This window comes from Aeromonas sp. R6-1 (assembly GCF_040908165.1).
GTDB lineage: Bacteria > Pseudomonadota > Gammaproteobacteria > Enterobacterales > Aeromonadaceae > Aeromonas > Aeromonas caviae.
On record NZ_JBFODF010000042.1, the window covers coordinates 112,244 to 168,943 of the forward strand.

Annotated in this window: 57 protein-coding genes (2 of these 57 only partly in view); 9 read left to right on the plus strand and 48 right to left on the minus strand. The window is 60.5% G+C overall.

The genetic code is table 11. The features are described 5' to 3' along the window. The 45 genes from AB5Y68_RS12930 to AB5Y68_RS13150 all read right to left on the minus strand — a co-directional run. Positions 1–157, minus strand: the 5' portion of a protein-coding gene (locus AB5Y68_RS12930; RefSeq protein WP_029314176.1) for a VacJ family lipoprotein. 656 nt of this gene lie to the left of the window's left edge; only the first 157 of its 813 coding nucleotides appear in the window; it begins with the start codon at positions 155–157; its stop codon lies off the left edge, out of view. A 78-nt stretch (positions 158–235) separates the two neighbouring features. Further along, positions 236–1,498 (minus strand): c-type cytochrome biogenesis protein CcmI, encoded by a 1,263-nt coding sequence (gene ccmI / locus AB5Y68_RS12935; RefSeq protein WP_039039896.1) that lies wholly within the window; start codon positions 1,496–1,498, stop codon positions 236–238. Beyond that, a complete protein-coding gene (locus tag AB5Y68_RS12940) occupies positions 1,495–1,977 on the minus strand; it encodes a cytochrome c-type biogenesis protein (protein ID WP_039039897.1) in 483 nt (160 codons plus the stop codon). The genes ccmI and AB5Y68_RS12940 overlap by 4 nt, the downstream gene beginning before the upstream one ends. A 10-nt stretch (positions 1,978–1,987) precedes the next feature. Beyond that, entirely contained in the window at positions 1,988–2,518 is a 531-nt protein-coding gene (locus AB5Y68_RS12945; RefSeq protein WP_039039898.1) for a DsbE family thiol:disulfide interchange protein, read from the minus strand. After that, positions 2,515–4,470 carry a heme lyase CcmF/NrfE family subunit gene (locus tag AB5Y68_RS12950; protein ID WP_039039899.1) on the minus strand — a complete coding sequence of 652 codons (1,956 nt, stop codon included), beginning with the start codon at positions 4,468–4,470 and terminating at the stop codon, positions 2,515–2,517. Before AB5Y68_RS12950 ends, AB5Y68_RS12945 begins: the two co-directional genes overlap by 4 nt. A 79-nt stretch (positions 4,471–4,549) precedes the next feature. Further along, a complete protein-coding gene (gene ccmE, locus AB5Y68_RS12955; protein WP_039039900.1) occupies positions 4,550–5,041 on the minus strand; it encodes a cytochrome c maturation protein CcmE in 492 nt (163 codons plus the stop codon). Further along, positions 5,038–5,244 (minus strand): heme exporter protein CcmD, encoded by a 207-nt coding sequence (ccmD, locus tag AB5Y68_RS12960; RefSeq protein WP_039039901.1) that lies wholly within the window; start codon positions 5,242–5,244, stop codon positions 5,038–5,040. The genes ccmE and ccmD overlap by 4 nt, the downstream gene beginning before the upstream one ends. 2 nt (positions 5,245–5,246) lie before the next feature. Further along, a complete protein-coding gene (locus tag AB5Y68_RS12965; RefSeq protein ID WP_010673946.1) occupies positions 5,247–5,987 on the minus strand; it encodes a heme ABC transporter permease in 741 nt (246 codons plus the stop codon). A gap of 166 nt (positions 5,988–6,153) precedes the next feature. Further along, the gene (ccmB, locus tag AB5Y68_RS12970; protein WP_039039902.1) at positions 6,154–6,822 is read right to left on the minus strand and encodes a heme exporter protein CcmB; all 669 of its coding nucleotides are present in this window, start codon (positions 6,820–6,822) and stop codon (positions 6,154–6,156) included. A gap of 3 nt (positions 6,823–6,825) precedes the next feature. Further along, the gene (gene ccmA / locus AB5Y68_RS12975; RefSeq protein WP_039039903.1) at positions 6,826–7,461 is read right to left on the minus strand and encodes a cytochrome c biogenesis heme-transporting ATPase CcmA; all 636 of its coding nucleotides are present in this window, start codon (positions 7,459–7,461) and stop codon (positions 6,826–6,828) included. Between the two features lie 219 nt (positions 7,462–7,680). Further along, complete coding sequence (locus tag AB5Y68_RS12980) at positions 7,681–8,067, minus strand: DUF2802 domain-containing protein (protein ID WP_010673943.1); 387 nt, start codon at positions 8,065–8,067, stop codon at positions 7,681–7,683. A 71-nt stretch (positions 8,068–8,138) separates the two neighbouring features. Beyond that, a complete protein-coding gene (locus AB5Y68_RS12985) occupies positions 8,139–8,627 on the minus strand; it encodes a chemotaxis protein CheW (protein ID WP_010673942.1) in 489 nt (162 codons plus the stop codon). Between the two features lie 69 nt (positions 8,628–8,696). Then, the gene (locus tag AB5Y68_RS12990; protein WP_039039904.1) at positions 8,697–9,563 is read right to left on the minus strand and encodes a chemotaxis protein CheW; all 867 of its coding nucleotides are present in this window, start codon (positions 9,561–9,563) and stop codon (positions 8,697–8,699) included. Then, entirely contained in the window at positions 9,560–10,354 is a 795-nt protein-coding gene (locus AB5Y68_RS12995; RefSeq protein WP_010673940.1) for a ParA family protein, read from the minus strand. The genes AB5Y68_RS12990 and AB5Y68_RS12995 overlap by 4 nt, the downstream gene beginning before the upstream one ends. Before the next feature lie 4 nt (positions 10,355–10,358). After that, on the minus strand, positions 10,359–11,267 hold the full coding sequence (locus tag AB5Y68_RS13000; protein ID WP_039039905.1) for an OmpA family protein: 909 nt from the start codon (positions 11,265–11,267) through the stop codon (positions 10,359–10,361). 2 nt (positions 11,268–11,269) lie between these two features. Beyond that, positions 11,270–12,007 (minus strand): flagellar motor protein, encoded by a 738-nt coding sequence (locus tag AB5Y68_RS13005; RefSeq protein WP_039039906.1) that lies wholly within the window; start codon positions 12,005–12,007, stop codon positions 11,270–11,272. Positions 12,008–12,009: 2 nt separating this feature from the next. Next, positions 12,010–13,125, minus strand: coding sequence for a chemotaxis response regulator protein-glutamate methylesterase (locus AB5Y68_RS13010; protein WP_039039907.1), 1,116 nt, complete (start codon positions 13,123–13,125; stop codon positions 12,010–12,012). Positions 13,126–13,156: 31 nt separating this feature from the next. Beyond that, the gene (locus tag AB5Y68_RS13015) at positions 13,157–15,307 is read right to left on the minus strand and encodes a chemotaxis protein CheA (protein ID WP_039039908.1); all 2,151 of its coding nucleotides are present in this window, start codon (positions 15,305–15,307) and stop codon (positions 13,157–13,159) included. Positions 15,308–15,318: 11 nt separating this feature from the next. After that, on the minus strand, positions 15,319–16,059 hold the full coding sequence (locus tag AB5Y68_RS13020; RefSeq protein WP_010673935.1) for a protein phosphatase CheZ: 741 nt from the start codon (positions 16,057–16,059) through the stop codon (positions 15,319–15,321). A 12-nt stretch (positions 16,060–16,071) separates the two neighbouring features. Then, positions 16,072–16,455 (minus strand): chemotaxis response regulator CheY, encoded by a 384-nt coding sequence (gene cheY / locus AB5Y68_RS13025; RefSeq protein ID WP_010673934.1) that lies wholly within the window; start codon positions 16,453–16,455, stop codon positions 16,072–16,074. A 110-nt stretch (positions 16,456–16,565) separates the two neighbouring features. Continuing rightward, positions 16,566–17,285, minus strand: a complete 720-nt coding sequence (locus AB5Y68_RS13030) for an RNA polymerase sigma factor FliA (protein ID WP_029314170.1) — start codon at positions 17,283–17,285, stop codon at positions 16,566–16,568. Continuing rightward, positions 17,278–18,153: a MinD/ParA family protein gene (locus AB5Y68_RS13035; RefSeq protein WP_010673932.1), complete on the minus strand. Its 876-nt coding sequence runs from the start codon at positions 18,151–18,153 to the stop codon at positions 17,278–17,280. Before AB5Y68_RS13035 ends, AB5Y68_RS13030 begins: the two co-directional genes overlap by 8 nt. Before the next feature lies 1 nt (position 18,154). Further along, positions 18,155–19,651, minus strand: coding sequence for a flagellar biosynthesis protein FlhF (flhF, locus tag AB5Y68_RS13040; RefSeq protein ID WP_039039909.1), 1,497 nt, complete (start codon positions 19,649–19,651; stop codon positions 18,155–18,157). A 16-nt stretch (positions 19,652–19,667) separates the two neighbouring features. Beyond that, the gene (gene flhA, locus AB5Y68_RS13045) at positions 19,668–21,770 is read right to left on the minus strand and encodes a flagellar biosynthesis protein FlhA (protein WP_010673930.1); all 2,103 of its coding nucleotides are present in this window, start codon (positions 21,768–21,770) and stop codon (positions 19,668–19,670) included. 267 nt (positions 21,771–22,037) lie between these two features. After that, the gene (gene flhB / locus AB5Y68_RS13050; protein WP_010673929.1) at positions 22,038–23,168 is read right to left on the minus strand and encodes a flagellar biosynthesis protein FlhB; all 1,131 of its coding nucleotides are present in this window, start codon (positions 23,166–23,168) and stop codon (positions 22,038–22,040) included. Positions 23,169–23,242: 74 nt separating this feature from the next. Next, positions 23,243–24,040 (minus strand): flagellar biosynthetic protein FliR, encoded by a 798-nt coding sequence (fliR, locus tag AB5Y68_RS13055; protein ID WP_010673928.1) that lies wholly within the window; start codon positions 24,038–24,040, stop codon positions 23,243–23,245. Positions 24,041–24,125: 85 nt separating this feature from the next. Continuing rightward, positions 24,126–24,395 carry a flagellar biosynthesis protein FliQ gene (gene fliQ, locus AB5Y68_RS13060; RefSeq protein WP_010673927.1) on the minus strand — a complete coding sequence of 90 codons (270 nt, stop codon included), beginning with the start codon at positions 24,393–24,395 and terminating at the stop codon, positions 24,126–24,128. A gap of 123 nt (positions 24,396–24,518) precedes the next feature. Next, positions 24,519–25,277, minus strand: a complete 759-nt coding sequence (gene fliP / locus AB5Y68_RS13065) for a flagellar type III secretion system pore protein FliP (protein WP_010673926.1) — start codon at positions 25,275–25,277, stop codon at positions 24,519–24,521. Continuing rightward, complete coding sequence (gene fliO, locus AB5Y68_RS13070) at positions 25,264–25,647, minus strand: flagellar biosynthetic protein FliO (RefSeq protein ID WP_010673925.1); 384 nt, start codon at positions 25,645–25,647, stop codon at positions 25,264–25,266. Before fliO ends, fliP begins: the two co-directional genes overlap by 14 nt. Beyond that, the gene (gene fliN, locus AB5Y68_RS13075) at positions 25,644–26,039 is read right to left on the minus strand and encodes a flagellar motor switch protein FliN (RefSeq protein WP_010673924.1); all 396 of its coding nucleotides are present in this window, start codon (positions 26,037–26,039) and stop codon (positions 25,644–25,646) included. The genes fliO and fliN overlap by 4 nt, the downstream gene beginning before the upstream one ends. A gap of 41 nt (positions 26,040–26,080) precedes the next feature. Next, positions 26,081–27,154, minus strand: a complete 1,074-nt coding sequence (gene fliM, locus AB5Y68_RS13080) for a flagellar motor switch protein FliM (RefSeq protein ID WP_010673923.1) — start codon at positions 27,152–27,154, stop codon at positions 26,081–26,083. A 10-nt stretch (positions 27,155–27,164) separates the two neighbouring features. Further along, complete coding sequence (gene fliL / locus AB5Y68_RS13085; RefSeq protein WP_010673922.1) at positions 27,165–27,671, minus strand: flagellar basal body-associated protein FliL; 507 nt, start codon at positions 27,669–27,671, stop codon at positions 27,165–27,167. Positions 27,672–27,728: 57 nt separating this feature from the next. Further along, positions 27,729–29,648, minus strand: coding sequence for a flagellar hook-length control protein FliK (locus AB5Y68_RS13090; protein ID WP_039039910.1), 1,920 nt, complete (start codon positions 29,646–29,648; stop codon positions 27,729–27,731). A gap of 87 nt (positions 29,649–29,735) precedes the next feature. Beyond that, positions 29,736–30,176: a flagellar export protein FliJ gene (gene fliJ / locus AB5Y68_RS13095; RefSeq protein WP_039039911.1), complete on the minus strand. Its 441-nt coding sequence runs from the start codon at positions 30,174–30,176 to the stop codon at positions 29,736–29,738. A gap of 16 nt (positions 30,177–30,192) precedes the next feature. Then, a complete protein-coding gene (fliI, locus tag AB5Y68_RS13100; RefSeq protein WP_029314163.1) occupies positions 30,193–31,524 on the minus strand; it encodes a flagellar protein export ATPase FliI in 1,332 nt (443 codons plus the stop codon). 74 nt (positions 31,525–31,598) lie between these two features. Next, complete coding sequence (gene fliH, locus AB5Y68_RS13105) at positions 31,599–32,402, minus strand: flagellar assembly protein FliH (RefSeq protein WP_039039912.1); 804 nt, start codon at positions 32,400–32,402, stop codon at positions 31,599–31,601. 70 nt (positions 32,403–32,472) lie between these two features. Beyond that, positions 32,473–33,534, minus strand: a complete 1,062-nt coding sequence (gene fliG / locus AB5Y68_RS13110) for a flagellar motor switch protein FliG (protein ID WP_010673917.1) — start codon at positions 33,532–33,534, stop codon at positions 32,473–32,475. Further along, on the minus strand, positions 33,527–35,227 hold the full coding sequence (gene fliF, locus AB5Y68_RS13115; RefSeq protein ID WP_010673916.1) for a flagellar basal-body MS-ring/collar protein FliF: 1,701 nt from the start codon (positions 35,225–35,227) through the stop codon (positions 33,527–33,529). The genes fliG and fliF overlap by 8 nt, the downstream gene beginning before the upstream one ends. Before the next feature lie 55 nt (positions 35,228–35,282). Beyond that, positions 35,283–35,600: a flagellar hook-basal body complex protein FliE gene (gene fliE, locus AB5Y68_RS13120; protein WP_029314161.1), complete on the minus strand. Its 318-nt coding sequence runs from the start codon at positions 35,598–35,600 to the stop codon at positions 35,283–35,285. A 129-nt stretch (positions 35,601–35,729) separates the two neighbouring features. Next, positions 35,730–36,116, minus strand: a complete 387-nt coding sequence (locus tag AB5Y68_RS13125; RefSeq protein ID WP_039039913.1) for a hypothetical protein — start codon at positions 36,114–36,116, stop codon at positions 35,730–35,732. Between the two features lie 139 nt (positions 36,117–36,255). Continuing rightward, positions 36,256–37,032 carry a lipoprotein gene (locus AB5Y68_RS13130; protein WP_039039914.1) on the minus strand — a complete coding sequence of 259 codons (777 nt, stop codon included), beginning with the start codon at positions 37,030–37,032 and terminating at the stop codon, positions 36,256–36,258. Positions 37,033–37,135: 103 nt separating this feature from the next. Beyond that, positions 37,136–37,561, minus strand: a complete 426-nt coding sequence (arsC, locus tag AB5Y68_RS13135; RefSeq protein ID WP_128343079.1) for a glutaredoxin-dependent arsenate reductase — start codon at positions 37,559–37,561, stop codon at positions 37,136–37,138. 51 nt (positions 37,562–37,612) lie between these two features. Then, complete coding sequence (gene arsB / locus AB5Y68_RS13140; protein WP_039039916.1) at positions 37,613–38,677, minus strand: ACR3 family arsenite efflux transporter; 1,065 nt, start codon at positions 38,675–38,677, stop codon at positions 37,613–37,615. An 84-nt stretch (positions 38,678–38,761) separates the two neighbouring features. Next, positions 38,762–39,130 carry a helix-turn-helix transcriptional regulator gene (locus AB5Y68_RS13145; RefSeq protein ID WP_039039917.1) on the minus strand — a complete coding sequence of 123 codons (369 nt, stop codon included), beginning with the start codon at positions 39,128–39,130 and terminating at the stop codon, positions 38,762–38,764. A gap of 390 nt (positions 39,131–39,520) precedes the next feature. Next, positions 39,521–40,612, minus strand: coding sequence for an HD domain-containing phosphohydrolase (locus AB5Y68_RS13150; protein ID WP_039039918.1), 1,092 nt, complete (start codon positions 40,610–40,612; stop codon positions 39,521–39,523). Positions 40,613–41,252: 640 nt separating this feature from the next. On the opposite strand from AB5Y68_RS13150, the gene AB5Y68_RS13155 reads away from it, so the two are divergent. Then, positions 41,253–41,831: a recombinase family protein gene (locus AB5Y68_RS13155; protein WP_325768184.1), complete on the plus strand. Its 579-nt coding sequence runs from the start codon at positions 41,253–41,255 to the stop codon at positions 41,829–41,831. A gap of 303 nt (positions 41,832–42,134) precedes the next feature. Then, positions 42,135–42,593, plus strand: a complete 459-nt coding sequence (locus AB5Y68_RS13160; RefSeq protein ID WP_325768186.1) for a hypothetical protein — start codon at positions 42,135–42,137, stop codon at positions 42,591–42,593. Positions 42,594–42,927: 334 nt separating this feature from the next. Here AB5Y68_RS13160 and AB5Y68_RS13165 read toward each other — a convergent pair whose 3' ends face one another. The 3 genes from AB5Y68_RS13165 to AB5Y68_RS13175 all read right to left on the minus strand — a co-directional run bounded on the left by AB5Y68_RS13165 (position 42,928) and on the right by AB5Y68_RS13175 (position 47,284). Further along, a complete protein-coding gene (locus tag AB5Y68_RS13165; protein WP_325768187.1) occupies positions 42,928–44,193 on the minus strand; it encodes a primase-helicase family protein in 1,266 nt (421 codons plus the stop codon). Positions 44,194–44,435: 242 nt separating this feature from the next. Beyond that, positions 44,436–44,906: a hypothetical protein gene (locus tag AB5Y68_RS13170; protein ID WP_118854098.1), complete on the minus strand. Its 471-nt coding sequence runs from the start codon at positions 44,904–44,906 to the stop codon at positions 44,436–44,438. Positions 44,907–45,439: 533 nt separating this feature from the next. Next, positions 45,440–47,284, minus strand: a complete 1,845-nt coding sequence (locus AB5Y68_RS13175) for a recombinase family protein (protein ID WP_325768191.1) — start codon at positions 47,282–47,284, stop codon at positions 45,440–45,442. A 17-nt stretch (positions 47,285–47,301) separates the two neighbouring features. Between AB5Y68_RS13175 and rimO the strand changes: the two genes are divergently transcribed. From rimO to AB5Y68_RS13210, 7 genes are all read left to right on the plus strand, one after another. Continuing rightward, positions 47,302–48,630 (plus strand): 30S ribosomal protein S12 methylthiotransferase RimO, encoded by a 1,329-nt coding sequence (gene rimO, locus AB5Y68_RS13180; protein WP_368207236.1) that lies wholly within the window; start codon positions 47,302–47,304, stop codon positions 48,628–48,630. Between the two features lie 545 nt (positions 48,631–49,175). Further along, positions 49,176–50,858: an ABC transporter substrate-binding protein gene (locus AB5Y68_RS13185; RefSeq protein WP_039040531.1), complete on the plus strand. Its 1,683-nt coding sequence runs from the start codon at positions 49,176–49,178 to the stop codon at positions 50,856–50,858. Positions 50,859–50,975: 117 nt separating this feature from the next. After that, the gene (locus AB5Y68_RS13190; protein ID WP_010673905.1) at positions 50,976–51,959 is read left to right on the plus strand and encodes an ABC transporter permease; all 984 of its coding nucleotides are present in this window, start codon (positions 50,976–50,978) and stop codon (positions 51,957–51,959) included. Between the two features lies 1 nt (position 51,960). After that, complete coding sequence (locus AB5Y68_RS13195) at positions 51,961–52,866, plus strand: ABC transporter permease (RefSeq protein WP_010673904.1); 906 nt, start codon at positions 51,961–51,963, stop codon at positions 52,864–52,866. Further along, positions 52,863–53,885, plus strand: coding sequence for an ABC transporter ATP-binding protein (locus AB5Y68_RS13200; protein WP_039040530.1), 1,023 nt, complete (start codon positions 52,863–52,865; stop codon positions 53,883–53,885). The genes AB5Y68_RS13195 and AB5Y68_RS13200 overlap by 4 nt, the downstream gene beginning before the upstream one ends. An 11-nt stretch (positions 53,886–53,896) precedes the next feature. Then, complete coding sequence (locus AB5Y68_RS13205) at positions 53,897–54,895, plus strand: ABC transporter ATP-binding protein (protein WP_039040529.1); 999 nt, start codon at positions 53,897–53,899, stop codon at positions 54,893–54,895. A gap of 107 nt (positions 54,896–55,002) precedes the next feature. Beyond that, positions 55,003–56,700, plus strand: partial view of a glycoside hydrolase family 9 protein gene (locus tag AB5Y68_RS13210; protein ID WP_039040528.1) — the 5' portion only. The gene runs 30 nt beyond the window's last position; only the first 1,698 of its 1,728 coding nucleotides appear in the window; it begins with the start codon at positions 55,003–55,005; the stop codon falls past the right edge of the window.

The following is a 56,700-nucleotide window of genomic DNA, read 5'->3' on the forward strand; positions in this document are numbered from 1 at the left end:
CCTGGAAGGGGTCGCGAGGATCGCTGGCCGTACTGGATGCCCCGGGGCGGCTCGGAGTCTCGCCGAGATCCAGGCTCTCCGGGCCCGGCTTGGGAGGGCCACCCGCACAGCCCGCGAGCAGCAATGCCACCGCCAATGCTCCTGAACGCAGATACATATGAAAGTCCTAAGATTTTTTTGGGTATTGATATGAATTATACAGGGGGCCCACCCCAAGGGGTGGGCCAAAAGCGTATTAGAGGGCGTGATCGATGCGGATGTCAATCGGCGCTGTGGGGATGGTGCTGGTCGGCACGGTGACCGAAACCCCTTCAAAGGCGCCTTCCTTGTTCATGACGTTGCCGCCCCGGGAGAGGCGCGCCTTGAACTGCAGCTCGGCATGGGCCGCCAGCTTGCTCCCCTCCATCATGGCATCCCTGTCCCCCAGGGAGAGGGTGAGCGGGAGATGCGGGCCAGCAATGCGCTTGACCGCGATGGGCATGGGCGGACCGTTGGGGATCACCGCAAAGACGAACAGATGGGCATCTTCCGGCATCTTGATACCCGGCGCCAGGGTGATGTGCAGGGGGAACTCCCCCTCTTTCACCGCCAGCACCTCGGCTTGTGCCTGGCCTTCGGCAGACGGGGTAGTCACGGCGATGCCACGCTGGCCAAGCTGCTGCCTGGCGTACTCCATGGAGCGCTCCACCATGGTGTAGCGGGCCGAGCCCGGCTCCAGCAGCGGCAACATCCCCTGCCAGCGGTCGAGGGCGGTCTGGAAATCCTCTTTTTGCAGGGCCATGAAGGCGTGGACGGAGCGAGCCTCGATGTTGGCCGGGTCCTCGGCAATGACCGCCTGCAACAGCTGATCCGCACGGGCTTCCTCCCCCGTCATCATCAGGGCCTGGGCATAGGGCACCGCCACCATGGCCTTCTGGGGCGCGAGAGCGTAGGCACGCTCCAGCGCCTCGCGGGCCATCTCGGGATCATTGCCATCCAGGGTCAGGCGCCCCAGCAGCAGCCAGCCGCGATAGTCGTTCGGTTCTTCTTTCAGCCGGGTTCGCAGGGCCAGGGTGAAGTCCAGCAGATCCTGCTCGGTCACCCGGGTGTCGCGCTCCACCAGGATACGGTTGCTGAGCTCCCCCAACCGGCTGCTGGCATCCTGCCAGCGGCTCACTTCCTGCCAGGCGCCGAGCTTGGCGTAGAGGCCGATGCTCACCACCGCCAGCACCAGCACACCGGGGATCCAGATCAGGCTCTTGCCGCCACGGGCGGTCTGCTCCACGTCGGGAATGTCGTCCAGGAGGCTGCGCTGCAGCTCCACCAGGGATTCCGGCTCCTCCGCCAGTATCCCCTGCTCCCGCTCCTCCCCTATCTCCAGCAGGCGCTGGCGATAGAGCTGCTTGTTGAGGGCCGAGCGACTGATGCTCTGCCTGCCCTCGCCACGCCACAGCGGCACGATCAGCGCCAGGCTCGCCAGCACCAGCAGGGCCGCACCCAGTATCCAGAATGGGGTCATGGTTTCTCTTCCTCTTTGAGCAGGGCGGACAGCCTGGCCTGCTCTTCTGCACTCAGGGTGCCTTCAGGCTGTTGCAAGGGAGCAGGGGCATGGCGGCGGCTTCGCACCACCACGGTGACGACGCCAATCACGATGACCAGCAAGGGGCCAAGCCAGAGGATCAGGGTCGAGGCCATCAGGGGGGGATCATAGAGAATGAAGTTGCCGTAGCGGGCCACCATGTAGTCCACCACTTCCTGCTTCTCCTTGCCTTCCCGCACCATCTGGTAGGTCTTGTCCCGCAGATCCTTGGCGAGCCCGGCGTTGGAATCCGCGATGTCCTGGTTCTGGCACTTGGGGCAGCGCAGCTCCTTAGTCAGCTCGCGAAAGGTCTGCTCCTGGGCGTCGCTCTCGAAGGTGTAGACATCGATGGCGGCGCGGGCCTGTCCGGCACAGACGAGACCGGCCAGCAGCAACAGGGATGCAATCAGTGTTTTCATCGGGGAGGCCTCACTTCATGGCATCGAAGATGGGTTTGAGGGTACTGGCCCAGACGTCTGGGTTGATGTCCCCCACGTGGCGATAGCGGATGATGCCCTGGCTGTCGATGAAGAAGGTCTCGGGCGCGCCATAGACACCGAGATCCAGCCCCAGCATGCCGTCCGGATCGTAGAGGTTGATCTGGTAGGGGTTGCCAAGCTCCGCCAGCCACTTGATGGCCTTGTCACGCTCGTCCTTGTAGTTCATGCCGACGATGTAGATCCCCTGCCCCGCCAGCTCCTTGAGGTAGGTGTGTTCTCCGTAACAGGTCGGGCACCAGGTGGCCCAGACGTTGAGCAGCATGGGGCGCCCCTTGAAGATGCTTCTGTCGTGCTGCTTGCCCAGGTCATAGATGTCCTGCAGGGTGAACACGGGCACCTCCTTGTCCACCATCACGGATTCGAGCTTGGTGGGATCGGAGTAGAGCCCCTTGAACAGGAATACGGCCCCCATCAGGAAGATGATGAAGGGCAGCAGAAACAGCCAGGTCTTCTTGCTCATGCCTTGGTCTCCTCGTCACGACGGCCGAAACGGTAGCGCTTGTCCAGCATGGCCAGCACGCCGCCGATGGCCATGAAGACGCCGCCGAACCAGATCCAGCGCACGAAGGGTTTGTAGTAGATCCGCACCGCCCAGGCGCCGTTGTCGAGCTGTTCGCCGAGCGCCGCATAGAGATCCCGGGTGAAGCCGGCGTCGATGGCCGCCTCGGTCATCGGCATGCGGCTCACGGTGTACATCCGCTTCTCGGGCTTGAGCAGGGCTACCTGCTTGCCATCCCGGTGCACTTCCAGCACGCCCTTGAAACCGTCGTAGTTGGGGCCGTTCTTCTCCTTGATGCCGGTGAAGACGAACTCGTAATCGGCGAACTGGACGCGATCGCCGGCCTGCATCCGCAGGTCCTTCTCGATGCTGTAGTTCTGGGTGCAGGCGATGCCGATGATGCTGACCGCGAGCCCCACGTGCCCCAGGATCATGGCCCAGTGGCTGTTGCCAAGCTTGCGCACGCCGGTGGCAAAACCGTGTTTGTGGGTGGCCCGGGCCCAGGTCTCCTGCACGCTGGTGACGATGATCCAGACGCCAAGCCCGATACCGAGCGCAGCCCAGGGTTTGAACGCCTCGGCAAAGAGTTTGGGCAACAGCAGAGCCGCGGCCAGGCTCAGCACCAGGGCGAGCATCACCTTGCCCTTGAGCTCACCGAGCTCCTGGCGGCGCCAGCGGAACAGGGGGCCCACCCCCAGCAGCAGGGCGAAGGGGATGATGAGCCAGCTGTAGATGTGGTTGAAGAAGGGGGTGCCGATGGAGATGCTGCCAAGCCCCAGCTCTTTGTGCACCAGGGGCAACAGGGTGCCGAGCAGCACGGTGAGCAGGCCCGCCACCAGCAGGATGTTGTTGCCAAGGAGCAGGGTCTCCCGGCTCCACAGCTCATGCTTGCCGTGGCTCTTCACCTGGGAGCCCTTGAAGGCGAACAGCAATAGGGAGCTGCCTATCACCGCCAGCAGGAAGCCCAGGATGAACAGACCCCGGGTCGGGTCCGAGGCAAACGCATGGACCGACACCAGCACGCCGGAACGCACCAGGAAGGTGCCGAGCAGGCTCAGGGAGAAGGCCGAGAGCGCCAGCAGCACGGTCCAGGCCTTGAAGGTGGCGCGCTTCTCGCTCACCGCGAGGGAGTGGAGCAGGGCCGTGCCCGCCAGCCAGGGCATGAAGGAGGCGTTTTCCACCGGGTCCCAGAACCACCAGCCGCCCCAGCCGAGTTCGTAATAGGCCCACCAGGAGCCGAGCACGATGCCCAGCGTCAGGAAGACCCAGGCCGCCATGGTCCAGGGACGGGACCAGCGCGCCCAGGTGGCGTCCAGACGCCCCGTCATCAGGGAGGCGATGGCGAAGGCGAAGGCCACCGAGAAGCCCACGTAGCCCATGTAGAGCATGGGGGGGTGGAAGATGAGACCGGGATCCTGCAGCAGCGGATTGAGATCCCGCCCGTCCACCGGGAAATACGGCAGGGTGCGGGTGAAAGGATCCGAGGTGAACAGCACGAAGGCGGTGAAGCCCACCGAGATAAGGCCGAGCACCCCGAGTACCCGCGCCACCGCATCGAGCGGCAGGCGGCGGCTGAAGAGGGCCACCGCCGCCGTCCAGCCCCCCAGGGTCAGCACCCAGAGCAGCAGCGAGCCTTCATGGGCTCCCCACACCGCCGAGATGCGGTATTGCAGGGGCAGCAGGCTGTTGGAGTTGGTGGCCACGTACTGCACGGTGAAGTCGTTGTCGATAAAGGCCCAGGTGAGGCAGAGAAACGACAGCAGCAGCAGCAGAAACTGGCTGTAGGCGAGCGGGCGGGCCGCCGACATCATGCCAAGACGACCGAGATGGGCCCCGATCAGCGGGTAACTGCCCAGCAGCAGGGCGGTGGCGAAGGCCAGGATCAGTGAGAACTGCCCTAATTCCGGGATCATTGACTATTCCCTCTCGATTGCACGGAGAAACCTGCCGATTTGGCGGCATAAAGAAGTGAATTCTTGGCGCATACCGGCATCATTGCTTGGCTCCCTGCAACTGCGCCTCTGTGTATTCGGGCTTGAAGTGCATGCCGTTGGTGGCGTCGGCCACTTCCGGCGGCATGTAGTTCTCGTCGTGCTTGGCCAGCACCTCGAAGGCGGCGACCGTGGTGGCATCCTTGAGGGTGCCTTGAGCGACAATGCCCTGCCCCTCGCGGAACAGGTCCGGCAGAATGCCGTCAAACTCCACCGTCACCAGATGGCCGCCGTTGTCCACCAGCTTGAAGGCTACCTTGAGGCTCTGGGGATCCCGCACCACAGACCCCGGCACCACCAGGCCACCGATGCGCAGGCGCTGCCCCTCCTCGGGCCTGATCTTCTCCGGCCCCTTCCCTTCCACCAGCTCGCTCGGGGTGTAGAAGAGGTCGATGTTCTGACTCAGGGCATAGAGCACCAGGCCAGTCACGCTGGCAAGGCCCAGGCTGATGGCCAGGATGATGGTGAGGCGTTTCTTGCGGCGCGGGTTCATAGGGTATTCTCCATCTGCTGGGCTGCCTTGCGGCGTGCCTCCCGAGCCTGCTTGTTGCGCAGTTCGCCAAGCAGGCTGCGGGTCTTCAACCGGGTGGAAATGACGATGCCGACCAGGCAGAGCAGGGTCAGACCGAAGGAGAGCCAGACGTAGAAGGCATAGCCTCCCATGGCCATGAAATCACTGAACGAGGCAAAGTGCATGCTTACTTCTCCTGCCTGGCGATGTCGGCAACCCAGGGGCGGTGCCACTCCCGCATCAGCAGCTCATTGCGAAAACGCATCAGGGTCAGGGCACCGAGAAACGCGGCGAACGCCAGGATCATGATGAGCAGCGGCCACAGCATCTCGGGGGAGATGGAGGGTTTGTCAAACTTGGTGATGGTGGCCCCCTGGTGCAGGGTGTTCCACCACTCCACCGAGTAGTGGATGATGGGCAGGTTGATCACCCCGACCAGCGCCAGGATGCCGGCGGCGCGGCCCGCCACCACCTTGTCGCTGAAGGCGTTGTAGAGGGCGATGACACCCAGATAGAGGAACAGCAGGATGAGCTCGGAGGTGAGCCGGGCATCCCACACCCACCAGGTGCCCCACATGGGTTTGCCCCAGGCGGCGCCGGTAAAGAGGGCAATGAAGGTGAAGACGGCCCCCACCGGGGCGATGGCCGCCACCGTCATGTCTGCCATGCGCAGTTGCCACACCAGGCCAATGAAGGCGGCCACCGCCATGGTGGAGTAGGCGCCCATGGAGAGGATGGCGGAGGGCACATGGATATAGATGATCCTGAAAGAGTCGCCCTGCTGGTAATCGGCGGGTGCAAAAGCCAGCCCCCAGACGGTGCCGATGATGAAGGCGAGCAGGCTTGTCACGGCAAACCAGGGCAGCAGGGTGCCGGCCAGCCCATAGGCGCGCTCGGGTTTGGCATAAGGGTGCAACCATTTCCACATAGCTCACGAAACCTTTCAGTTATTAATTTTTAAGTGGCGAGGGCTACCATACCCATGGGGGAAAAACATCATATCCCCCGAAAGCAATAAGCAGCCATCCCCTTGATCTATCTCAACTATCTCGCCCCTAACAAGGCTTCAAACGAAAATCTTTTCACCAAATCAATCAGTTGACACTCACCCGCAGCGCCGCCGAGATAGCCAGGGGCGTCAGGGTCAATGCCCCCACCAGCATGGCCCCCAGGATGGCGAGCTGACCGGCATAGGGCAGTCCCATGCTGGCCGCGTCGATGGCGGACGTGGCGAAGATAAGCACCGGAATATAGAGCGGCAGCAGCAACAGGCTGAGCAGCACGCCCCCCTTGCGCAGCCCTGCGGTCAGCGCTACTCCGACCGCCCCGAGCAGGCTCAGCACCGGCGTACCGAGCGCCAGGGTGGCCACCACGGCCAGATAGGTCTTCAGCTCCAGGGAGAGCAGGATGGCGAGCAAGGGGGAGACCAGCAACAGCGGCAGACCGGTCAGCAACCAGTGAGCGATCACTTTGGCCAGGGCCAGCAACCCCAGGGGATGGGGCATCAGCATCATCTGCTCCAGGGCGCCGTCACTGAAGTCGTCACGAAACAGCCGCTCCAGGGAGAGCATGGCCGCCAGCAGGGCCGCCACCCAGATGATGCCGGGAGCGATGCGGGCCAGCAACTGGGGCTCGGGCCCGATCCCCAATGGAAACAGGGTGATGACGATGAGGAAGAACCAGAGCGGGTTGAAGATGTCGGTGCGCTGGCGCAGGGCCATCAGCAACTCGCGGTGAATAAGGTGTATGACGGCGCGCAGCATGGGCTACTCCTGCAACAGCGAGGTCAGGGAGAGGGTCTTGAGCCGTCCCTGCATCAGGGTCAGATCCTGGTGGGTAGTAAGGACCACCATGCCCCCCCTGTCCGCGTGGGCGAGGAACAACTGCTCCAGCACCCTGACCCCCTGCTTGTCGATGGCGGTGAAGGGCTCGTCCAGGATCCAGAGCGCCGGTCGCTCGCTCAGCCACAGCCTGGCCAGCGCCACCCGTCGCTGCTGCCCGGCGGAGAGCTGCCCCGCGGGATAGTCTTCGAAACCGGCGAGGCCGACCTGGGCCAGCACCCGCCAGAGATCCACGCCGTCCCCGGCAGGACCATGGAGCTTCTGGTAGAAGGAGAGATTCTCAAGGGGGGTCAGGGTCGCCTTGACGCCGGGCTGATGGCCCAGGTAAAGCAGGCTGGCGTGGTATTCATCCCGGCAATGGCGGATATTCTCCCCATTCCAGCACACCTCGCCAGCAAAGGGCTGGGAGAGGCCGGTGAGCAGGCGCAACAGGCTGGTCTTGCCCACCCCGTTGGGACCCTCAATCTGCATCAAATCCCCGGCACGCACCGCGAAGGAGAGATGTTCAAACAGGGTGCGATCTTCACGCACGCAGCTCAGATTGTTCGCTTGAAGCAGCATGGGGATGTAATCGTTGAAAATGAGGCGGCCTGCATCTTAACACAGGATCCGGAGGCGTCTTTTCAAAGATGCCAATAATCAACAGGATTTGTGGGGAAGATCGCGCCCCCACCAAAGAGATTGATGCCAAAGGATTATCCACCGTCCCGGCATCGAGAAAGAGGTGGCCACGGGCCGAACAGAAAGCGGGGAGGCACCGGCTTCCCCGCGACACATCCGTCAGCTGCGTCCCTTTCGCAAGGAAATAAGCAGCTCCGCTTCCGCCTGGGGCAACTCGCACTCGCTCATCACCTCGTCCAGATCGGCACCAAGCTCCACCATCTTGGCGGCGCGGCTGTAGAGGCGGCGCTCCGGATCCTGCAACGTCAGCTCCTGCTGGCTGTCGTGGATCTTCTGCATGGCCCCTTCTGCGGCTTGCAGACGCTGACCCATGCCGATGGCGCCCGTGTGCAACTCCATCATCTGCTTGCGCAGACTCTCGAGCTGCCCCTGCAGCGCTTCCACCCTGGCCTCGGACTCTCGCTGGCGACGACGGTGCCCCAGGATCCCGTAAAGGGCCAGCACCAGTGCGAGCAAGGACAACCCCAAGGCTGCAAATTCAATCATCAAACCATCACCTTACCGTCACAGGGAGGCGGACAGGTGCCATCGCCCCCGTCCGCACGTTCCCGTCCCTGTTACAGGGAACCAATGTCTTCCCACTCTTCGTCGGAGAGCAGCTTGTTGAGATCCACCAGGATCAGCAGTTGGCCGTCACGGTTGCTGACGCCCTGGATGAACTTGGCGCTCTCCTCGGTGCCCACCGCCGGGGCGGCATCGATCTCGGAGGAGCGCAGATAGACCACCTCGGCCACGCTGTCCACCATGATGCCGATCACCTGCTTCTCCGCCTCGATGATGACGATGCGGGAGTTCTCGCTCACGTCCCCGGCCGGCAGGCCGAAACGGGAGCGGGTATCGATGACGGTCACCACGTTGCCACGCAGGTTGATGATACCCAGCACGTAGTCAGGTGCACCCGGGACCGGAGCGATCTCGGTGTAGCGCAACACTTCCTGAACCTGCATCACGTTGATGCCATAGGTCTCGTTTTCCAACTGGAAGGTCACCCACTGCAGCACTTCGTCTTCGGCCAGATTCTGTGCAATATTGCGCTTCTCTGTCATCTTCTTGATCCTTGTATGAACCCGTCAACGGGTAAAATTAGCAATAAAACCATGGTGATGCCGATGTTGTCAGCGGCCTTCGATGTTCACGCCCCGGCCTAGCAGCAGCAAGAGCTCCCTGACGTGCAGCAAGGCACACATCTTCTCCTTGACCATGCCGGCCAGCCAGGGGCGCTTGCCCTCCTGATGGCGCCACTTCACCTGGTCCCGGTGCAGCAGTTCTGTGCCCTTCAACTGGTGACAAGCCAATCCCCAGGGTGATTCTCCCAGCATAATCAGATATTTGTAATCGTCCATCTCCAGATGCTGGCCCGGCATGACCCACTGGGCCGTGTCCACCACGTTCATCTTCTGCTCGCGGGAGGTCATGATCCCCTTGTACCAGCCCGGTTGGCCGAAGAGAGAGGTCACCTCCCCCAGTTGATGGATGCCCCCCAACTCGGTCAGAGGCACCGCAAACGTCACCCCGGCCACATCGAAGAAGAGCGCCTGAAACTCGTTGCCGGTATCCAGGTTCTCCCAGGTCGACGGTGCGGGCGCCGCCTCAAGGGCGGGCGCGGGTTCCGCCACCGCGAGGGCGACGGGCTCGACTTCCTCCGCCACGGCTTCCACCATCGGCTCTGCCAGGGCGACCAGAGGCTCACTGTCAACCACCTCCGCCTCGAGCTGGAATGGCTCGACATGCACCTCTTCGTGGCTCAGGGCATCCATCTCGAACTGGACCTGTCCCACCTGGGCAAGCAGCTCGCTCAGCTGGGCCAGTCGGGTATCGGCTTCAAGATAGGGGGTGGCAGTCACCTCCGGCACGGCGACGGTCTGACGTTGCAACGCTGGGGCCGGTGCTTCGTCTTCGGGATCTTCCCGCAGCAGGGCATCGTCCAGCAGCAGGGAGTGGAAATAGTCGTCCATGGCCCGAACCTGGGTGGTCTCTCTCACGGCATCACCTCCTGGGTCCGTTGACGCTCCAGCGCGTCGAGATGGTTGAGCAGGGTCTCATAGGCATAGGTGCCCCGGCTGCCCGGTGCATAGATGGAGGGAGGAATGTGCACCAGACTGGCATCCCTGAATTTGGTGTCGATGGGAATGACCGCATTCCACACTGCCTCCCCATACTGCTCCTTGATGGACTGCAATGTCATCAGGGAGGCGCGGGTACGCTTGTCAAACATGGTCGGAATGATGGTGTAGCGGAACTTCTCCCGCTTGGAGCGCTGCATGATCTCGAAGGTCTTCATCATCCGCTCCAGCCCCTTGAGGGCCAGGAATTCGGTCTGTACCGGCACCAGGATGCGATCGCAGGCCGCCAGCGCGTTCACCATCATGACCCCCAGCACCGGCGGGCAGTCGATGAGCACGTAGTCGAACTGATCCTGCACCCGCAGCAGAGCGCGCTTGAGCACCAACCCCATCCCTTCCCGGTTGCCCATCACCCGATCCAGCGTGGCCAGGGTAATCGAGGCGGGCAGCAGGCTGATGTTCTCGAATCGGGTCTTGAGGGTCATCCGGTTGACCAGCTCGGCGCTGGGTTTGGCCGCCTGGAACAACTCGTACAGGGTGCCTTCCAGCCTGTCCGAGTCGAAATCGAGATAGGAGGTCAGGGAGGCGTGGGGGTCGGTGTCGATCAGCAGTACCCGCTGGCCACGCTGGGCCAGAATGCCCGCCAGGGAGACGACCGTGGTGGTTTTACCGACTCCACCTTTCTGATTGGCAACCGTCCAAACAATCACTGTATCAATCCTGCCTTGTTGTTATGCGTATGCCCCCACCGGGCAGCGCGATCACCCTGATCTTTTCACTGTCGACACTCTGCGGTGCGTCCTGCACCGGTGCCCCCGTCAGCGGTTTGACGGGGGCTGGCGGCACCCAGGCGAATCTGGATATGGCGACCACCACCTTGCGATTCTGTAATCGTCCCTGCTCGGTGCCATTGTCGACGAAGGGGGAAAACTCTCCGTACGCCTCGTAGGCGAGCCGACCGGGAGCCACCCCCTTGCCCACCAGGGCATTGAGCACTGCCTCGGCGCGGGCCGCTGACAATGTCCAGTTGGAGCGGAAAATTTCGTTGTTTATCGGTTGGTTATCCGTGTAGCCCCGCACCCTGACATAGTTATCGACCGGTTTGAGAATACCTGAAAGCGTATCGAGCACGGGTGCGGCATTGTTCCCCAGAAAAGCGCTGCCACTGTTGAACAGGAGACCTGAACTCAGCTCCACCGTCAGCCAGTTGTCATCCTGCGCAAGCTTCACCACCCCCGCATCGACCAGGGCGCCCATGGACTCCTGGATCTGCATGTCGATCTGCGCAAGAGCCGTGCCATCTTGCGAGACGGGCGTACCCGTGATGGGGGCCCGCGAGGGGGACGCAGAGGCCTGGCTCTCCAGCAGGCTGGGGGCGGCCGAGACCGAGTTGTCCAGCAAGGAATTACCCCGCCCTTCCAGCAGGCCATCGCTGCGCGGCGCCTGGTTGAAGGCCTGGGTCATGCCCTCGATGACGGCGCGGTACTCCTCCTTGTTGACGATGGCAACGGAGTAGAGCACCACGAAAAGGGCGAAGATGAGCGTCATGTAATCGGCATAGGAGACCAGCCAGCGATCGAGATGCTCTCGCCCTTGCAGGTGCAAACGATAGCGCTTGCGCATGGCTACTCCCCTTTCAGATAAGCCCGTAACCGCCTTTCAACCTGCGGGCCGTTCTCCCCGTGGGCGATGGCCAGAAGCCCCTCCAGGGTCATCTCCTGATAGAGGCCGTAATGGTAGTGGAAGGCGCGCAACCGATTCGCAATCGGCAGATAGAGCAAGTTGGCAAAGCCCACCCCGTAGATGGTGGCGACGAAGGCCACGGCAATGCCCGCCCCCAGGGTGCCTGGCTCCTCCAGATGAAACATGGCCTGGATGAGGCCAATCACGGCCCCGATGATGCCGATGGTCGGGCTGTACCCCCCCATGGACTCGAACACCCTGGCCGAGTGCTCGTTGCGCTCCTGCTCGATGTCGATATCCGCCTCCAGCAGGCTGCGGATATCCTCGATGGATACGCCATCCACAATCATGGAAAGCCCCTGGCGGGTGAAGGGATCGGGCTCGGCCTCGGCCTGGTTTTCCAGCGCCAGCAAGCCTTGCTGGCGGGCGAACTGGGCCCACGCCTTCAGGCGCTCGGCCTGCTCCGCAAGATCCAGCTGCGGCGGAAACAGCATCCAGGTAGCCTGCCTCAGGGCACTGAGCAGGTACCTGCGGGGAGTCTGCAAGATCACCGCCCCCCAGGTTCCCCCGACGACGATGACAAAGGCCGGCCCATCCAGCAGGGTCAGCAGGCTCCCGCCATGCCACCACTGGGCGATGACGACGGCCCCCAGCGCCAGCACCAGGCCGAGCATGCCCATGGTCAGCGACCCAACTCGACCAGAATGCGCTGGGCCACCCGATCCAGCGGCAGGGATTCGCTTGCTATGCCCGCCTTGGCAACGGCCTGGGGCATGCCATAGACCACGCAGGAGGCTTCATCCTGCGCCCAGATGGTCGCCCCCTGCTCCTTGAGCAGACGGGCACCGTCGCGGCCATCCGCACCCATGCCGGTCAGGACGATGGCCAGCACCTTGTCGCCATAGGTCTTGGCAGCGGAGGCGAAGGTAATGTCCACGCAGGGTTTGTAGTTGACCTTGTCATTGCCATCGATGATGCGAAGACGGGCACCGGGCCCGCGCCCTTCCAGCAGCATCTGCTTGCCACCGGGGGCAAGATAGGCCTGACCCGGCTTGAGCACGTCGCCGTCCTGCGCCTCCTTGACCCCTATCTGGCACAGCCCGTTGAGGCGAGCGGCAAAGGCAGCGGTGAAGGTGGCTGGCATGTGCTGGATCAGCAGAATGGGATGAGGGAAATCCCCCGGCAGCTTGGTCAGCACGTTCTGCAGTGCCACCGGCCCGCCGGTGGAGGTACCGATGGCAACCAGCTGGTAACTCTTGCCGCTGCGCTTGAACGCGGCGGGAGCCGCCGCTGCCCGCACAGGCTCGGGCTGGCGTTCGGCCAAGGGACGATTCAGGGCCCCCGTGACGGCGGGCCGGGCGGCAGGCTCGGGGGCACGGGGCCGGGTGGCCATCAGGAAGCGTTTGCGGGCGATCTCCTTGACCCGCTGCTGCAGCAGGTTGACGGCTTCGTCCTTGTCGCGGGCGATGTCTTCAAACTTCTTGGGCAGAAAATCGAGGGCGCCCGCATCCAGCGCATCCAGGGTTGCCTTGGCTCCCTCGTGGGTCAGGGAGGAGAACATCAGGATGGGGGTCGGACACTTGGCCATGATCTCGCGCACGGCGCTGATGCCGTCGAGCACCGGCATTTCAATGTCCATGGTAATGACGTCTGGCCGTAACTGCTGTGCCTTGTCTACCGCCTCCCGCCCGTTCTGGGCCGTGTCGATCACCGTCATCAGGGGATCCTGATTGATGATTTCGCTGACCCGGCGGCGGAAGAAACTCGAATCGTCGACCACTAATACCTTGACTGCCATTGTTATTCTTTTAACTCCTTGAGCCTGGCGCTCAGTGGCGACGGGCATAGGCCTTGAGCAGGCTGGGCACATCCAGAATGAGGGCGATGCCGCCGTCGCTGGTAATGGTAGCGCCGGCCATGCCGGGGGTACCTTGCAGCAGGTTGTCCAGGGGCTTTATCACCACCTCTTCCTGACCGATGAGGTTGTCTACCACGAAGCCCACCTGCTGGGTCCCTATCTGGACGATGACCACGTGGCCCTGGTCCTGGCGGGCCGTCTTGCCGGCACCGCGTACCAGCCACTTGTGCAGGTAGAACAGCGGAATCGCCTTGTCACGGACGATGATGGTGAGCTGGCCATCCACCACGTTGGCCTTTTTCAGATCCAGGTGGAAAATTTCATTCACGCAACCGAGGGGCAGGGCGAAGGTCTGCTGACCCACCTCCACCATCAGGGTCGGCAGAATGGCCAGGGTCAGGGGAACCTTGATCTCGAGACGGGTGCCCTTGCCCCAGGTGGAATCGATGTGCACCGAGCCATTGAGGCTGACGATGCTGGTCTTCACCACGTCCATGCCCACTCCACGGCCGGAGATGTCGGAGATCTCCGACTTGGTGGAGAAGCCGGGGGCGAAGATCAGGTTGTAGGCATCGTTGTCGCTCATGCGCGCCGCGCTGTCAGCATCGAGCACGCCACGGCTGATGGCGATGGACTTGAGCTTCTCCGGGTCCATCCCTGCGCCGTCATCCTCGATGCAGAGCAGAATGTGGTCCCCTTGCTGGGAGGCGCTCAGGGTGATGGTACCCTGACGGGGTTTGCCCGCCTTCTCGCGCACGTCCGGCATCTCGACGCCATGGTCGCAGGAGTTGCGCACCAGGTGAACCAGGGGGTCGGCCAGGGCCTCCACCAGGTTCTTGTCCAGATCCGTGTCCTCACCCACCATCACCAGCTCGATCTCCTTCTTGAGGGTACGAGCCAGGTCGCGCACCACACGCGGGAAGCGGCCGAATACTTTCTTGATAGGCTGCATGCGGGTCTTCATGACCGCGCCCTGCAGATCGGCGGTCACGACGTCGAGGTTCGCGACAGCCTTGGACATCTCTTCATCATTGCTGGCGATGCCGAGGCTCACCAGGCGGTTTCTCACCAGCACCAGTTCGCCCACCATGTTCATGATGACGTCCAGGGTCTTGGTATCCACCCGCACCGTGGTATCGCTCTGTACCGCGCTGCTCTCGGCGGGAGCGGCCTGCTTGGCAGGGGCGGCCTTGGCTGGCGCTGGGGGCTCTGCCGGCGCGGGTTTGGCGGCCACCGGCGCCTTGGGCGGCGTCACCGGGGCTGCGGGGGCAGCGGGTGCCGGGGCCTTGGGTTCGGGAGCGGGCGCAGGAGCAGACGCCAGACTGTGCTGGGGCGCCTGGCCACGGCCGTGCAGTTCATCCAGCAGGCGCTCGAACTCATCGTCGTCGATGAGCTCGTCCACCTCTTTCTGGACCGACTGCAAAGGTGCCAGATCGGGGGCACCACCGTGCTGGCCCTGACCATGGAGCTGGTCGAGCAGGGCTTCGAATTCGTCGTCTGTGATGTCACCTGAACCGCTCAGCACGGGGGCGGCAGAGACCGTCGGCGCTTTGCCGACACCGTGCAGCTCATCGAGCAGGCGTTCAAATTCGTCGGCGGAGATCTCGTCGATGGAGCCACCGCCATTGACGGCGACAGGCGCCACCTCGGCGATGACCTCGGGTTCTGGTGCGGGTTCGGGCTCAGGCTCTGGCTGGGCCGCCACGCTGGCGGTACGCAGCTGCTCCTGCCCTTCCGGCTTGCACAGCTCGTGCAGATCGTGCAGCAGATCGGGAGAGGCGGGGCTTATCTCTTCGCGGTTCTGGACCTGGGCAAACATGACGTTGATGGCATCCAGCGCCTGCAAGATGACATCCATCAGCTCGGCACTGAGGGTCCGCTTGCCGTTGCGCAGCATGTCGAACAGGTTCTCGGCACCGTGACAGACATCCACCAGTTCGGTGAGAGAGAGGAAACCCGCTCCCCCCTTGACGGTGTGGAAGCCGCGGAAGATGGCGTTCAACAGGTTCTTGTCATCGGGCCGCTTTTCCAAGTCGACCAGTTGTTCAGACAACTGTTCCAATATTTCTGATGCTTCGACCAAAAAGTCTTGCAGTATGTCTTCATCAACTTCGAAGGCCATGCGTCACTCCATTAGAATCCCAGGCTAGACAGCAGATCGTCCACATCATCTTGACCATTGACCACATCTGAGCGGGTCTGCGGGTTCATGATGGGCCCTTCCGCCTCGATGCCGCTCGCTGGCAGGCTACGTGCCGAATTGTCGCTAACGCCCTCACCGAACATGGTCAGCATCTCTATCAACTTCGTTTCAACTTCCTGCACCAGTTTGATCACCTTGCGGATCATCTGACCGGTCAGGTCCTGGAAATCCTGAGCCATCAGAATTTCCGTCAGCAGTTGTCGTAACTTATCGGCATCCGTCTCAGAAGCCTTAATAAAATCATTCAGTTGATGGCACAGCGCCTTGAATTGACCCAGCTCGAGATCCCGGCTCATCAGGGCATTCCAGTTGGGCATGACCAGCTGAATGTTGTCGTTGAGTCGATCGGCGATGGGCAGACTGGCCTCGACCGCATCCATGGTGCGATTGGCCGCCTTGTCCGTCATGTCGATGACATAGCTCAGACGCTCCCGGGCATCCGGGATCTCATGGGTGGCCAGGTCGGGGATCCTGGGATCCAGGCGAAAATCCTGCAATGAGTTATGCAATTGGCGGGTCAGCTGCCCCACCTTGTCAAACAGGGCCGCCGCATTGGGGGCGCACACATCGGCGAGGATGGTATCGGCCTGTTCAAACTCTTCCCGCTCCAGGTGGGCAACCAGCATCCTTGCCTGGTCAAGCGAGATCATGGCACTCGTTTTGGCCTTCATCCCTGCCGCTCCTTAGCCGATACGTTCAAAGATTTTGTCGAGCTTCTCTTTGAGGGTGGCAGCGGTGAACGGCTTGACGATATAGCCATTGACCCCGGCCTGGGCGGCTTCGATGATCTGCTCGCGTTTGGCTTCGGCAGTCACCATCAGAACCGGCAGGTGCTTGAGCTTGTCGTCGAGGCGAATCGCCTTGAGCAGGTCGATGCCCTGCATGCCAGGCATGTTCCAGTCGGTGACCACGAACTGGAAGTCGCCATTTTTCAGCATCGGCAACGCCGTGTTGCCATCGTCTGCTTCATGGGTATTGTTGTATCCCAGGTCACGCAGCAAGTTCTTGATAATCCGGCGCATCGTTGAAAAGTCATCGACGATGAGGATTTTCATGTTCTTGTCCAAAGTTCCTCCTAAATAGCCGCCAAGACGGCTCACTTACATGATGCAGATCGCAGGTTTTATGGTGCGGATTATGCCTTAGAGTTGTGCTCCAGTGTAGCCAGTACAACCACTTATAAATTCCAATCTCGCAAACGGGCGCGCAGCCTGTGCATGGCCTGACTATGAATCTGGCTCACCCGAGACTCACTTACACTCAATACTTCACCGATCTCGCGCAGATTCAGCTCTTCATCGTAATAAAGGGAGAGCACCAGCGCCTCCCGCTCCGGCAGGCGGGCGATGTGCTCCGCCAGGGCCCCCTGGAAGCGTTCAGCCGCCAGATCGTCGAATCCTCCCTGACCGTTGCCTTCATCGGGATGACCGATGACATCTTCACTGACGCCCAGATCCTCGATGCCGATGATCTTGCCGCAGGAGACATCCTGCAGCATGGCATGGTACTCCCCGAGGGACACCCCCATATTGGCGGCCACCTCGGTGTCTCTGGCATCCCGGCCATGGGCCTGCTCCACGTTCTCGATCGCTTCTGCGATGGCACGGCTGTTGCGGTGCACCGAGCGGGGCACCCAGTCTCCGCGGCGGATCTCGTCGAGCATGGCACCACGGATGCGGATGCCGGCATAGGTTTCAAAGCTGGCGCCCTTGCTGCCGTCAAAGTTGCGGGAAGCTTCGAGCAGCCCAATCATACCTGCCTGGATCAGGTCATCCAGCAAGACACTGCTTGGCAGGCGAGCCAATAAATGCTGGGCAATCCGCTTGACCAGCGGAGCGTGTCGCTCAACCAGCACGTAGGAATCCTGATGACGCAAGTATGCTTGGGCTTTATTCACGGGAGTCTTCCTGTGTTATGACCGGCTTTTGCAACAAGTTTTCCAGGAAAAATTCGAGGTGGCCCCCCGGCTGATTCGGGATGGGCCAGCTCGCCGCCTTGTTCGCCAGGGCACGAAATGCCAGGGCGGCAGGGGATTTTGGAAACGCCTCAACTATCAGTTTCTGCTTGCGCACCGCGGCCCGCAGGTTGGTGTCGTAAGGCACGCAGGCCACCAGCTCCAGGGAGGTATCCAGGAAGCGGTCGGTGACCCGGGTCAGCTTGGCGAACAGCTCCTGTCCCTCGCGCAGGGAGCGGACCATGTTGGCCACCACCTTGAAGCGGAACACACCGTGATCCTTGGAGAGGATCTTGATGAGCGCGTAGGCATCCGTGATGGAGGTGGGTTCATCGCACACCACCACCATGATGTCCTGGGCGGCACGGGTGAAGCTCAGCACCATGTCGGAAATCCCCGCCGCCGTGTCCACCAGCAACACGTCCACCTGGGTCTTCATCTCGCTGAAGGCGCGGATGAGCTCGGCATGTTGTACCGGGGAGAGCTCGACCATGGACTGGGTACCCGAGGTGGCTGGCACTATCATCATGCCGTAGGGCCCCTCGACGATGATGTCATCCAGGGTGCATTCCCCCGCCAGCACATGGGAGAGGTTGCGATGCACCCTCAGCCCCAGCATGACGTCGACGTTGGCCAGGCCAAGGTCGGCGTCCAGCACCAACACCCGCTTGCCCTGGGCGGCCATGGCTCCCGCCACGTTCAGGGTCACGTTGGTCTTGCCGACGCCCCCCTTGCCTCCGGACACGGCGATCACTTTCACTCGATTGTTTTGACGCATTTTGCGCAGACCACTCGCCTGATCCATATACATGTTACTCATAAAACTCCGAATCTTCGGATTCGCCAAAACCCGATCCCCAGAAATAGGGATCTTCTGCTTCCCGTTCCAGCGACCCCATGGCGGCACCGACCAGCAGCGCCGCGTTGGCAACTTGAATATCTTCCGGCACCCGTTGCCCGTCGGTGATGTAACTGATGGGCAGGGCGTTTTGAATGCACACGTTGATCACTTCACCCAGATTCAGGCTCTCGTCGAGCTTGGTCAGAATGCAGCCGGAGAGCGGAATGCGCCGGAAGTGATCCACCGCCTCCTGCATCACCCGTCGCTGGGAGGTGGCCGACATGACCAGATAACTGCGGATGCGCACCTTGGCATTCTTCACCAGGGTGTCTAGCTGTTCGGTCAGGCGGATATCCCGCTGACCCACCCCGGCGGTGTCGATGAGCACCAGCCGGCGATGGCGGAACTGATAGAGGGCACTGGCCAGCTCTTCGGCGTCCCGCACCTGACGCACCGGGCAACCCATGATGCGACCATAGGTCTGCAGCTGTTCGTGGGCCCCGATCCGGTAGTTGTCCGTGGTAATGAGCGCCACCTGCTCGGCGCCATACTTCATGGCAAAGCGGGCCGCCAGCTTGGCGATGGTGGTGGTCTTGCCCACCCCGGTCGGTCCGAGCAGGGCCACCGCCCCCCCCTGACGCAGGATCTCGTCCTCGCTGATCTTGAGCTGGGCCGTCAGCACCTCGGCCAGTTGGGCCATGGCCTGATGGATCGGCATGTCTTCGGGGATGAGGCCCGCCAGTTGATCGGCGAAGGCATCGTCGAACCCCATCTTCTTGAGTTCCTTGATGAGCAGGGCGCGCATGGGTTCGCGGCGCTCCACCTCCTGCCACATCAGGCCGGAGATCTGGTGCTCCAGCAGCTTGCGGATGCTGGCCATCTCCTTGCGCATCCCCTCCATCTCCTGATCCCGCTGGGCGGACAGGGTCTGGCGCGGGGCGGCGGCAGGACGGGCCTTGGGCTTGGCGGGCTCGGGAGCGGCGCCCCACTGGCCCTGTTCGGCCAGGGTTCTGGGAGCACTGGCCGCGCCCGCCAGTCCGGCGGACTGGGTGCCGGCAGCGCCATTGGCGGGCCAGGAGGCCGAAGCTGGCTGACCGTTACCTCCGTTGCCAGACCATGATCCCGGGGCGCCATTACCACCCGCCGGGTTGGCCGGATTGAGCTTCTGCTGGCGTGCCAGCAGGGCCGCCAGGGTATCGGCGTAGTATTCGTTCTGTTCCTTGGGTGGCGCCGACCTCGTCATCTGCTTGCCCGCAGACGAGATATTGACGCTCTCTTCATTCAACTGACGGCGAACCGGCGCGTCTTTAGGCCCCGGTACCTGGGATTGATAATCGACGGCCGCGACTATCTCCACCCCACCGGTGACCTTTTTGTTGGACATGATGACGGCATCGGGTCCGAGAGTCTCCTTGACCTCGGCCAGCGCCGTGCGCATGTCTTTGGCAAAAAACCGCTTAATCTTCACCCGTCATCTCCGCTAACTAGCCCTGTCCCACCGCACTGACGATGCGGATCTGCTTGTCGTCAGGCACTTCCTGATAGGACAGCACGCGTAATCCAGGAATGGCATTCTTGACAAATTTCGCCAGGGTATTGCGCAATATCCCCGATGTCAGAAGCACGGCCGGCTGGCCTTCCAGTTCTTGTCGTTGAGTGGCTTCCACCAGGGAGCGTTGCATCCGCTCCGCCAGTCCCGGTTCGATACCGGCGCCATCTCCCCCACCTGCTTGCAGGGATTGATGCAATATACGTTCCAGTTCTGGTGACAAGGTGATCACCGGCAGCTCGGGTTCGGGGCCGGCAATCTCCTGCACAATCAATCTGCGCAGGGCGATCCGGCAGGCTGCGGTCAGCACTTCCGGGTCCGGGCTGCGGGGCGCATATTCCACGAGGGTCTGCAGGATAGTGCGCATATCGCGAATTGGCACGCCTTCATTGAGCAAATTCTGCAATACCTTCACCAGGTTGCCCATGCTGATCACCTCGGGAACCAGTCCTTCCACCAGCTTGCTCTGATGCTTCCCTATCATGTCGAGCAGTTGTTGCACCTCGTCATGACCCAGCAGCAGCGCCGCATGGTTGGAGAGGATCTGGCTCAGGTGGGTAGCCACCACGGTGGCCGCATCGACCACGGTGTAGCCAAGGGTCTGGGCCTGGGAGACCTGCTCCTTGGCGACCCAGACCGCCTCCAGCCCGAACGCCGGGTCCTGGGTAGCGATACCGTGGATCTGGCCGAACACCTGCCCCGGGTTGATGGCCATCTCCTTGTCGTGATAGACGGTGGCTTCCCCCGTGCTCACGCCCATCAGGGTGATGCGGTACTGGTTGGGGGCAAGATCCAGATTGTCGCGAATGTGGACGGCAGGCACCAGAAAGCCCAGCTCCTGGGAGAGCTTCTTGCGCACCCCCTTGATCCGGTTGAGCAGCTCGCCCCCCTGATTCTTGTCCACCAGAGGTATCAGCTGATAACCCACCTCCAGGCCGATGATGTCCACCGGCATGACGTCGTCCCAGCTGAGATCCTTCTGCTCCACCGGGGCATCCCCCTGGGCCGGCATGAGTTCGCCGCTTGCCGCCTTCGCCTTGTTCTGCTTCTCGCGGCGCAGCAGCCACCAGGCGCCCGCCGCCGCCACCGCCCCCAGGCTCAGGAAAGCCAGGTGCGGCATGCCGGGTACGCTGCCCATCATCAGCAGGATGCCGGCGGAGATCACCAGCGCCTTGGGATTTTCGAACAGTTGGCCGAGTACCGCTGTCCCCATGTCCTGGTCGGTATTCTGACGGGTGACGATGATGGCCGCGGCAATGGAGAGCAGGAGCGAGGGGATCTGGGCGACCAGACCGTCACCGATGGCGAGCAGGGTATAGACCTGGGCCGCTTCGCCGAAGGTGAGCTGGTGCTGCATCATGCCGATGATGAAGCCGCCGATGATGTTGATGAAGAGGATCATGATGCCCGCGATGGCATCCCCCTTCACGAATTTGGAGGCACCGTCCATGGAGCCGTAGAAGTCCGCTTCCTGAGTCACGTCCTGACGGCGCTTCTTGGCCTCTTCCTGATTGATGAGACCGGCGTTCAGGTCCGCATCGATGGCCATCTGCTTGCCGGGCATGGCGTCAAGGGTGAAGCGGGCGCTCACCTCGGAGATCCGGCCCGCACCCTTGGTGACCACCACGAAGTTGATGATCACCAGGATCATGAAGACGATGATGCCCACGGCATAGTTGCCGCCGATCACCACGTTGCCGAACGCCTCGATCACATGGCCTGCCGCCGCGCTGCCGTTGTGGCCTTCCAGCAACACCACCCGGGTGGAGGCAACGTTGAGGGCGAGCCGCAGCAGGGTGGCGATCAGCAAGACGGTGGGAAAGGCGGCAAATTCCAGGGGGCGGCGGGTATAGACCGCCACCAGCAGCACCACAATGGAGAGGGCGATGTTGAAGGAAAAGAGGATATCCAGCATCAGGGGCGGAATGGGGAGTACCACCATCCCCAGAGAGGCCAATACCAGCAGCGGCGTCCCTACCCCTCTGCTGAGCAGCCACTTGTACTCTTTGAAACGGCCCAGTCCCGCTTTGAATCCCATCGTGCATCTCAATGATAAACTGCCAATAGCGAATTAAAGCAAATATCAAGCCAAGGATTCAATGCATTGATTTATATGGCTTTTATTTTAACGCTGTCAGAAGTCCGTCGTTGGCGTCACGGGGAATGGTGACAGGGGGAAGCGGCCTTCACCAAGCAGGCCAAAGGCCAGCCCAGGCCATGGGGCGAGGCGACGCGCCTCGACAGGGAGATTGCGGCCTTGTTTGCGTCACAAGGGAGAGATCGGATGGAGGGCCATCCCACCGCTTTATTTGCGAAACTCGGGTGGAATGGGCAGATCCGTGGCGATGGGGGTCGGACGCCGGCCGCGGCCACGGCGGAACTTCTTGAGCTGATAGACATAGGCCAGGACCTGGGCGACGGCGGCGAAGAGCCCCTCCGGGATCTCCTGGCCAATCTCGGTGGCGTGGTAAAGAGCCCGGGTGAGCGGCGGGGAGGACATGACGGGGATGTCGTATTCGCGCCCGATCTCCCGGATCTTCATCGCCACCTCGTCGACCCCCTTGGCCAGTACCTTGGGCGCCGCCCCCGGCTTGCCCGCATCGTATTTGAGCGCCACCGAGTAGTGGGTCGGGTTGGTGATGATCACATCGGCCTTGGGGACATCCCCCATCATGCGGCGCATGGCCATCTGCATCTGCAACTGGCGTATCCGCCCTTTGACCTCGGGCTTGCCTTCGCTGTCCTTGAACTCGTCCTTGATCTCCTGCTTGGTCATCTTCAGCTGGCGATTGTGGTTCCAACTCTGGAACGGCACGTCGATGGCGACAATGGGGATCAGGGCGCAGCAGAGGATGATCAGCATCCAGAGCAGCAGGTCCAGGGCATCGACGATGCCGCCGGGAAAGCCCTCGAGAGAGAGATTCAGCAGATGGTTGAACTGGCTTGATAGCATCCACCAGGCGAACAGACTGATAAACACCACTTTCGCGATGGATTTGACAAGTTCCACCAGGGATTGCACCCCGAACATCCTTTTGATGCCGCTCAGGGGGCTCAGCTTGCTCCACTTGGGCAGCATGGCCTCGGAGGAGAAGTTCATCCCGCCGAGCAGGGTGTTGCCGACGAAGGCGGCGATGATCACCAGCATGAACAGCAGCCCCAGAGGCTGGATCAGCTCCCCCAGCAGGGCGGGCACCATGGCCCCCATGGCATTGGGGTCGAACGCCTGGTCCCGGTCCAGGGTAAAGCCCATGGTGAGCACCTTGATCATGGCCCCTGCCAGACTCTCCTTGATCATCAGGAGGCCGAACACGGTCGCCAGCAGGACGCTGGCGGTACCCAGCTCCTTGGAACGTGCAATCTGCCCTTTTTCCCGGGCCTGTTGCAGTCGTTTGCCCGTGGGTTGCTCTGTGCGTTCCTGATCGGTATCAGCCATGCTGGCCTCCTGCCGGCATCAGCCGACTGGCGGCCCGCCAGAGTGGCGTCAAAAGGGCCGCAACCGGGAGGGCCTCAGTCATGCTGGCCCCCGAAGCACTGGACGTTGATGAGCTCGCAGCTGGTCTCCTGCACCCGCTCCCAGAGCGCGTCGAAGTGCCCCATGAAGCCACCGATGGTGAGCCAGAGGATGAACAGGCCCGACATCATGCTCACCGCAAAGCCGATGCTGAAGATGTTGAGCTGGGGGGCCGCACGGGTCATCACCCCGAACGCGAAGTTGATCAGCAGCAGGGCGATGATGGCCGAGAGCGCCATCACCAGAGAAGCCTGATACATGACCCCGAGAAAGCTCACCAGGCTGCGGATGGCAGGCAGGGTGAGCCCGCTGTCAGATACCGGCAGGGTTTCGAAACTCAGCACCACCATGCGCAGCATCAGCAGGTGGCCGTCCACCGCGAGAAACACCAGGGTCGCCAGCATCAGGTAGAACTGGCCCACCACGGGAGCCGACTGGCCGTTCATGGGGTCCACCAGGGTGGCAAAGCCCAGGCTGGTCTGCATGGCGATGACCTGACCCGCCATCACGAAGGTCTCCAGCAGGAACTGGGTCATGAGGCCGAGCGCGATGCCGATGAGCAGTTGCTGCCCCAGCACCAAGAAGCTGCCGAGGGAGAAGAGCTCGATCTTCGGCATGGGGGGCAGCAGGGGGGCGATGATGAGGGTGATCGCCAGCGCCAGGCCGATGCGGATATGGGCAGGGGCGAGCCGGCTGCCAAAGACCGCCATCACCATCAGGAGACTGCTCACCCGGGCCAGGGGCCAGAGGATGGAGGAGAGCCACTCCATGATGAGCGCCGTGGTGTAGGTCATGACAGCAACACTCCCGGCAGGGGCAGGCCAACGGGAGGACGCAGGCACCGGTCTGCCAGAGCGAAAGGGTGGCCCTTGGCTGGCATCAGCCCACCACCTCGGGGATCTGGCTCACCATCAGCTGGAAGAAGTCCATCAGACTCTGCAATCCCCAGTGAGCCCCCGCCCCCAGGGCCAGCAGGGTGACCACCAGACGGGGCAGGAAGCTCAAAGTCTGTTCGTTGATGGAGGTGGCGGCCTGGAAGATGGCGACCACCAACCCCACCATCAGGCTCGGCAGGATCACGGCGCACACCATGATGGTCACCAGCCAAAGCGCCTCGCGAAAGACGTCGACGAAGGTTTCAGGACTCATTGCTCGCTCCTTGTGATGGGTTTGCCCAAGGCCGCATCCTCCCGGCCTCCTCCTTCGAGAGAAAGAGAGGCCTCGCGCCCTCCCCGAGTGAAGGGGAGAGCCAGGGGGAGGGTCTGCCCTCCCCTAACCACCCGAGCCCAGCCCGAAGCTGGTGGCCAGGGAGCCCAGAATAAGGTTCCAGCCATCCACCATGACGAACAGCATCAGCTTGAACGGCAGGGAGACCAGCATGGGGGAGAGCATCATCATCCCCATGGCCATCAGGATACTGGCGACCACCAGATCGATGACCAGGAAGGGCAGAAACAGCATGAAGCCTATCTGGAAGGCGGTCTTGAGCTCGCTGGTGACAAAGGCCGGGATCAGCACCCGCAGCGGCACGTCCGCAGGCTCGGCCACCTGCACGTTCGCTATCTCCATGAAAGTATTGAGATCCTTGACCCGGGTCTGGGCCAGCATGAACTGGTGAATGGGCAGCTCCGCCTTCTCCAGGGCCTCCTTGGCCCCGATGGTCTCGGCCAGATAGGGCTGCAGCGCCTCGTTGTTGATGCGATCCAGCACCGGCGACATGATGAAAAACGACATGAAGAGGGCGATGCCGATCAGCACCTGGTTGGAGGGGCTCTGCTGCAGACCGATGGCCTGGCGCAGGATGCCGAGCACCACGATGATCCGGGTGAAGGAGGTCATCATGATCACCATGGCCGGCAGGAAGGAGAGCGCGGTCATCAGCGCCAGCACCTGCAGGGTCAGGCTGTACTCCTGACTGCCATCCGCCATGGTCTTGACGGTGAGTGCAGACATGCCGTCCTGGGCCATCGCCAGGGGCGAGAGCACCAGGGAGAGCAGTGCCAGCCACCGGGTCCAGTTAACGTTTTTCATGCTTGCCCATCAGTTTGCCCAGTTGCTCGGAGAACGCCTGGGGCTGGCTCTCGTCCAGCGGCTCCTCCAGGCGATAGAGGAAGTTGACCTGCTGCGGCGTCACCCCGACCAGCAGCTGCTGGCCGCCCACCTTGACCACCATCAGCTTCTCCTTGTAGCCAAGGGGCAGGGTGGCGATGACCTTCATCTGGCCCCCTCCCATCACCTGGGAAAGCTTGCTCTTCTTGAGCAGGAAGCCGAGCACCAGAATAAGGCCGATCACCATCAGGCTGGAGAGCAGCCAGGAGGTGAGGCTAGGGGGATTCGCCCCTACCCCCGGGTTGGCCAGGGCAGGCAGGGAAAACAGCCACAACGGGAGCACACGGATCATTTGAGCTTCTTGATCCTTTCAATCTGACTGATGACGTCGGTGAGGCGGATACCGAACTTGTCGTTCACCACCACCACCTCGCCGTGGGCGATCAGGGTGCCGTTGACCAGCACGTCCAGGGGCTCACCCGCCACCCGATCCAGCTCCACCACCGAGCCCTGGTTCAGTTGCAGCAGGTTGCGAATGCTGATCTGGCTGCGACCCACTTCCATGGCGATGGTCACCGGGATGTCCAGAATGGTGTCCAGCTTGCGCCGCTCTTCAGCGCTGATGGGGGCTTCGTCCTTCAACTCCTCCAGGGGGGCAGGCTTGGCTTCGGCCGTGACCTGCTCCTCCAGTGCGGCCGCCCAGGCGTCAGCCATCAAATCCTGCTCGTCATCGGTTCCGCTCATCTTCAATTCCTCAGTGTTGCAACACCTCCCCGGGGGGAGGATCAATCAGGGTGTTTGTCAGAGATGCTTCGCTCGAGCTCTTCCAGCTCGGCTTCGCCATCAATGCGCACGCCCCCGCGGGTCACCAGATGCATCTCTGTCTTGACCCCGTCAGGGCGCTTGATTTTGTCGGTGATCTTGAGCGCCACGTTCTCTTTGGTGCGCCCCATCTTGGCGTGGAAGGTGGGCAAGTCCTCCACAAAGACCAGCAGGTTCTCCGGCATCTCCACCGGGATGATGTCCCCGGGTCTGAGCTCCATCAGCTCACGCAAGGAGAGCTCGGTCTCCAGCAGCTTGGCCTTGAGCTCCACCTTGACGTCCATGATCTCGTCGCGCAGGGCCTTGCTCCAGCGCACGTCGGTATCCCCCTTGTCGCTCTGCACCCCCGCATCCAGCAGTTCGCGGATGGGTTCCAGCATGGAGTAGGGCATGGCCACGTGGAAGTCGCCGCCACCGCCGTCCAGCTCGATGTGGAAGGAGCTCACCACGATCACCTCGGTGGGGCTGACGATGTTCGCCATGGCCGGGTTCACTTCGGAGTCGAGGTATTCAAAGCCCACGTCCATCACCGGCGCCCAGGCATCCTTGTAGTCCTCGAACACCAGCTTGAGCAGCATCTGGATGATGCGCCGCTCGGTGGGGGTGAATTCCCGCCCCTCGATCTTGGCGTGGTAGCGGCCATCACCGCCAAAGAAGTTCTCCACCAGGATGAAGACGAGCCGCGCCTCCATGGTGATGAGCGCCGTCCCCTTGAGGGGGCGGAAACGCACCATGTTCAGGCTGGTGGGCACGAACAGGGTGTGGACATATTCGCCGAACTTGAGCATCTGCACGCCGTTGATGGAGACCTCGGCGGTGCGCCGCATCATGTTGAACAGGCTGATGCGCATGTGGCGGGCAAACCGTTCGTTCACCAGCTCCAGGGTCGGCATGCGGCCGCGGACGATGCGGTCCTGGGAGGAGAAGTCGAACTGGGCGATACCGGGATCCCCGGCAGCTCCCAGCTCCTCCTCCTCGACATCGTCGACGCCGTGCAGCAGGGCATCAATCTCGTCCTGACTTAACAGATCGCTCACGCTTCACCTTTCATTGCATGACAAAGCCGGTAAACAGCACTTGTTCGATTACGGGAGAAGAGACCAGGTCGTTCAGCACCCGGCGGCACTCTTCCAGCGAATCCTGACGCAGCTTCTCCTTGCCCTCGAAGGTCATCAGCTGTTCGGCGGTCGCCGAGCTGAAGACCCGCAGCAAGGTGCCTTCGATCAGGGGAATGTTCTGTTTGGCCAGGGTTTCGTCGGCGGTGCCGCGCACCATCAGCTGGATCTTGATCTGCACCAGCCGATCCCGCTGGCCTCCCGCCACGTTGAACACGAAGGGACGGGGCATGCCCACATAGAGCGAGGGCTGGGGCGTGTTCGCCTCCGGCTTGGCCTCGCTTTTTTCGGCGGCGGGCTCATCCCCACCGGCGAGCATGAACCAGGCACCGGCGCCACCCCCACCAAGGAGCACGACGGCCAGGGCGACTATCATGATCAGCTTCTTTTTCTTGCCTGCCGCCGGATCCTTCAGCGTCAGTTCGTTATCGTCTGCCATCCCTTGTCCACCCTAGTCTCAAACTTGTTCGGTATCATAAACTTACTTAAGAATGCATCAAGCATAGAAATCGATTCCGGCATCGTTTGCCGATTCCACCAGCAGCGTGAGGTTGCGAGCGCTCCCCTCGGCCTCTCTGCCATCGCTGCCGCCACCATTTCCCCCCTGTCGCCCCTGGTCACCGAAACCGGACTGACCCTGGGAGGATGACTGCCCCTGCTGCTGGAAGGCTTGCTGCTGCGCCTGTTGTTGCACCACGGTCTGGCCGAGCTGGATCCCCTGCCCTGCCAGCATGTCGCGCAGGCGCGGCATGGCCTGCTCCAGCATCTCACGGGTCTGGCCATGCTGCACCACGAAGTGCACGCTGGCCTGGCTGGAGGCATCCATCTGGATTTGGATCTTCATCTTGCCAAGCCCCAGGGGGTCTAGCTGGATCTCCGCCTGCTGCAGCTTGTCCGCCAGCATCAGGTTCACCTTGTGGTGCAGCTGCTCGGGGGCCTCAGGGGTCGCCAGCTTGAGGTGGGGCAGGCTCTGAGGCTCCCGTCTGACGGTCGCCTCGGCCAGCGGTCTGTTCTCGCCGACCTGGCTCTGTGCCTGATGCAAAGGCTGGCTCCCCTCGGCGGGTTCACTGCCCTTGACCTCCATCCCCGACTGTTTGCCCAGCTCATCGAGCCGGGACTTGTCCACCGCGGGCTTCACCGACACGGCCGCGCCGGCGGCCACCACGGGGGCGCTCTCCATCTGGTCCAGGCCCGCCGAGAGGGCCGTCAGGGGGGCCTGTGCCCCCTGGGATTCATGACGAGCCAGGATCTGCGGCGCCACCTGCACGGGGGCCGGGTCTTCCGTCGTCACGGGCTGGCTGCTCCCTGCATTCACCGCAGGCTCGGCCCCTGCACGGGCTCCCTGCCCGCTCGCGGCCTCGGCCTGTCTGGCCTCACCGGCGACAGGGGCCTCCTTCTCTGCCCCTGCCGCCGTCGCGGGTGGAGCGGACTCCGGTGTGGCCGCAGGGGCCGGCCCCTGCGCCACCGTCCGGATCACGCCATCGCCATAGGTGCTGGTGGCACGGGAAGCGGTTGCCCCCTGTCCGGCCGACGCCAGGGGATCGGTCACCCGTGCCTCTTGCGATGAGTCAGCCCGGGTGACAGTGGGAGCCTGGGCGTTTTCTCCTGCCACCACTTTGGCGAGCAGGGCGGCACGCTCCTGACCCGAGAGAGGGGGCTCGACCCCCTTGGCATCCGGCTCCGCTCCCTTGCCTGCCATGGGCTGGCGGGTCGCTTCGCCCTGGTTGGCCACGGCAGTGTCATCGGCCAAGGGGGGCTCTTCGGCCCCCTGCGGCAGAGCCCCCTGACCGCTTGGCACGGCGCTGGCGCCTTGGGCCGCACCGGGGATGGCCTTCGTTTTGTTCCCTTCATGCTGACGCTCTGGCGTCATCTGCGGCAGGGAGGCGCTCCCCTCTGCCGCCTCCACGCCCTCTGCCATCCCCACGTCCTCTGCCATTCCCACCCCCTCTGCCATCCCAGGCGCAGCGGCGCCAGGCGGCAAGGGGTTGCCGTCCACAGGCGCCGCCGCCTCACCGGCCATGGCGGGCGATGTCAGGGGCACCACCAGGCTCACATCCTGGCGCAGGGAGGCTTGCAACTGTTGCAGGAAGTCGTCGGGAGGCAGCTCCCCCTCGTCGTCCGCCCCCTTCGAGGAAGACACGGACTCGGTGGCGGGCTCGTCAGACGCCAAAGATTTGGCAGCCGGGGCAAGCCCCTCCCGGGCGCCCTCGGCGGGCCCCTGGAGTGGTGGATTGCCCTGGCTGGCTGGCGCCTTGCCCATCAGCTGGGCCATGGCCATGGCTTGCGAGAAGGCGGCCTTGCCCTCGCCTGACGGCTGCACGCCCCCTTCGCCCCCGACGGTGGGAGCCAGCAGGGTGGCGCTGCCATCGGCAGAAGGCGCCTGGGGGAGAGTGCTAATCAAGGGGGTCTGTATCATGCTGGGATCCCTGACGACGATTCGGTGACGGCCGCACGTGCGGTCATGGCTTGGCCCATCGGCCTCGCATGACTGGAAGAAAGCAAATTACAGGCCAGATTGGTGATAACGACGCAGGATGGCGTAGTCATCCAGCATCTTCTGCTCCTGGCGCTGGGCCTTCTGGCGCACCTTGTCCGCCTTCTTCTCCAGCAGCAGCTCGACCGCCTTGCGCCGCTGCTGGGCTTCGAGCCACTGGGTGCGGCACTCGGCCAGCGCCTCGCGCACTTGCAACACCCCTTGGTACTGCTGGGTCGCCGCGTTTTCGAGCTTGTTGATGAAGGCGTGATACTGGCTGTTCTGCTGGGGGCTGATCCCCTGCAGACCGCGCTCCGTCCACTGCTGGTGGTAGATCTGGCGGTACTGGTTGAGGGCGTTTTGCTGATCCATGAACAGCTTGAGATCCTGCTGGGCCTTGGCCAGCGCCATGGCGGCCTGCTGTTCGGCCTCCTCCAGCCGACTCGCCAGCAACGTCAATCCTTTACTCATAAGGGCTCTCCACCGGTCAACGCATCAGGGGCATGGCCACCAGTTGCAGGGATTGCAGGCCTTCATCGTAGTGAATGACCTCGCGCATTTTCTGCTGCAAGAACTGATCCAGATAGGGTTTCTGGATGATGGCCCGGTCGATGCGCGGATCCGATCCCTGGCTGTAGGCGCCGATGGTGATGAGATCCCGGTTCTGCTGGTAGAGGGAGTAGAACTGCTTGAAGGTGCGCGCCAGCTCCATGTGCTCCGGTGAGGTCACCATGGGCATGACCCGGCTGATGGATTTTTCGATGTCGATGGCCGGATAGTGGCCCGCATCCGCCAGCTCCCGCGCCAGCACGATATGGCCGTCAAGGATGGCCCGGGCCGCGTCGGCGATGGGATCCTGCAGATCGTCCCCCTCCGTCAGCACGGTGAAAAAGGCGGTGATGGAGCCCTGGCCGTCACTGCCGTTGCCGGCCCGCTCCACCAGCGCCGGCAATTTGGCAAACACCGAGGGGGGATAGCCCTTGGTGGCCGGCGGCTCCCCCACCGCCAGTGCAATTTCCCGCTGTGCCTGGGCGTAGCGGGTGAGGGAGTCCATCAGCAGCAGCACGTTGAGCCCCTGCTCGCGGAAATACTCGGCGATGGCGAGCGCCGTCTCACACCCCTTGAGGCGCATCAGCGGCGAGGCATCGGCAGGGGCGGCCACCACCACGGCGCGCTCGCGCCCCTCGGCGCCGAGGATCTCCTCGATGAACTCCTTCACCTCCCGGCCCCGCTCGCCGATGAGGCCCACCACGACAACATCCGCCACCGAGCCCCGGGTCATCATGCCAAGCAGCACGGATTTGCCGACACCGGATCCGGCGAACAGCCCCATGCGCTGACCCCGGCCCACGGTGAGCACGGCATTGATGGCCCGTACCCCCACGTCCATGGGTTGATGGATGGGGCGACGGGCCAGGGGATTGATGCGGTGCTGGGCGAACTGCACCGTCTGGGACGAGAGGATGGGGCCGAGCCCGTCCAGGGGCTGGCCGATGCCATCGATGACCCGGCCAAGCAGACTCATGCCCACCGGAATGCCGTGATCTTCGGTGACGGGCACCACCCGGGCGCCGGGAATAACCCCCTTGAGCTGCTCGCTCGGCATCAAGAACAGGCGATCCCCGGCAAACCCCACCACCTCGGCTTCCAGGGCCCCATCCTGGGTATCGATGCGGCACAGGGAGCCGATGGCGGCGCGGCAGCCAATGGCTTCCAGGGTCAACCCCACCACCCGGGTGAGCTTGCCCGCCACCGGCGGTATGGGGGCCTGCTCGCGAACCCGGTAGCCTTTAAGCCGATCAAGAAGGGGTGCCGTCATGTCGCCTCCGACGATGAGTGCCTGATGATGCCGTCAGCAGGGCGCTGCACGACGGGTTCGAACCGGGCCATGGCTCAGCTCGCGTTGTCACGCAGAAAATTGCGCAGCAGTTGATCGATGCGCCCGGAGAGGGTGAGATCGATGCTGGAAAGCTCGGTGGCCAGTTGCAGATCGCCGGGGGAGAAGGTGGGCTCGCTTTGCAGCCGCCAGTGGCGCCTGGCGCACTCCTCGGCGCCAAAGGCGGCCTCCACCCGGGTCACATCCTCCGGGTGCAGCATCAGGGTGACCCCCTGCTCGGCGGCAGGGAGCAGGGCCAACCCCTGCTTGAGGGCCTCCAGCAGCAGCGTGGGGGAGGTTTGCGCCTCATGGCGGATGAGGGCGCGGGCGAGCTGCTGCACCAGGGCGATGAGCTGCTGCTCCACCGCCTCGTCCATCTCGCCAAGGGGAGTGGCCAGGCGTGAGACCAGGGCTTGCCAGCGGGCTATCTCCAGCTCCACCTGCTCCCGCCCTATGGCGAGTCCCTCTTCCCTGCCCTGCTCCAGCCCAGCCTGGTGGCCCTGCTGCAAGCCTTCGAGCTTGCCCTCTTCCAGCCCCTTGGCAAAACCGGCCTCGCGCCCATCACGCATCCCCTCTTCCCAGGCAGCCTGACGAATCGCCTCCACCTCTTCGGCGGTGATGCTGGGGGCGGGTTCTTCGGGTTGTTCTTCCGGCAGGGCCGCATCGGCCTGCTCCTGACGATACCAGTCAGGAGCCAGCCCCAGGGCATTGGTCTCGACCTCGGCTTCGGTCTCCATCTCTGGCCAGCCCCAGGTCTCAATCTGCGCCGTGTCGGACTCGGGCCTCAGATAGCCGCGCAGTTTGCTGTTCTTGTCATTCATGTGCCGAAGAGACTCCTATCGAGGGCCGGGTACAGGGGCCGACATCATCGCACATTCCATGGCCCATGGCTTAGAGGAACTCTTCGCCACCACCCGCTCCCAACATGATCTCGCCCGCATCCGCCAGGCGGCGCGCGGTGGAGAGGATCTCCTTCTGGGCGGCTTCCACCTCGGAGACCCGGATCGGCCCCATGGCCTCGAGGTCGTCCGCCAGCATCTCGGCGGCCCGCTTGGACATGTTCTTGAATACTTTTTCCCGCATCTGGTCGTCCGACCCCTTGAGGGCCCGTTGCAGCAGATCCCCGGGCACTTCCCGCAACAGGGTCTGGATGCCCCGATCGTCCACGTCGATGAGGTTTTCGAACACGAACATCAGATCCTGGATCTGCTGGCTCATCTCCTCGTCCGACTCGCGGATGGAGTCCATCAGCTGGCCTTCGATGTTGGTGTCCAGGTAGTTCATGATGTTGGCCGCCGCCTTCAGGCCGCCCATCTTGGCCGCCTGGGCACCGGCCGCACCGGCGAACTGTTTCTCCATGATGTCGTTGAGCTCCTGCAGCGCCGCCGGTTGCACCTCTTCGAGGTTGGCAATGCGCATCACCAGATCCAGGCGCACCTGCTCCGGGAACTGGCTCAGGATCTCGGCGGACTGCTCCGGCTCCAGATAGGAGAGGACGATGGTCTGGATCTGCGGGTGCTCGTTCTGGATGATGCTGGCCACCTGGCGGGCATCCATCCACTTGAGGGAGTCGAGGCCGCGGGCACCTGACCCCAGGATGATCTGATCCACCAGGTTGCTGGCCTTGTCCTCCCCGAGCGCCGCCACCAGGGCTTTGCGCACGAAGTCTTCACTGCCGATGCCGATGTTGGTGTACTTCTGGATGTCGTCGATAAATTGACGATGCACCGCCGCCACCCGATCGTGGCTGAAATCCGACATGGAGGCCATGGACATGCCGAGCCGCTGCACCTGCTTGGGCTCGAGGTGGCGGAAGATCTGGGCCGCGTCCTCCTCGTTGAGGCTCAGCATCAGCACCGCCGCCATCTCCATGCCGCCCATCTGATCCAGGATCAGGCGCTGGCTTTCGGTGATGTCGTTGCCGGTGACCTGGCTTTTATTCTCTTCAGGCATCTTTGGTTACCCATTCTTTGATGACCTGGGCGGCCAGGTCAGGTTCGTTCGCTACCAGGGCGCGCACGGCCTTGAGCAGATCCTCGTCACGGTGCAGGTCAGGCAGCTTGAGCTGACCATCCCGCAGACCGAATACCGGTTCGGCCTCGGCCTGGGCGGCCAGCAGGCTCAGTTCGTCGTCGCCACCCAGCACGGTGTGGTTGTCGAAGTCCAGCTCCCCTTCCGGCTTGGCGTCCGGGTAGAGCAGGCGCTTGAGCATGGGCCGCACCACGGTGACGATGAGCACTATGATGACCAGCACGGAGGCGGCGATGCGCACCGCGCGCCAGAACCAGGGCTGCTCGTAGAGAGGGATGTCGGCCACGGTCTCGAGTTCCGGGCGGTTGAACGGAATGGCGACCACCTCCAGGGTATCCCCCCGGGTCACGTCAAAGCCCAGACCGCCGCTCAGCAGACGGCGCAGGGTATCGAGTTCGGCCTGGCTGCGGGCTTCCCGGGTCACGGCACCGTCGGCGCCGGGGATGGCCTTGTAATCTACCGCCACCGACACCGTCATGCGGCGAATGCCGCCCTGCTGGCGCCGGATGTGGCTGACGGTGGTGTCCAGTTCGAAGTTGCGGGTCGCTTCCTTGCGGGAACGGCCGGAAGAGGCGGTTCCTTCTGCGCCGGCTGCCTGCTCGGGAATGTTGGACGCAGCGGGCGGCTGGTTGGAGAGGGCACCGGGTACCCCGCCGTTGCTGCCGCTGGCGCTGTTCTCTTCCATGGTCATTTCGGAGCGCACCGCCGGCAGGTCCGGGTTGTAGGTCTTGCGGGTCTGTTCCTGCTGGGAAAAGTCGAGGGAGAGATCCACCTCTGCCGTATAGTTGTCGGCCCCCAGCACCGGGATCAGGATGGCGTCAATTTTTTGTTTGTATTCGAGCTCCTGCTTCTGCTGCATCGCAAACTCCTTGCGGGTCTGGGCAGAGAGGGGATCCTGGGAGCCGGAGTTGAGCAGACGACCGTTCTGGTCGGTCACGGTGACGCGGGTCGGCTCCAGACCGTGAACGGCGGAGGCGACCATGTCGACGATGGAGTCCACCTCACCCTGGCCCAGGGCGTTGCCCTTGAGGCTCAGGACCACGGTGGCGCTGGGCTTGCGTTCGTTGCGGGCGAACACGTTGTCTTTCGGGATGGCCAGCAGCACCTGGGCCTTGGCGACGTTCTGGAACTGCTCGATGGCGCTCGCCAGCTGACGCTCGCGGCTCAGTTTCAGGCGCTCGCTCTCCATGCGCTGGCTGACGCCGAAGCTGGAGTCCTTGAGCAGGATGGCTTCGCCGTCGTTGCTGGCGTCGCTGTTGTTGGCCAGACCGGCGCGGGTCAGGCGCAACCGGATGTCCGCATAGTTTTCAGCACTGACCAGCACGCTCTTGCCATCCACCTGATAGGGGATCTTCTGCTGATCCAGGTAATCCAGGGTGGAGACCAGCTCCTGGGTGGTGAAGGTGCCGAGGGGACGCATCTCCGGCTCCTTGCCCCACAAGAGGATGAAGACGGCGATGGCCAGACAGATGGTCAGCCCCAGGATCAGGGTGATCTGGCGCAACACATCGGTGTTGGACAGGAAGCCCAGCGCCGAGCTCTTCTGCTCGTGCTCGTCGAGGGCGGCCGCCCCCTCGTTGTTGATCAGCAGATCGCCGTTTTGATCAGTTGCCACGGTTTATGTCCTTGTTGCTGACATCTTCATGATGCTCGGTCGCCATGGGCCCGAGTTACACCGGCATGTTCATGATGGTCTTGTAAGCATCGACCATCTTGTTGCGCACCTGCACCGTCGCCTCGAAGGCGATGGAGGATTTCTGGCCGGCGATCATCACCTGGGAGAGATCCACCGACTTGTCGCCGAGATCGAAGCGGGTACGCAGATCGTTGGCGGTGCCCTGCAACTCGTTGACGTTGTCCAGGGCCTGTTGCAGCATCTGGCCGAAATCCGAGCTGACCGGACGACCGGGCTGGGTCAACGGCGTGGCACCGGCTTCCACCTTGAGGGCCTGCATCTCTTGCATCAGGCTGCTTGCGCTAATTTCCATCTTCCCTTCCCAGACAAATCATTGACACTGACTGGCTTGAAGCAATAAAGGTGCCAACCAGAGTGGGATCTCGAGATCAGGGATAAAAGAGGGGCGCGATCAGGCCGGCGGGCACCGGCCATCCGGAGATCAGGTTGCAGATCCGGGGGGATCGCCCAGCAGCAGCCGCAGGTAACTCAGGTGCAGATCGTAGTGCTCGCCTGCAGGCAGCTTGGCCAGCACCTCGTCGCGCAGGTAGCAGGCCTTCTCCCCCGCCCGCTCGGGGGCCACCAGCCCCACGCTCACCAGCCTGGCGATGATGGCATGGGAAAGCGCCAGGCTGGCCTCGTCGGCCTCCCCCCAACCGAAGGATGCCCCCTGATCACTCTGTGTCAGGCAGGGTTCGAGCGGTGCCACCAGATCCCCCCAGACCCAGAACGCGGCCGGGATCCCCTCCTGCAAGCGCAGATAGATGCTCTGCTTGTCCCACTCCCGGCGGTGGGCAGCCATCCGCTCCTGTTCGGCCTCATGGGTCATCTTGCTCTCCTTGTCGCTGGACTCTGTGCGGCGCCCATGAAAAAGAGGGCCCAAGGCCCTCTTTTTACTGCAAGTCCCGACAATTAAACAGAGTGCACCTCGATCTCCTCCAAGAAAAAACGAGTCAGATCGGCAGGGATCACTTGTTCAGGTCATCATCCAGCCAGTACTTGGAGCCCGAGATGTTGGCGTCCAGCAACAGCCCCTTCTCGCCAATCTGGTAGATGGCCATGCCGCCATTGTATTTGGCGGTGAGCTCGGCGCTCTCTTTGCCCGCCACGGCGCCCACCTCGGAGGTGGCTTCCCACCCCTTGCTGACGAAGGCATCGAACCTCGCCTTGTCCTCGAACAGGATCACCTGCTGGTAGAACTTGCCGCCGATCCCGGCCGCAAGACCGGCACCGAACATCTTCATGTAGGTGTGCTTGCCACTGGTGCGATTGATGGCGACCCCGGCCCCCTGATTGGTATGGATCATCAGGGAGAACTTGCGCGAGTCGAACACCGCATAGCCATAAGCCTTGTCAAACAGCAACTTGGCCGAGGGCTGCTCGTTGAATAGCCGCACCAGGGCGGTATCGGCCATGGTATCGAGGGCGGTTCTCGCCTCCTCCGGGGTCTTGGGCTCGAGCATGGTGTCGAGCTTCTTGTCGGCGGCGGTCAGCCACTCCTTGCCGGTGGCCGCACTCTCTGCCGTCCAGGCCCCCGCCTTGTTGTAGGCCTCGGCCCCCCAGCTGGACACCGACTCCCAGGTCTCCTTGGAAAAATCGGTGATCCCCTTCCACGCCTCCTTGCTGGTATCGCTCACCGCGGTACCGAGTTCGGAGGCGGCCTCCTTCAGCTTTGCCCAATCGGCCAGACTGGGGGTCGAGGCCAGCGCCAGTGCCGTGGCTATCACCAGGAATCGAATCTTCATTGTTTCCACCCTCTGTGATGAGTCGAAGGTCACAGTAGCAGATCTGGCGCCTGCCCGTTAAGGGCATCCCCCTGGCGCGGGCCAGACGCTGACGCGCAGGGGCTCAACGAAGCCGTTTGCCCTGACCGTCCACCACCTGCTCACCATCCTCCTTGGCAAAGGCCCCTTGCTGCGGGTCGGGCAGGATATCGAGCACCACCTCCGACGGGCGGCACAGCCGGGTGCCGAGGGGGGTGACCACGATGGGCCGGTTGATCAGGATGGGATGGGCCAGCATGGCGTCGATAAGCTCATCGTCGCTGAAACGCGCTTCCGCCAGCCCCAGCGCCTCGTAGGGGGGCACGTTCTTACGCAGCAGATCGCGCACCGGCATGCCCATGGCGGCGATCAGGGCCACCAGCTCGTCGCGGGAGGGGGGCGTCTCCAGATAGTGAATGATGGTGGGCTCCACACCGCTGTTGCGAATCAGCGCGAGGGTGTTGCGGGAGGTGCCGCACTCTGGATTGTGATAGAGGGTGATTGCACTCATTTGCCTGTCTCTCATGACTCAAGTGAATAGAAATGGGTTAGTGGCCATCCGTTAGCGCTTTAGTCCCGCCTCGTACCAGGGTTTGCTGGCGTTGACCACGCGCACCACCAGCAGCATGACCGGCACCTCGATGAGCACCCCGACCACGGTGGCGAGCGCCGCGCCGGAATGAAAGCCGAACAGGCTGATGGCGGCGGCCACCGCCAGCTCGAAGAAGTTGGAGGCCCCGATCAGGGCGGAAGGGCAGGCCACCGAGTGCTTCTCCCCCACCTTGCGGTTGAGCCAGTAGGCCAGCCCGGAGTTGAACAGCACCTGGATCAGGATGGGCACCGCCAGGAGAGCGATGACCAGCGGCTGCTCCATGATGGCGTTGCCCTGGAAGGCGAACAGCAGCACCAGGGTGAGCAGCAGGGCCGCCACCGACCAGGGCTGGATGCGGGTCATGATGCCGTCAAAATGGGCCTGCCCCTTTCTCAGCAAGGCCTTGCGCAGCAGCTGGGCGAGGATGACGGGGATGACGATGTAGAGCACCACCGAGGTGAGCAGGGTATCCCAGGGCACGACTATGCTGGAGACCCCGAGCAGCAGCGCCACCAGCGGGGCAAAGGCAAACACCATGATGAGGTCGTTCACCGCCACCTGTGACAGGGTGAAGTAGGGATCCCCGTTGGTGAGGCGACTCCAGACAAACACCATGGCGGTGCAGGGGGCTGCCGCCAGCAAGATGAGGCCCGCCACGTAGCTGTCCAACTGATCCGCCGGCAGCCAGTCGGCAAACAGCACCCGGATGAAGAGCCAGCCGAGGAAGGCCATGGAGAAGGGCTTGACCAGCCAGTTGATGAAGAGGGTGACCCCAATCCCCTTGAGGTGCCCCCTCACCTGATGCAGGGCGCCAAAATCTATCTTGAGCAGCATGGGGATGATCATCACCCAGATAAGCAGCCCCACCGGCAGGTTGACCCTGGCCACCTCCATGGCGCCGATGGCCTTGAAGAGGCTCGGCAACCCCTGCCCCAGACCAATGCCCACCAGGATGCAGAGGGCGACCCAGGCGGTCAGATAACGTTCAAAAAAGCCGATGGCAGGGGCTGCCTTGGCCTCACAGCTTGCAGACATGATGACTCCCGGTGCGATCCACGCTCGCACCCCAGGTTGAATAGATGAATGACACGGCACATGGGCATAGACAGCCCTGGCCCGTTACGATTCGCCGCAGCAGGGCGACGACCCCTCGGCGCGGGAAGCGCTGCCGGGCCCGGCGGGCAGCAGGCCGCACGCCTCGGGATGACCGGCGCAGCACTCCTCGGTGAGGTAGGCGATCACCCCCAGCATCAGGGGGATGTTGGCGCGATAGCGCAGAAAGCGCCCCTCCTGCTCCACCGACAGCAACCCGGCGTTGAGCATCCCCTTGAGGTGAAACGAGAGGGTATTGGGGGCGATGTCGAGCTCGCCGGCCAGCTCCCCCGCGACCCGCCCCTCCAGCCCGGCCTTGACCAGCAGCCGCCACACCTCGAGCCGGATGCCGGAAGCCAGCGATTCAAAGACCTTGGTGGCCGTCTCTTTGTTCATGGGTCTCCCCCCTTGGATGCTTCATTTCAACTATACAAGAATTATTGAAATGATCAAAGCGTCACCACCGAGCCGACATCGCGACGGGACGGGCCACCAGAGGCGCCGCCCCGGCCATGTCGTGCCCGCCAGCGGCCTCATGTCAGTCATACGGCTAATATCTGGCCTCTCTTTATAAGGCACTCTTATGACCTTACCCCGGACAATCCTCCCGTTGGCCGCCCCGCTCACCGCGGCGCCCTGCCCCGCCGCAAAGCCGCAATGCCGCAGAACAACCCCGGCGCCGGATGCACCAAAAGGCAATGAAACGAGAAATGGCCCCAGGGCCCCGCCATCAGATGACGGGGTCTGGGGAATCCGGGAGAAACCGGGGAGGAGAGAGAGGCGCAATCAGGTGATCACGGGATCCCGATATTGCCGATGGATGGCACAAAACGCCTCCCGGCTTTGCAGCGCCGCCGCGACGCAGACAGGGTCGAACTGGCTGCCGGCATGGGTCTTGAGGTATTCGAAGGCCGTTTCGAGGGGCCAGGCCTGCTTGTAGGGGCGCTCGCTGGTAAGGGCGTCAAACACATCTGCCACCGCAACGATGCGGGCTTCCAGGGGGATCGCCTCCCCCGCCAGTCCTTCCGGGTAACCCTGACCGTCGAAACGCTCGTGGTGGTAGGCGATGATGTTCTTCAGCATGTCGGTGTGATGGATGCCGTCGAGGCCGAACTCGCGGATCATCAGGGCGATCATCTCCCGCCCCTTGAAGGGGTGGGTCTTCATCACCCCGTACTCCTCGGCCGTGAGCTTGCCCGGCTTGAGCAGGATGGCGTCGGGCACCGCAATCTTGCCGATATCGTGCAGCTCGGAGAAGAGGTGGATGAACTCCACCTCCTCGTCACTCAAGGGGTAATGGGCCGCCACCTCCCTGGCGATGAGCCGCGAATAGGCCGACATGCGGTGCAGGTGATTGGCGGTCTCCTCGTCCCGGTAGCGGCTGAACTCCCGCACCGTGGTCAGCGCCCCGTTCAGGGTCTGGATGGAGAAGAACTCCACCGCGATGATGGCCGCCAGGATCTGGGCATAGGCCGCCAGCTCACCGCAAATGGCGCCATCGAAGTAACCGGGCTCTTTGGCATCGCAAAACAGAAAGCCGAACAAGCGACTGTTGAGCAGCAGCGGCTCGGTATAGCTCGACGCGTACCCGGCCGCCAGCACTTTGCGGCTGTGCTCGGAGGGGGAGCCCAGCAGGGAATCCAGGGTATCGAGCACTCTGGGCTGCTGGTGCTCGGCCAGGTAGCGCAGGGAAGGCACCTCGCTCAGCCTGACCTCGTACTGCAACAGCGGCGAGCCCCCGTCCGTGCTGTGGGCAAAGGTCTTGAGCTGGTCCGTCTGCGGGTCGTAGATGGCGATCGCCACCCGGCTCAACTTGTCAAACCGCTGCCTGAGGGTGGCGTGCACATTCTGCACTTTCTCACCAAATGAGCTCTCCATCCCGTACATCCTTCTGATAGGCCTGTTGGGAGTATAGTGACACCCTTTTTGCCCCTCCTGCCAAATGGTGACGGCGCACAGGGATCGTGATCCCGCCCGCACCGGCGACGGCCCCCTCCCTGCCCGTGGTCATGTCACGCCCGCCCCACCCCGCGTCCCCGGACAAAGAGATTGTTCGCTTCCGACGTGTCGGCTGTATAGTTTTTGGTTAGCCATTCCGGTAAAATCCGCGCCCTTGAATAAGAGCCACCTAAGAGTGATTGAGCGATGTCCAACACAAAACAGGCCCCCAAAGTAGGATTCGTCTCCTTGGGTTGCCCTAAAGGTTAAAAGATTACAATCCAAAAGCCACCCCCACCCCGCCTGACGGCTGCAATGACAACCCCCTTTCTAATGGGCTGTAATGCTGGACAAATGGCGCCAGGGTCATATGGAGCCGCTAGTGATTTTGAAATATCGCGGCGCATTTCTTGTTCCGCATGACGATAAATAAACGGATTTTATAGGTATCAAAAAACGAATGTTAAATGATACCAACGGATCACCCGTCCATCTAGTATCAACAAAACAGCTTGAACAATTGATGATACCATTACATAATGATACCAGATTAGTTGATACCAAGGTTTAGGGGGATATTATGGGTGGTCGTGTTTTCGGTTACGGTCGTGTGTCTACTGTAGAGCAAACATCGGAGAACCAGTTGCTGGCGATACGTAATGCTGGTTATGAGGTTCAGGATAGCCGTTGGCTGTCTGAGGTGGTATCGGGCAGCGTAAGCGCTATGGAGCGGCCTGTATTCTCTAATCTCGTTCTGAACAAGCTGGAAGAGGGGGATACGTTGGTTGTGTTGAAGCTGGACAGATTGGGAAGGGACAACATAGACGTTCAGAACACTGTCAGCATGTTGTGCGAGAAGGGCATTAAGTTAGTTTGTTTGGATCTTCCAGTCAGTAACTTGTCCAGTCCAGAAGGCAAGCTGATGCTGCAATTGATGGGCGCTTTTGCTGAATTTGAAAGGAATAGGATTAGAGAAAGAACAACCGAAGGATTAGCAAGAGCCAAGGCGGAAGGGAAGAAGCTGGGGAGGCCCGAGGCAACAGGGACAACAGAGCAGGTGCAGAAGTGTAAAGCGGATGGATTAAGCCAGAGCGAAACAGCCAGGGCGTTGGATGTTGGGATTGCAACCGTTAAACGCCATTGGAACAAAACGATTTAAAACAACAACTTAAAAATTTATGAATATTCAGAGGGCTGCCGTCATGGTGGCCCTTTTTGTTTTCTCAATGTCAAAAAATGCAATGTAACTATCTGATTTTACTGTTATTTATAAGGATTTAATGTGACAACCATAAAGCGCTCAAGCCAGTATCTATACGGGTTGCAGAGCTGCCCAGATATTAAATAAAAATTATTTTTAAATGTTTCCGCCAGAGTGGAAAACGCACTTTGTCTAACAAGAGCAATGCAATTCCACTTGGATCGATGTAAGATACTATTTTTTAATCAACAAAGGAATTGCATGACAATGAGAGTATTAATTCTAATGGCAAGCATACTACTATCGGGTTGCGGTCCGTCTGTGGATGTGCTTGGTGGGAACGTTAGAGGGTCAATGCAAGAAGTTTTTGATACAAATCAACAATATAAATCTTATGGCCTTAAGGTTGAGAAAGTCACTCTAGTTCACGAGCAAGGAAATAAATATAAGGGGAGTGCGATAGTCATATACAAGGGCAATGCTCATAATGTTATGATTAATGTAACTGCCGACGATAATAATGTCGTTTGGGAAACTCCTCCAGGTGCCCTATTGTTTATCTTTCAATCTGAATTAGATAAACTATTAAATCCCTCGGCAGAAGATAAAGAAGCAGAAAGAGCTGCATTTGCAAAAGAAATGGCGGCGGATTATGAGGCAATCGAGAAGGAAATTTTACGAGAACAACAGAGATTAAAGGAAGTTCTATCACAAAATTAAAAAATAAACTGGGGCTCCTTTATTTAATTTAGAGCCCCTTATTTTTACTGGAAAGAACAAATTCTGGCTGAAATTTTACTACGCCCCACAATCATCATATATACATTCATCCATTGTGGCACAGTCTCATTCACTTTGTGAATTCGCCCGCGGTAACTCCCGTTGGGATAAAAAAGGTTTTTGGGATCCTTGGGAACTTGGGAACCATGAAAGCAAATCATTGAATTATAAGGTGATTGTGAATTTTAGGTTGGGAACCACATTGGGAACCCAGCGGGAACCTGATTGGGAACCGGATAGACACATACAATAAAGGCCGCCCGAAGGCAGCCTGTTAGAATGAGTACTCATCAATTTTTTGGAAACACTTGGTATTTAACCATTTGGCCGCATCTGCGGGGATTGTATCCTTATGAATCCAGTACGAAGAACGAGAGGGCGCATTCTTAATCTTCTTCTGAACAAAACCTCTCTCTGTGAGCTTTGATTTAATGAGGTCTTTAGGTTCATCATCAAATGCTTTATAGAGCGTTGCTGGAGTGAAGGCCAACTGTCCCTCAAGCCACACGTCAAGGGCTTCTTCCAAGACGCTTTGGGAGGCACCTATCATGCCCTTTAGTGTCTCGGTCTGGTGGATCCGCTTGTGATGAAATCCGTCCAGGCTGTATGACATGAAATAATTGTAAACAACATCAAGGCCACCAGCATCTAACCAATCTTCCAGAGAGTCTATAAGGCTTTGTGTCTCGGCTCGGGATTCCGAGTGCTCAATCCTTCTCGGGACGTACCAGCGGCGTTCATCGGGGTCGAGCCGGAGGGGTCGGTATTCATTGCTGGCAAAAATTATCCGGCTGAAAATTTCAACTGTTCTTTCGGCCTCATACTTCTTCTCTAACACTACATGAGATTCGGAAAGAATGCTCTTGAGCTCAGTCATGGTTGCGTCAGATTTGCTTTTAGCATCGTCCAGCATTACCAGCATGGACTCTTCCAAGATCCCCGAGAATTGACCTGTAAGGCGCTTAAAGGAGTTGATGAGTTTTGTTTGCTTACACAGTAGCGGCGTTAATATCGAGTGGAACAGAAAGCCCTTGCCAGTGCCAGTGTCAGACGTTAACAGTAGGTGCCAACTCGGTCGCTGGTCTGGCCTTTGGAACATGTGGGCGAGCCACTGAGTGACAATGTGGCGCTCTTCGGGTTCAGGGAACATGCGAGACATGAAGGTTTCAAAAGGGGTGCCAACTATATCAGACTGGGTTGTACTGGTGGGCTCGTAAGCCTTGAAAGTGTTGAGTCTTGTCAGCCCTGACGGCTGGGGAATGTGCAGAGGTGCATTTGGTCTGAATGCTGTTCCAGAGACAAAAGAAAGACGCTTCTGTAGTTCGAGAAAGAGGTCTTCAGGGATACTGTTTTTGTCGATATTGTTCTGATTGCACCAGTGACAATAGAGAGGCGTCACGGCATGATAGCCGAAGTAGTCGTGATCCTTAGTACTGTAGAGTTCAGGGCCATTAGTACGGTTGACAAACACGAAGCCACGGGAGGCAAGGGATTGTGCAAAGCTATCGATTAGTTGTTGGTTGTCTTGGTTGTCTTGCATGGATTCTCCTGATAACTGGATAATAGCTCTAACAGCTTCGCTGCTGGTACGTTTGTAACAAGCTGGCGCAAAAAGGACTGTGCAGATTTGTTTGTTGATTGCATAATGATTTTTAGGTTCTCATCGGCTCGTCTGCCGAGTTCAAGCTCTATACGCATAATTTTATCTCCATTGAATCTAAATTAAAATAATTTGGCAGCCAGAAACAATATAATATCTAGCTGCCAAAAACAAGATATTTATCAAGAGAGCAAGAAAGATTTGAGTTTTGCTCTGATTTCTTCTTGTTCTTTTCTGGCTGCTTGTGCTGCTTTCTGTGCAGCCTCTTCGGCGGCTTCCTGCATCAATTGTTCAATACGACCATTAATTTCAGATTCAATTTCTTTGTTATATTGAACTTCAGCCTCTTTTTCTAATGTCTTTAACTCATCTTGCAATACAGAATCTGGCTTAATAAGGCGAACTCGAACAAACCCTGAACCACTACTATGATAACTGTATGCTCCAAGTTCATATCGATAACCATTAAGAATTTTTTCCTGTAACTGTGCCACAAGTAAATGACCATGATCGAGAATCTCAATGTAATTAACATGGCGGTCTTTCATATCTTCAATGCGGCGTTGCAACTCTTGAGGATCGGGTTTGCATTGTTCTTTAATACTGATTAGATACTTTTGGAGTTTAGGATCAAGTTTGGTTTGTTGGGTCATTATTCCTCTTGGTGAATTCAAAGGTGATTATTAGGATAAAAAATAAAATATCGAATGGAACACTACAAACTTGTAGTATTCTCATGAATATATAAGTTGTATATAGAAAAATTTATTCTGGCAGGTAGTGATATTCTGGCGCCCCACAATTCCACGTTTTCTTAATTAGAAGGTGAGATTCAAATCGGTCGAGAAGTACAGTTAAATTAGGGTGATTAATGTTGCCCATTCTTTCATGAATGTCGCGACGGGAGACAATGGGGCCGTCATTAACCAAAATTTGTAGGAGTTTAAGTTGGGGTTGTGTGCAGCGCAAACCGTGTGATTTCAAAATAAGTTTTAGCTTTGTGAGCTCTTGTTTAGCATTGGTCATCGAACCTCTTATAGGTATGGATTAAATAATAAAAAGGGGCACCAAAGGAACCCCCATAAAATTACAAGAATGTTATAAAACCATCTATGTAACCATTATATATATTAACATATTTTCATAAACTTTTCAATGATTGCAACTGTTATTTTTAATATATTTTTTACTTTCGTGCTTTTAGTTCTTTATTTAAAACTGGTGTGAAACGTGACAATATCGGTTGCATTTTCGACCATAGCTTTTCCTCTAACTCATTGATTTTAAATGTTAAACCACCAAGTTTATTTAGGGTTGCCGGATCTATGGTGGCACGTAGCCTTTCTATTTCATTAAGATCTTGTGCTGATGGTTCAAACAGAGCGGATGGGAAAGATGGCTCGGCTACAGCCGTTGGTGCGATGTTAGGATCCCCACTATAAACAACAAAACTATTATCCTGTGATTCAAAGGCTATCATGTAAGTTTTATCGTCTTGCTTATCTAAATAGACATTGGCAAATAAATTTCTGATTGTCTCCCGCAATTCTTGGCGATTCGGGTGCTTAATGTCATTGATGATTTGTTCTGTTAGATTATCAAATAAAAATTCGACAATTTGTTCGACCGTCTGTTCTCTACTTGTTTTCAAGGCTGCAATTTCAGTCACTTTCTTCAATTCAAGTGTAATTGTTTCACGTTGTGATTGAAGATTGCGGAGGTTTGCAATAGTAGAATCAAGATTGATTCCTGCACCAATGACAGCTTCAAAGTTTGAAATTTGAGTATTGATGTTTGATAATGTTTCATTTAATTCTGTAATTTTATGTTGGTATTGGTCACTGTTAGACATTCCCTTTAGTTTTAAATCAATGAAATTTTTTAGCAATGGGAACACCAGTAACCTTTCTGCAATCGTGCCGTCCATACTCCATGGAACACAACCTTTTTGGGCCTTGCCTGTCTCGCACACATACCGGATTTTGTTTCTATGAGTAAAGAAACTCATAGGGCCACGGCATTTGGCACACCGTAAGATATTCAAGCCGGATAATAAGGATATTGTGTTATACTGCTTATTGCACGTTATCTTATTGTTTTCTTTAATACTTTTCAGGTTTATGAAGTCTGACTCAGATATTAAAGGAGGATAGTAATTGTTTAATGTATAAGTTTTATTTTGAATGCTTATGACACGCTGACCAAACAAGGCGGGATTGTCCCGCATCTTTCTAAGTGCGGTAATGCTCCAGCCTTCGGCCCTAATGGTGCCATGCTTGTTTTTATATTTTAGTGCTGGTGGGCATTGGTAGTGATCGTTTAGATAGTTGCAGACACGGTACGAGCCCCAACCTTGTAGGAATAGTTTTATTGCTTTTTTAGCTGCTGGTGCATAGGTGGCATGTAGTCTAACTGGTTCGTATTGTGAACCACTATCATCAATCCAGAACGGATGCTTACCTGCGGCTTTAATGTTGACTGGTAAACCCTGATTGTGACGGTCTATCAGTGCTAACACATTCCGGTTCGTTCGGTCTGCCTTCGTCTTTGATTCTTCGTGAGCCCTACTAAACAGGAGGATAGATAACATCAAATCCGTTGGATTCGTGTTTACAGTTTCGGTGGTGTAGATCCGGCCATCAATGCCTGTGACGATGGTTAAGCCAAGACGCAACAGTTTTAAAAACAATTCTTGAGAGTTTGTGATAGCTTGGCGAGACAGGCGATCTAGGTTTTCAACATACAACCACGAATCCGAAGGGATAGCGCCACCCTCAACGGCTGCAATGAATGCACCTAAAGCGCCCTGTGACGCATTTGCGCCACGATAGGCACTGACACCACTATCTAAGACTTCAATGAAGTTTAAACCGTGTTCTAATGCGAACTGACGGGCTTGTGATACCTGTCGGGCATGGCTTGTGCCCTGTCCCTGCTTCTCTGAACTCCAACGAATATAACTGTATAAATTTTGGCCTTTGTGGTTTTGTACCATTCCTGTAAAATCCCGCGCCTTATAGACATGATGCAATGTGAGCTCTCCCCTTAATGACTAACACAAAACACGCACCGAAAGTAGGCTTTGTCTCTTTAGGTTGCCCCAAAAACCTGGTCGATTCCGAACGCATCCTGACCCAGCTGCGTACCGAAGGGTACGACGTGGTGCCCAGCTATGACGATGCGGAGCTGGTGGTGGTCAACACCTGCGGCTTCATCGACAGCGCGGTGCAGGAGTCCCTGGAAGCCATCGGTGAAGCCCTGGCCGAGAACGGCAAGGTGATCGTCACTGGCTGCCTGGGTGCCAAAGAGAACCAGATCCGCGAGATCCACCCCAAGGTGCTCGAGATCACCGGTCCCCACGCCTATGAAGAGGTGCTGGGCCACGTCCACAAATACGTGGAAAAACCCACCCACAACCCCTTCACCAGCCTGGTGCCGGCCCAGGGCGTCAAGCTGACCCCGCGCCACTACGCCTATCTCAAGATTTCCGAAGGCTGCAACCACCGCTGCACCTTCTGCATCATTCCCTCTATGCGCGGGGATCTGGTGAGCCGCCCCATCGGCGAGGTACTGGCCGAGGCCAAGCGCCTGAAAGAGGCTGGCGTGAAGGAGATCCTGGTGATCTCCCAGGACACCTCCGCCTACGGCGTGGACGTCAAGCACCGCACCGGTTTCTACGACGGCATGCCGGTCAAGACCAGCATGGTGGCCCTGTGCGAAGAGCTGGCCAAGCTCGACATGTGGGTGCGCCTGCACTACGTCTACCCGTACCCGCACGTGGATGACGTCATCCCCCTGATGCGCGACGGCAAAATTCTCCCCTACCTCGACATCCCGCTGCAGCACGCCAGCCCGCGCATTCTCAAATTGATGAAGCGCCCCGGCTCCGTCGAGCGCACCCTGGAGCGCATCCAGAAGTGGCGCGAGATATGCCCCGAGATCACCCTGCGCTCCACCTTCATCGTCGGCTTCCCCGGCGAGACCGAAGAAGAGTTCCAGATGCTGCTGGACTTCATCGACAAGGCGGAACTGGACAGGGTTGGCTGCTTCAAATACAGCCCGGTCGAGGGTGCCAAAGCCAACGAGCTGCCGGATCCGGTGCCGGCCGAGGTGCAGGAAGAGCGCTTCCAGCGCTTCATGGAGCTGCAACAGCAGGTCTCCATCCGCAAGCTGGCCCGTAAAGTGGGCAAAGAGATGCTGGTGCTGATCGACGAGGTGGACGAAGAGGGTGCCACCGGCCGCTCCGCCGCCGATGCCCCCGAGATCGACGGCCTGGTCTACCTGAACGGCGAGACCGGCCTCAAGCCCGGCGACATGGTCAAGGTCCGCATCGACGAAGCGGACGAGTACGACCTCTGGGCCAGCCTGGTGGAATAATCACGCCACTCCCCCTCAAAGCCAGTCGGTCTCACCGACTGGCTTTTTTAATGTCCGCCGCCCGTCAGGCTCTTGCATGCCCCCATATCATCCCCTGTCCCGCCCCTCATCACCGATCTCCCTCCCCTCCCTCTTTTCGCACGCGCCCGTGAGCCAGCGCACACTTCTCTCCGCTCGCGTGAGTCGCTTGTTTCCTGCACAAAAATAAGCCGTGTCAACGGGGAAAAAACGAGCACGATCCAGCTCACATTATCGTTGTCACAGGGAGTGGCAAGGTGACTTTTTACTTTGTGAGAATTAATGCAACTGTATAATTTAAAAGGATTAAAAATACATTTTGACGATAATGACGTGCGCCGTGCAATTTTTACGATATCGACGAAATGAAGAGTTGTTGTTTTCCTGTTAATTCTGCTTTTCTAAGGGCGTTGGACGACACAACTACAAGGGTGCAAAACCTGACCAACAGCGAGGGCCGGTATCCAAGCATGCGATGTCGGTGCTCCATTCCAAAACCATGGAAGACCAATAAGAAAGGAAAAAATATGCTTGCCAAAGTATCCAAAATCGCAACCTCAGTCATGCTGGGAACTCTGCTTGCCGGTGCCACCGGCACAGCCATGGCCGCCGACAACAAGACGGTGCTGACCCTGGTTGCCCAGCAGGAAACCGCATGGGTCAAGAACTTCAACCCCTTCCTGCAAGCGGGTCTGCTCCACACCACCCGTCACTTCATCTATGAGCCGCTGGTGATCTTCAACGATATGCAGGGTGGCAAACCCGTCTATCGTCTGGCTACCCACTACGCCTTCAGCGATGATCTGAAGTCCGTCACCTTCGACCTGCGCGAAGGGGTCAAGTGGTCCGATGGTGAAGCCTTCACCGCCGACGACATCCTCTTCTCCTTCAACCTGGTCAAGGCCAACAAGGCGCTGGACGAGCGCTCCATCTGGACTCAGATCAAGGGTGTCGAGAAGCTGGGTGACCACAAGGTCAAATTCGACCTGGCCGAGGTCAACACCAACGTGGTGAACGACCTGGTGCTGGTGCCCATCGTGCCGGAGCATCAGTGGAAGTCGGTGAAAGACCCGGTGGCCTTCACCAACGACAAGCCGGTCGGGACCGGTCCCTTCACCGAAGTGGACAACTTCTCCGCCCAGCTCTACACCCAGTGCCGCAACCCGCACTACTGGGACAACGCCAGCCTCTCCATCGACTGCCTGCGCATGCCGCAGATGGCCACCAACGACCAGGTACTGGCCGCCGTGATGAAGGGTGACGTGGACTGGTTCGGCTCCTTCGTGCCGGACATCGAGCGCCTCTACGTCGGCAACGATCCCAAGAACAACAAGTACTGGTTCCCCGCCTCCGGCACAGTGGCGTTCAACGTCAACTTCCAGAGCAAGAACCCGGGCAACCACGAAGCCTTCAACGACATCAACTTCCGCCGCGCCTTCTCCATGGCCATGGACCGCCAGTCCATGGTGGACATCGCAGGCTACGGCTACCCCACCGTCAACGAGTACCCGTCAGGGCTTGGCAAGGCATTCGCCTCCTGGGACAACCCGGACGTCGAGAAGAAGTACGGCAAGTACAACAAGTTCGACCTGGAAGGGGCCAAGGCCCTGCTGAAACAGGCGGGCTACAAGGACTGTGACGGCGACAAGTTCCTCGACACCCCGAGCTGCAAGAAGATCGAGTTCAAGGTGCTGGTACCGAACGGTTGGACCGACTGGGTCAACACCGTCCAGATCGGGGTCGAAGGCCTGCAGGCCCTGGGCCTGAACGCCAAGACCGCCACCCCGGAAGCCACCGTCTGGACCGAGTCCCTGATCACCGGTGACTTCGACGTCGCCCTGCAGGGTTACTTTGCCGGTGCCAACCCGCACAAGTACTTCGAGACCGCTTTCCACTCCCGCAACATGGGTGAGCGCGGCAACCGCTTCGCGGCGCCCCGCTACAAGGATCCCGAGCTCGACAAGCTGATCGACGACTTCACCCAGACCGCCGATGCGGCCAAGCAGAAGGAGATCATGTTCGCCATCCAGGAGCGTGTCGGGGCCAACCAGACCATCATCCCGGTGTTCAACAACCCGACCTGGTACGAATACAGCACCAAGCGCTTCAATGGCTGGTTCAGTGCCGACAACCCGGTCGCCAAGCCGCAGGTTCACCCGGACACTCCGGAGCGTCTGCTGCACGTGCTGTCACTCAAGCCAAACAGCTAATCACCCCGGCCCCCTGCGGGGGGCCCTCTTCCCCGCCATGTCTTCCATCCCCCGCACCTGCCGGGGTTGGGGGAGCTTTGCCCGGCGCGGGGCAGGCTTGCAGTAAAAGGTATCACCATGGGATTTATACTTAGACGCTTCTCCTTCTATCTGGTCGCCTTCCTGGTGGCCGCCACCATCAACTTCCTGCTACCCAGAGCCATGCCGGGGGACCCCGTCTCCGTCATGTTTGCCCGGGCCGGCGCCATGATGGAACCCGCCGCACTGGAAGCCCTCAAAGCCACCTTCGGTTTCGTGGACGGCCCCATCGGCACCCAGTTTCTCACCTATGTGAAGAGCGTCTTCACCTGGGATCTCGGCACCTCGGTGCGCTACTACCCCCAACCGGTTGCCGACGTCCTCGGCCGCGCCATCGGCTGGACCCTGTTCCTGGTGGGCACCTCCACCATTCTGAGCTTCTCCATCGGCTCCATCGTCGGCATCTTCGCCGCCTGGTACCGGGGCGGACGCATGGACAGCATCCTCTCCCCGCTCACCCTGGTGATGCAGGCCATCCCCCCCGTGGTGGTCTCCCTGCTCGCCCTCTTCCTGTTCGGAGTGAGCCTCGGCTGGCTGCCCATCGGCTACGCCTACAGCCCCGAGATCCCCGCCGATTTTGGCTGGGAACACATCAAGAGCATCCTGCTGCACGCCATCATGCCGGTGGGCACCCTGGCCGCGGTGCAGGTAGGGGGCTTTCTCATCACCATGCGCAACAACATGATCAACCTCCTGGGCGAGGACTACATCACCATGGCCAAGGCCAAGGGGCTCTCCAGCAACCGGGTGATCTTCAACTACGGCGCCCGCAACGCCGTGCTGCCCAGCGTCACCGCCCTCTCCATGGCGCTCGGTTTCGTCATCGGCGGATCCCTCATCACCGAGGTGATCTTCAACTACCCCGGCCTGGGACTGACCCTCTATCAGGGCATCCTGGCCCGTGACTACCCCCTCATCCAGGGGCAACTGCTCATCATGACCATCACCATGCTCAGCTTCAATTTCCTGGCGGACGTGCTCTACGTCTTCCTGGATCCCCGTCTGCGTACAGGAGGCAAATAAGATGCGTATGCCGACTATCTTGAAAATCCTGCTGGGCAACAAGAAGGCCGCCTTCGGCCTCGCCATCGTGGTCACCTTCGTGCTGATGGCCCTGTTCGCCCCGCTGCTCGCCAGCAACGAACCCACCAAGCGGGTCGCCCGCCCCCACCAGCCCCCCAGCGTGGAGCTGGTGATGGGATCGAACCGCATGGGCCACGATCTCTGGGCTCAGTTCACCAACGGCGCCCGCATCTCCCTGATGGTGGGCTTCGGGGCAGGCCTGCTGGTGTGCGCCCTGGCCATCACGGTGGGCATCACCGCCGGCTACTTCGGCGGCGTGGTGGACGAGTGCCTCACCTTCTTGATGAACGTGGTGTTGGTGATCCCGAACCTCCCCCTGTTGCTGGTGCTGGCGAGCTTCATCGGAGAGGCCTCCCCCATGGTGATCGCCCTCATCATAGGGTTGACCTCCTGGGCCTATGGCGCCCGGGTCATCCGCGCCCAGACCCTGGCCCTGCGGGAGAAGGAGTTCGTCATCGCCGCCGAGGTGCTGGGTGAACCGGCCTGGCGCATCATCCTGGTGGAGATACTGCCGAACCTCATCTCCATCATCGGGGTGAGCTTCATCGGATCCATCATCTACGCCATCGTCACCGAGGCGACCCTGGAGTTCCTGGGCCTTGGCGACCCCACCGTCGTGAGCTGGGGCATCATGCTCTACAACGCCCAGACCTCGAGCGCCATCCTGGTGGGCGCCTGGTGGGAGATCCTGGCCCCCTGCTTCGCCATCGCCACCCTGGGGGCGGGCCTCGCCATGCTCAACTTCGCCATCGACGAAATCGCCAACCCGCAGCTTCGTTCCCACAAGGGCCTGCGCCGCTGGAAGCAGCTTGCCACTCCCATCACTGCTCAGGAGAAGACAGCATGAAGCCGCAACAACCCCTGCTGTCGGTGCGCCAGCTCTGCGTCGACTACATCACCGAGAGCGGCGACGTGCGCGCCGTCAATTCGGTCAGTTTTGACATCATGCCGGGTGAGGTGTTCGGCCTCGCCGGCGAGTCCGGCTGCGGCAAGTCCACGGTCGCCTTCTCGGTGGCGCGCCTGCACAAACCGCCCGCCTACATCAGCGGCGGCGAGATCCTGTTCAAGGGAGAGAACATCCTCGGCTTCGATGACGAGCGACTGCGCAGCTACCGCTGGCGCCAGGCGAGCGTGGTGTTCCAGTCCGCCATGAATGCGCTCAATCCCGTGCTGCGCATGGAGGAGCAGTTCTGCGACGTGCTCTTGGCCCACAACCCCGGCATGACCCGCTATGAGGCGATCAAGCGCGCCCAGGAGCTGCTGGAGATCGTCGACATCCACCCGAGCCGGCTCAAGGACTACCCGCACCAGTTCTCCGGCGGCATGCGCCAGCGGCTGGTGATCGCCATCGCCATGGCCCTCAACCCCGAGCTGCTCATCATGGACGAACCCACCACGGCGCTCGATGTGGTGGTGCAGCGGGAGATCCTGCAGAAGGTCTATGCACTGAAAGAGAAGTTCAACTTCTCCATCCTCTTCATCACCCATGACCTCTCCTTGATGGTCGAATTTTGCGATCGCATCGGCATCATGTACGCGGGGGAACTGGTGGAGGTGGCGCCGGCCAAGGCGATCCTGACCGCGCCCCTGCACCCCTACACCCGGGGCCTTGGCAACTCCTTCCCCCCCCTGCACGGGCCCAAGACCGTGCTGGAGGGGATCCCTGGCAGCCCACTCAATCTGCTGGAGGTGCCGGTGGGCTGCCGCTTCCAGGCACGCTGCGCCAAGGTGCACGCGCGCTGCCGCCAGGAATACACCCGGCTGGCCGAGATCCGGCCCGGCCAACAGGCTGCCTGTCACCTTCATGAGGCAGCAGAGGAACAACCGGATCTTCCGATCCATCTGGACAAGGCCGCTGGCTGTTAAGGATGTCTGTCATGCAAATCGCCCAAACCGACGCGCCCATCATCGAGGTCCAGCACCTCTACAAGGACTTCGCCGTCAACTCCAACGCCATCAAGAGCGGCAAGATGCGGGCGCTGTCCGACATCACCTTCAACCTGCACCGGGGCCGCGCCCTGGCAGTGGTGGGGGAATCCGGCTCCGGCAAGAGCACCATCGCCAAGATCATCGCCAAGATGTACAAGCTCTCCAACGGCCGCATCCTCTACCGTGGCCGCGACCTCGAGGAGTTCAACAAGGGCACCGCCCTGCTGGACTATCGCCAGAGCGTGCAGATGGTGTGGCAGGATCCGTTCGGTTCACTGAATCCGACCCACACCATCTACCACCACATCGCCCGCCCCCTGCTGCTGCACAGCAAGGTGAGCGACAAGCGGGATCTGCCCGACATGGTCTATGGCCTCCTTGAAAAGGTGGGGCTGACTCCCGCCAAGGCGACCGCGGCCAAGTACCCGCACCAGCTCTCCGGCGGCCAGCGCCAGCGGGTCAACATCGCCCGCAACCTGGCGGTGGAGGCGGAAGTGGTGCTGGCGGACGAGCCCACCTCCATGCTCGACGTCTCCATTCGCATCGGCATCCTCAACCTGATGGAGCAGATGAAGAACGAGCTCGGCGTCTCCATGCTCTACATCACCCACGACATCGCCACCGCCCGCTACGTGGCGGAAGATCTGGCGGTGATGTACGTGGGTCACATGGTGGAGTGGGGAGAGGTGGACGAGATCCTGCACCACCCCCAGCACCCCTACACCCAGTTGCTCATCTCGGCGGTGCCGGATCCGGAGAAGAGCATCCACGCCGAGCTGGAGGGAGGCCGCAAGGGGGAGATCCCGCTCTGGACCCCGGAATCCCGTGGCTGTCCCTTTGCCGGGCGCTGCCATCAGGCCATGCCCCGCTGCAAGGAGAGCCTGCCCCCGGTGACCCGGCTCGCCGACAACCACTTCGTGCGCTGCTACCTCCACGAACAGGGGTAAGCAGGCCCGCGGCCGGGCGCCGTCGCCCGGCCATGCCTCGCGTCGGGGCCGCAAGGCCCCGCAATGAGCCTCGCCCGCCAGGGGCGAGCCTTCGGAGTAAGACCTTGATGGAACTTTTGATCAACCAGGTGGGTTACGAATGTGACGGGGAGAAGAGCGCCCTGCTGCAGTGCGGCGCCGACCTCGATATCCGCGGCCACGTCAGGTTGCTGCGCCAGGAGGACGACCACCTTTTGCTGGAGACGCCGCTGGTGGCGGCGGGGAGCGTCCCCGGCTGGCAGGGGCGCCACTACTGGCGGGCCGATTTCTCCGCCTTCACCGAGCCCGGCCACTACCGGCTGGAGGCCGTCGTGACCACGGAAGCGCAGGAGCGCCTGGTGCGCTCCACCCCCTTTGCCATCGGCCGGGGGCTGCTGGCGCGCCGCTGCCTCTCCGATGTCATCCACTACTTCAAGGGACAACGCGCCAGCGGCACCTTCGACCGGGCGGACCGCAGGGCACGACTCTTTGGCACCGATCAGCGCCGGGACGTACATGGCGGCTGGTTCGACGCCAGCGGCGACATGAGCAAGTACCTGAGTCACCTCTCCTACGCCAACTACCTCAATCCCCAGCAGACCCCCATGGTGGTCTGGTCCCTGCTCAAGTGCCGGGAACTCCTGGCGACACGTCGTGACATCGACGGGGTGAACCTGTGCAAACGGCTCAATGACGAGGGGCTGCACGGGGCGGATTTTCTCTGCCGGATGCAGGACGAGAGCGGCTTTTTCTACATGACCCTGTTCGACAAGTGGAGCAAGGATCCCGAGCAGCGGGAGCTGTGCGCCTATTCGACCCAGCAGGGGATCAAGTCCGCCCGCTGGCAGGCGGGTTTTCGCCAGGGGGGCGGCATGGCCATCGCCGCCCTGGCCCGCGCCGCCCGGGAACAGAGTGGCGGCGACCTTGACACAAGCCATTACGCCGAGGCGGCCAGACGCGGCTACCTGCACCTGCGCGAGCACAACCTCGTCTACCTGGACGACGGGGTCGAGAACATCATCGACGACTATTGCGCCCTGCTGGCGGCGGTCGAGCTCACCAGAACGCTGGGCGCCGAGTGGCTCGCCGAGGCGCGGGATCGGGCCGGCCGGCTGTGCGCCCGCCAGCGCGCCCACCCCGATCTCGGCCACCATTGGGCCGCCAACGACGATGGCTCTCGCCCCTACTACCACGCCGCCGAGGCGGGCCTGCCGGTACTGGCGCTGCTGGAGTATCTCGCCATCGAGCCGGATCCGGTGCGCCAGTGGGCGGCCAGGACCGTCGCCGAGCAGGCCCTGGCCGCCGAGCTGGCCCTCGCGGCCCGGGCAGGCAACCCCTTCTCCCTCGCCCGCCAATATGTCAAAGGGGTGGATGAAGCGCCCCGGGTGAGCTTTTTCATGCCCCACCACAACGAATCCGGTTACTGGTGGCAGGGGGAGAACGCCCGGCTGGCATCGCTGGCCACCATGGCGTTTGCTGCCGCACAGCACCTGCCCGGGCAGAGCGCACTGCTGCGCACCTTCGGCCAGCAGCAGCTCGACTGGATCCTGGGGAGAAACCCCTTCAACGCCTGCATGCTGGCGGGTCAGGGCATCAACAACCCGGAATACACCGCTGGCTACCCCAATGCACAGGGGGGGATCTGCAACGGCATCACCGCCGGCTTCGATGACGAAAATGACGTGGCCTTTATTCCAGAGGCGTACAAGGATCGGCTGGATCAGAACTGGCGCTGGGGGGAGCAATGGATCCCGCACGCCGCCTGGTTCGCCCTGGCCATCACCTGG

Coding starts and splice junctions, on each gene's coding strand:
- ccmI (WP_039039896.1), bottom strand. CDS start 1,498: ATGACCCCATTCTGGATACTGGGTGCGGCCCTGCTGGTGCTGGCGAGC.
- AB5Y68_RS12940 (WP_039039897.1), bottom strand. CDS start 1,977: ATGAAAACACTGATTGCATCCCTGTTGCTGCTGGCCGGTCTCGTCTGT.
- AB5Y68_RS12945 (WP_039039898.1), bottom strand. CDS start 2,518: ATGAGCAAGAAGACCTGGCTGTTTCTGCTGCCCTTCATCATCTTCCTG.
- AB5Y68_RS12950 (WP_039039899.1), bottom strand. CDS start 4,470: ATGATCCCGGAATTAGGGCAGTTCTCACTGATCCTGGCCTTCGCCACC.
- ccmE (WP_039039900.1), bottom strand. CDS start 5,041: ATGAACCCGCGCCGCAAGAAACGCCTCACCATCATCCTGGCCATCAGC.
- ccmD (WP_039039901.1), bottom strand. CDS start 5,244: ATGCACTTTGCCTCGTTCAGTGATTTCATGGCCATGGGAGGCTATGCC.
- AB5Y68_RS12965 (WP_010673946.1), bottom strand. CDS start 5,987: ATGTGGAAATGGTTGCACCCTTATGCCAAACCCGAGCGCGCCTATGGG.
- ccmB (WP_039039902.1), bottom strand. CDS start 6,822: ATGCTGCGCGCCGTCATACACCTTATTCACCGCGAGTTGCTGATGGCC.
- ccmA (WP_039039903.1), bottom strand. CDS start 7,461: ATGCTGCTTCAAGCGAACAATCTGAGCTGCGTGCGTGAAGATCGCACC.
- AB5Y68_RS12980 (WP_010673943.1), bottom strand. CDS start 8,067: ATGATTGAATTTGCAGCCTTGGGGTTGTCCTTGCTCGCACTGGTGCTG.
- AB5Y68_RS12985 (WP_010673942.1), bottom strand. CDS start 8,627: ATGACAGAGAAGCGCAATATTGCACAGAATCTGGCCGAAGACGAAGTG.
- AB5Y68_RS13000 (WP_039039905.1), bottom strand. CDS start 11,267: ATGCGCAAGCGCTATCGTTTGCACCTGCAAGGGCGAGAGCATCTCGAT.
- AB5Y68_RS13005 (WP_039039906.1), bottom strand. CDS start 12,007: ATGGGCATGCTCGGCCTGGTGCTGGCGCTGGGGGCCGTCGTCATCGCC.
- AB5Y68_RS13010 (WP_039039907.1), bottom strand. CDS start 13,125: ATGGCAGTCAAGGTATTAGTGGTCGACGATTCGAGTTTCTTCCGCCGC.
- AB5Y68_RS13015 (WP_039039908.1), bottom strand. CDS start 15,307: ATGGCCTTCGAAGTTGATGAAGACATACTGCAAGACTTTTTGGTCGAA.
- AB5Y68_RS13020 (WP_010673935.1), bottom strand. CDS start 16,059: ATGAAGGCCAAAACGAGTGCCATGATCTCGCTTGACCAGGCAAGGATG.
- AB5Y68_RS13035 (WP_010673932.1), bottom strand. CDS start 18,153: ATGTATATGGATCAGGCGAGTGGTCTGCGCAAAATGCGTCAAAACAAT.
- flhA (WP_010673930.1), bottom strand. CDS start 21,770: ATGGGATTCAAAGCGGGACTGGGCCGTTTCAAAGAGTACAAGTGGCTG.
- flhB (WP_010673929.1), bottom strand. CDS start 23,168: ATGGCTGATACCGATCAGGAACGCACAGAGCAACCCACGGGCAAACGA.
- fliR (WP_010673928.1), bottom strand. CDS start 24,040: ATGACCTACACCACGGCGCTCATCATGGAGTGGCTCTCCTCCATCCTC.
- fliQ (WP_010673927.1), bottom strand. CDS start 24,395: ATGAGTCCTGAAACCTTCGTCGACGTCTTTCGCGAGGCGCTTTGGCTG.
- fliP (WP_010673926.1), bottom strand. CDS start 25,277: ATGAAAAACGTTAACTGGACCCGGTGGCTGGCACTGCTCTCCCTGGTG.
- fliO (WP_010673925.1), bottom strand. CDS start 25,647: ATGATCCGTGTGCTCCCGTTGTGGCTGTTTTCCCTGCCTGCCCTGGCC.
- fliN (WP_010673924.1), bottom strand. CDS start 26,039: ATGAGCGGAACCGATGACGAGCAGGATTTGATGGCTGACGCCTGGGCG.
- fliL (WP_010673922.1), bottom strand. CDS start 27,671: ATGGCAGACGATAACGAACTGACGCTGAAGGATCCGGCGGCAGGCAAG.
- AB5Y68_RS13090 (WP_039039910.1), bottom strand. CDS start 29,648: ATGATACAGACCCCCTTGATTAGCACTCTCCCCCAGGCGCCTTCTGCC.
- fliJ (WP_039039911.1), bottom strand. CDS start 30,176: ATGAGTAAAGGATTGACGTTGCTGGCGAGTCGGCTGGAGGAGGCCGAA.
- fliI (WP_029314163.1), bottom strand. CDS start 31,524: ATGACGGCACCCCTTCTTGATCGGCTTAAAGGCTACCGGGTTCGCGAG.
- fliH (WP_039039912.1), bottom strand. CDS start 32,402: ATGAATGACAAGAACAGCAAACTGCGCGGCTATCTGAGGCCCGAGTCC.
- fliG (WP_010673917.1), bottom strand. CDS start 33,534: ATGCCTGAAGAGAATAAAAGCCAGGTCACCGGCAACGACATCACCGAA.
- fliE (WP_029314161.1), bottom strand. CDS start 35,600: ATGGAAATTAGCGCAAGCAGCCTGATGCAAGAGATGCAGGCCCTCAAG.
- AB5Y68_RS13125 (WP_039039913.1), bottom strand. CDS start 36,116: ATGACCCATGAGGCCGAACAGGAGCGGATGGCTGCCCACCGCCGGGAG.
- AB5Y68_RS13130 (WP_039039914.1), bottom strand. CDS start 37,032: ATGAAGATTCGATTCCTGGTGATAGCCACGGCACTGGCGCTGGCCTCG.
- arsC (WP_128343079.1), bottom strand. CDS start 37,561: ATGAGTGCAATCACCCTCTATCACAATCCAGAGTGCGGCACCTCCCGC.
- arsB (WP_039039916.1), bottom strand. CDS start 38,677: ATGTCTGCAAGCTGTGAGGCCAAGGCAGCCCCTGCCATCGGCTTTTTT.
- AB5Y68_RS13145 (WP_039039917.1), bottom strand. CDS start 39,130: ATGAACAAAGAGACGGCCACCAAGGTCTTTGAATCGCTGGCTTCCGGC.
- AB5Y68_RS13150 (WP_039039918.1), bottom strand. CDS start 40,612: ATGGAGAGCTCATTTGGTGAGAAAGTGCAGAATGTGCACGCCACCCTC.
- AB5Y68_RS13155 (WP_325768184.1), top strand. CDS start 41,253: ATGGGTGGTCGTGTTTTCGGTTACGGTCGTGTGTCTACTGTAGAGCAA.
- AB5Y68_RS13160 (WP_325768186.1), top strand. CDS start 42,135: ATGACAATGAGAGTATTAATTCTAATGGCAAGCATACTACTATCGGGT.
- AB5Y68_RS13165 (WP_325768187.1), bottom strand. CDS start 44,193: ATGCAAGACAACCAAGACAACCAACAACTAATCGATAGCTTTGCACAA.
- AB5Y68_RS13170 (WP_118854098.1), bottom strand. CDS start 44,906: ATGACCCAACAAACCAAACTTGATCCTAAACTCCAAAAGTATCTAATC.
- rimO (WP_368207236.1), top strand. CDS start 47,302: ATGACTAACACAAAACACGCACCGAAAGTAGGCTTTGTCTCTTTAGGT.
- AB5Y68_RS13185 (WP_039040531.1), top strand. CDS start 49,176: ATGCTTGCCAAAGTATCCAAAATCGCAACCTCAGTCATGCTGGGAACT.
- AB5Y68_RS13190 (WP_010673905.1), top strand. CDS start 50,976: ATGGGATTTATACTTAGACGCTTCTCCTTCTATCTGGTCGCCTTCCTG.
- AB5Y68_RS13195 (WP_010673904.1), top strand. CDS start 51,961: ATGCGTATGCCGACTATCTTGAAAATCCTGCTGGGCAACAAGAAGGCC.
- AB5Y68_RS13200 (WP_039040530.1), top strand. CDS start 52,863: ATGAAGCCGCAACAACCCCTGCTGTCGGTGCGCCAGCTCTGCGTCGAC.
- AB5Y68_RS13205 (WP_039040529.1), top strand. CDS start 53,897: ATGCAAATCGCCCAAACCGACGCGCCCATCATCGAGGTCCAGCACCTC.